Here is a 55,727-nt window from a genome sequence, read left to right on the forward strand (position 1 = left end):
TTCCGAACCCGGAAGCTAAGGCCCACAGCGCCGATGGTACTGCACTCGGGAGGGTGTGGGAGAGTAGGTCGCCGCCGGACATTCTTTGAACACCGGGAAGGCCCCGCCAACGATGGCGGGGCCTTCCCGCGTTTAACCACCAACCACCCCACGCCCCGACTAGGCTGGGGCTATGAATTCGTCCCTGTTCTCCCACGCGCAGCAAGAGCCTGAACCCTCCAAGAGCGGTGATCCAATGCACTGCCGCGTCACCGTGCCGCGGGAAAGCCAGGAGGCTTTCAGCGGCTTCACCGATCTCATCCATCTCTGGTGGCCGGTGGACCGCCAAAGTGTGGCGGGCGAGGGCAGCCACGTGGAGTTCGAGGACCATGTCCTGACAGAAACGACGCTGGATGATGAGGTTCATGTCTGGGGCGAGATCCTGGAATGGACTCCCGGCAGCCATTTGCGCTGCACCTGGCATCCGGGCACGAGCCCCGCGGCGTCGGGGGAAGTCGACGTCGAATTCGTAGACGTTGGCGATGGCCGCACGGAACTGCGCCTGACCCACTCCGGCTGGGAGAACATGCCCGAGGGCTGGCGAGAGCGGGCCGCCTATGCCGACGGATGGCCGCAGGTGCTCGGCCGCTACGTCCGGTTCATGGGAGGGACTGCGTGACCAGCAACAGCAACGGAACGACCACCGGAGGCCCCGAAAGCGTGACGGATTCTTTTCTGAAGGAACTTCAGCGTGCCCTGCCTGCGGGATCGGTCAGCACCGACCCCACGGACTTGGCTGCCTGCGCCACCGACCAAGGCCCGGTCCTCGACCACCAGCTGCCCATCGCCGTCGTCCGCGCGCAGAGTGCGGAGGACGTGCAGGCAGTGATGCGGTCCGCGCAGGCTGCGGGAGTGCCCGTGGTGTGCCGCGGGGCGGGCACGGGGGTCTCCGGTGGCGCGCACGCGTCCAGGGGCTGCCTGGTGCTGAGCCTCGCGGCCATGGACCGGATCCTGGAGATCCATCCGGAAGACGAGATCGCGCGCGTGGAACCGGGCGTGATCAACGCCGACCTGAATGCCGCCGTCGCCGAGTACGGGCTGATGTACGCGCCGGACCCGGCCAGCTACCGCAGCTCGACAATCGGCGGGAACATTGCGACGAACGCCGGCGGGTTGCGCTGCGCCAAGTACGGGGTGACCCGCGAATCCGTGCTGGCCCTTGACGTGGTGCTCGCCGACGGGACGCTGATCCGCACCGGCCACAGGACGTTCAAGGGCGTGGCGGGTTACGACCTGACCGGACTGTTCGTAGGCTCCGAGGGGACCCTGGGCGTGGTGGTCGGCGCGACGCTGCGGCTGCGCTACCTGCCGGCCGCCCTGGAAACCGTGGCGGCGTTCTTCCCCGATGTGGCAACTGCCGCCGCCGGGGTGCTGGCGGTGGGACGGGCGCGCGTGCAGCCGGCGATCATGGAACTGCTGGACGCAAACACCATGGCGCAGCTGGACCGGGAACAGGGGTCCAACCTGCGCAGCCGCGGCGCCGCGCTGCTGCTGATCCAGACCGACGGCCATGCGGCAGAGGTGGAAGCCGGCATCATCCGCGAGGTCCTCACCGGGCTCGGCGCCGAGATCAAGGCGGCGGACACCGCCGAAGCAATCCGGCTGATGGAACTGCGCCGGCACAGCCGCGGCGCCGAGGTGGACGATGACTACCGGGTGGGGGAGGACGTCGCGGTTCCCCGGTCCCAGCTGGTGCACTACATCAACGAACTGCAGAAAATCGCCGAGCGCCACGGCGTCGGACTGAAAGTGGTCGCGCACGCGGGCGACGGCAACCTGCATCCGACGTTCTGGGTCGGGCCCGGGGACGTGGCCAAGGTGGCGGCGCTCAACGAGGCGCTGGACGAGTCCATCGACGTCGGGCTGGCGCTGGGCGGCACGATCACCGGCGAACACGGTATCGGCCAGTTCAAGGTGCGGTGGCTGGGGCGCGAACAGAGCCACGAGGTGCTGGAACTGCAGCGCCGGCTGAAGGATGTGTTCGACCCTCGGGGGTTGCTGAATCCCGGCAAAGCGTTGCCGGCGCGGATCTCCGAGGCCACGTCGGCGTGAGCCGCGGCGGGGGAACGCATGCCGGCCGTCCACGCGCCCGCCAGTAGGCTGGTGGCATGAGGAAAGAGACGCTGTGGGAAGAGATGAAGCGCCGGAACCCTGGCCATTCGGCGTGGTACATCCAGCGCTTCGAGCAGATGCGCGCCGAAGGCGCCGACCTGCACGGTGAGGCCCGGCTGGTGGACGCCATGGTGCCGCGCGGCAGCAGGGTCCTCGACGCCGGCTGCGGGCCGGGCCGGCTGGGCGGCGAACTGGCGCGCCGCGGACACTCGGTGGTCGGCGTCGACATCGATCCCGAGCTGATCGAAGCGGCCCGCAGGGACCATCCGGACTGTACCTGGCTGGTCGGCGACCTGGCGGAGCTGGACCTGCCCGCGCAGGGCGTCGCCGAGCCGTTCGACGTGATCGTCAGCGCCGGCAACGTGCTGACCTTCCTCGCCCCGGGCACGTCGGGCGGGGTGCTGCGCAACCTGGCCGGCCACCTGGCTCCCGCCGGCCGGCTCGTGACCGGGTTCGGCGCCGGCCGCGGCTACGACTTCGACGAGTTCTTCTCCGACGCCGCAGCGGCGGGCCTGACCCCCGACCTGCGGTTGGCCACCTGGGACCTGCGCCCGTTCACCCCGTCGTCGGACTTCCTCGTGGCGATCTTCAGCAAGAGCGGAGGGCAGCCTGCCTGAGCGCTGTCAGCCTTCGTCCGTCGCGGCCGCGTCCAGGGCGGCGGCGGTCCGCGCATCCGGATCGAGCATGATGGCGGCCTCGTCGCGGCGGTGCCGCAGCACGGTGTCGACGTAGGACTGCACGGCTTCCGCCAGCGGCACGTTGCGGTCCTGCGCTTCGGAGATATACCAGCGGTGCTCGAGCACCTGATGGACCACTTCGGCCGGTTCCAGCTTGCCCGCCAGTTCACGCGGTATGGCGCGGACAATAGGTTCGAAGACATGACGGACCCAGCTGTGGGCGCTGATCTCCTCGCTCTGCTCCGGCTGGTTGTCCGCCCGGTAGGCATCCAGGTCATTGAGCAGCCGGCGTGCCTGGTTCGCCTGCACGTCGAGGCCCGTGAGCCGCAGCAGCCGGCGCTGGTGGTGCCCGGCGTCCACCACCTTGGGTTGGAGCTGGATGGTGGCCCCGTCTGCGGTGGTGTTGATGGAGAACTCCTCCACGTCGAACCCCAAGTCGTTCAGGCGGCGGATGCGGGCGTTGACCCGCCACCGCTCACCCAGGTCGAACGATTCCTCCGCCGTCAGCTCCACCCACAGCTTGCGGTAGCTGTCCATAATCCGCTCGCTGGTGGCCACCGGATCCACTCTTTCCTCGAGCAGGCCGCCCTCGACGAGGTCCATCATCTCGCCGGCGATATTCACCCGCGCGATCTCGAGGTCATGCTCGCGCTGGCCGTCGGAGAGCCGCTGGTGCAGCTCGCCGGTTTCGGCGTCCACCAGGTAGGCCGCAAACGCTCCGGCGTCCCGGCGGAAGAGCGTGTTGGACAGCGAGACATCGCCCCAGAAAAACCCCACCAGGTGCAGGCGCACCAGGAGCAGCGCCTGCGCGTCGATCAGGCGGGTTAGCGTCTCCCGCCGCAGCGTCTGGGAAAACAAGGCGCGGTACGGCAGCGAGAAACGAAGATGCCGGGTGACCAGCACCGGTTGCAGGGGAGTGCCGTCGGTGCGCAGCCGCCCGGTCATCACGGCCACCGGTTCCACGCAGGGGATGGCCAGCCGCTGCAGCTTGCGCAGCATCTGGTATTCGTGCCGGGCAGCTTCTTCGCCGGTCTCCTTGATCGCCACCACGCCCGCGCCCAGCGGGGCGAACCGCACCACGTGCCGGGACAGCCCGCGGGGCAGCGCGGCCAGGTTTTCCGGCGGCCAGTCTTCCAGCGCAAGATGCCAGGGCAGGTCCAGCAGCCGTTCGTCGGTGGTGGCCGCGGTGATGCTCAGCGACGCTATCGAGGCGGCCCCGCCGGACAGGGGCGCGCCGGCGGTCCCTTGGACGGGACCGCCGGTGCCGGGATGTTGGTCAGCCATGATGACTACATCCTAGGCGCGGGGCCTAGTCGGCTGTCTTGCCGGCTTCGATCGGAGTATTGAGGTCCTCCACCGAGGCGGGCGGCGTGCCGGGGGCATGTTCGCCCAGCCGCAGCCCGTTCTCGGTGTCGAACAGGTGCACGTGGCCCTCCTTGGGCCGCACGTAGGTGGTGCTGCCGGCCGGAGGCGGGGTGCGTCCGTCGACGCGGCCGGTGATGTCGTAGCGTTTGCCGTCCAACTCGGTGTGCCCGTAGACGTACGCGTCGGCGCCAAGTTCCTCGACGACGTCCACGAACACCGCGAGCCCCTGGCCGTCCTCGGCGCGCTCCAGGTCCTCCGGCCGGACCCCCAGCGTGACGGTGTTTCCGTGCGCGGCGTCCAACAGGTTGCGCGGCACCGGGTATGTCAGGCCGCCGAACTGGACACCGCCGTCGGTCACCGGCAGTTCCAGCAGGTTCATGGCCGGCGAGCCAATGAAACCGGCCACGAAGACGTTGGCCGGCCGGTCGTAGAGGGCGCGCGGGGTGTCCACCTGCTGCAGGATGCCGTCCTTGAGCACCGCCACGCGGTCGCCCATGGTCATGGCTTCCACCTGGTCGTGGGTGACGTAAACGGTGGTGACGCCCAGCCGGCGGGTCAGGGAGGCGATCTGCGTGCGGGTCTGCACGCGAAGCTTGGCGTCCAGGTTGGACAGCGGTTCATCCATCAGGAAAACCTGCGGATTCCGCACGATCGCCCGGCCCATCGCCACGCGCTGGCGCTGGCCGCCGGAGAGCGCCTTGGGCTTGCGGTCCAGGTACTCCTCCAGGTCCAGCAGCTTGGCCGCCTCGCGGACCCGCTCGACGCGTTCTTCCTTGGACACGCCGGCGATCTTCAGCGCGAAACCCATATTGTCGGCAACGGACATGTGCGGGTACAACGCGTAGTTCTGGAACACCATGGCGATGTCACGGTCTTTCGGCGGTACGTCGGTGACGTCGCGGTCGCCGATCAGGATCCGTCCCGAGTTCACGTCTTCGAGGCCGGCCAGCATCCGCAGCGAGGTGGACTTGCCGCAGCCCGAGGGGCCGACGAGGACCAGGAACTCGCCGTCGGCGATCTCCAGCTTGAGGCTGTCCACCGCGGGCTTTTCGGTGCCCGGATATAAGCGCGTGGCATTGTCGAACGTTACCGTTGCCATGGTTGTTTTCCCTTCACGGGCAGGTACGTGCCCGACGATCCGTAGTGATGGGTGCGTGTTCAGTTTTCGAGCCGCCGCACGGCGGTGTGAGGCGGCTCACGCCCTCAGTATGCCACGGCTGTCAACGAGCCCCTGCGGCGCGGCGACCGGGGACACACGCTCCACGAAAAGTGCCCGGCAGCCAGCAGCCGGTCGCCGCCCTGCCGCGCTAGGCCGGCAGGGCGGCGGCCCGCAGGTCGGCCAGCAGCGCCAGCGCGGCCGCGAACGTCTGCGGAGAGTCCACCCGGTACGCCGCGGCGGTGTCTCCCGGCCCCACCTTGACCCCGACGTCGGAGCCCCGCAACACGGCGAAGGCGTGTTCGTCGGTGACGTCGTCGCCGGCGAAGAACACGGCGGTCGCGCCGGTGAACGAGCGCAGCAGCCCGAGGCCCTGGCCCTTGTCGGCGCTGAGCACCGACGTCTCGAGCACGCGCTTGCCGTCGCTGAGATAGAGCCCGGGGACCTCCTGGAGCTCGGCGCGGGCGCGCTCGGTGGCCGCCGCCGCCACGGCGTCGTCGGCGGTTCGGGTATGGAGCACGACGCCGGCCGGCTTGGCTTCCAGCCGGGTGCCCGGATGGGCGGCCACTACTTTTTCGACGACGGCGGTGGCCGCCGCCAGTGCCTGCTGCTGCGCGCCGTCCAGCACCAGGGGAGGGCTGTCCGGTCCGGTGAAGACCTCGCCGCCGTGCGAGCCGATGAGCAGGGTCCGGTCGTCCGGGGAGGCGACGGCGCGCAGGCTGGCCAGTGCCCGGCCGGAGATGAAGGCGGTGGACGTCCCCGGCAGTGCCGCCAGCGCGGCCACGGCGGCTGCCGAGGCCGGCAGGGGGCGGGCGTCCTCGGCCCGGGGCACGATCGGCGCCAGCACGCCGTCGAAGTCCAGCGCCACCAGCAGCGTCTCGGTGCGGGCGATCCGCTCCAGCGCCTCCCGCAGCTCCAGCGGCACCAGATCGCGGGCGCCGGGGTCAAGCGCGGCGGCGTCAGGGGCGCCGACACCGGGGACACCGGCGTCAGCCCTGCCGGCGCCGGGGCTCACGGGCAGGTGCGGCTGCCTCTCGTCGCGGCGCTCAGTCATCGGCCTGCGGCTGTTGCAGGGCCTTCAGGAACGCGCGCGACCAGTGTTCGACGTCGTTCTGCAGGATCTGCCGGCGCATCGCCCGCATCCGGCGGGTGGCCTCGGCCGGCGGGATGTTGACCGCCCGGATGATGGCATCCTTGAGCCCGTCGATGTCATGCGGGTTGACCAGGATGGCCTGCTTGAGCTGGTCCGCGGCGCCGGCGAATTCGCTGAGCACCAGCGCCCCGTCCACCCCCTTGCGGGAGGCTACGTACTCCTTGGCCACCAGGTTCATGCCGTCGCGCAGCGCCGTCACCAGCATCACGTCCGCGGCCAGGTAGAGCGCCACCATTTCCTCCACCGGGTAGCTGTGGTGCAGGTAGCGGATGGCGGTGTTTTCCAGGGTGTCAAACGTGCCGTTGATCCGGCCCACAGAACCTTCGATTTCCTCGCGCAGCAGCCGGTAGGACTCGACGCGCTCGCGGCTGGGCGAGGCCACCTGGATCAGCACGGCGTTCTCCACGTTCAACTTGCCGTCTTCCAGGAGTTCGCCGTAGGCCTTGACCCTGTGCCGGATGCCCTTGGTGTAGTCCAGCCGGTCCACGCCCAGCAAGACGGTGTCGGGGTTGCCCAGCTCCTGCCGGATCTGCTCGGAGCGGGCGATCACGTCCGGCCGGTTGGCCAGCTCGCTGATGTGGGCCACATCGATGGAGATCGGGAAGGCGCCGGCCTTGCAAAGGCGGGCGCCGCCGTCGTTGTTGACCACCTGCACCTGCTGCTGGCGCACATTCAGGCCGCTGAAGCGGCGCACGCAGCGCAGGAAGTTGCTGGTGTCGCTGGGGCGCTGGAAGCCGACCAGGTCGGCCCCGAGCAGGCCCTCGATCACCTGCCGGCGCCACGGCAGCTGGGCGAAGATCTCCAGCGGGGGGAACGGGATGTGGTTGAAGAAACCGATCTTCAGGTCCGGGCGCATCTCCCGCAACAGCTTGGGAACAAGCTGCAGCTGGTAGTCCTGGACCCAGATGGTGGCACCCTCGGCCGCGATCTCCGCAGTTGCTTCGGCGAAGCGCCGGTTGACCGTTTTGTAGCATTCCCACCAGGCGCGGTGGAACTCCGGCGGGGCGATCACGTCATGGTAGAGCGGCCAGAGCGTGGCGTTGGAGAAGCCTTCGTAATACAACTCGACGTCGTCGGCGCTCAAGGTCACCGGGACCAGATGCATGTTGTCGTGGTCGAACGGGTCCACTTTCTCGTCCGGTACCCCCGGCCAGCCCACCCAGGCGCCGTCGGTCTTCGCCATCACCGGGGCCAGCGCCGTGACCAGCCCGCCGGGCGAGCGCCGCCAGGGACCCTGACCGTCGTCCTCGGGCGCTCGGTCCACCGGCAGGCGGTTGGAGACGACGATCAGGTCGTACTCCCCGAACTGAGATCCTTCTGCTTCCTCGCCGTTCATCTCTGCGGAATTCGCCAACTGACCTCTCCTTTGTGTATACCGTCCTGTTCATGACTTTATAAGGAATGGCAACCCGAGGCTTCCCCGGAGCGCGCTGAGGCATCAAACGTGAACGCGGCCACTCGTTCCGCCTGAACATTGAAGTTGCAACTAAACTAGACCTGTAGTGCCCTGCCTGGGCGAAGCAGACCAACAAGACGCGAGGATCCATGGCTACCCAAAACAGCCCTAAGTCGACCAAGGCCGAGCGCACTGCCGCGGCCCGCGAGAAGGCCCGCCAGATACGCGAAGAGCAGCAGAAGCGCGAAAAGCGGAACTCGCTGCTGGTCAAGGGCGGGGTGGTCGTCGCTGTCCTGGTGATCATCGCGGTGATCGCCGGGGTTGTCATGTCCAACCAGCGCGGACAGGTCGCCGACGTCGGTGCCGCGCCGGCCCACGGCAACGAGTTCGGCGGGTACACCGTCACGCAGGACGGACTGGCGGCCACCGAGCCCATCCAGGTCGACGTGAACAACATCCCGGAGCCGGCCTCCACCGAGGGCGACACCATCGTGCCGGCGGGCGTTGCTGCCGCGCCCGAGGGCGAACCGGCGAACATCGTGGTTTACGTGGACATGGGTTGCCCGGTCTGCAAGGACTTCGAAGGACAGTACGGCGGGTACCTGACCGACCTCACCTCCTCCGGCGAGGCGACCGTGGAGTACCGGGTGGCGACCTTCCTCGACCGCGTGTCCACCACCAACTACTCGTCCCGGGCAGCCAACGCCATGGCCTGCGTGGCCGACTCCCACCCCGAGGCCTTTAACGGCTACCTGACCCAGCTCTTTGCGCAGCAGCCGACGGAAGGCGGGGCCGGACTGGACAACGCCACCCTGACGAGCATCGCGGAAAGCGCGGGAGCCACCGACGTCGCCTCCTGCATTGACGACGGCGAATTCCGCCCCTGGACCGCGTTCGTCAACCAAACGTTCAACGAATACCAGGTCGGCGGCACCCCGGCGGTCTACGTTGATGGCCAGAAGTGGACGAACTCCGGCAACTTCCAGGAGTTCGCCCAGGGCATCCTCGACGCCCGCGCCTAAGCCATCCGCCGGGTTGTCCCGGCCGGCATCCGGGCGGCGGCTGCTGCGGTTTCACGCAGGGCCGCCGCCTGGGCTACCCTTATCTAGCCGGTTTTGTCCGGCACGCTGGCCCTCAGGCCAGCACGCCTCCTTAGCTCAGTTGGCCAGAGCACCTGTCTTGTAAACAGGGGGTCGCCGGTTCGAATCCGGCAGGGGGCTCCACCAACCCCTCTCTGACTAGGCACACGCCAGTCGAGAGGGGATTCTTTGTGTTTTGGATAGCGGAATCCAAGGATAATCTTGGAATTTGTAGCTGCTCGGGCCTCACCCACGGAGCGCGATACGCAGTGGAGAGGTTTCCGCACGGGTCCGTACACATGGTCGGAAAGCAAGCTACAGGCCCGCTGACCGAGTGGAACAGGACCCATGGAATCCAGCAACGATCCGAGACGAATTGCGCGCTCGTCCGCGACCTGCCCGAGCAGCTCCTGACAAGGGCCGAAGTTGCCCATTGGCTGAAGCTTGCGCCGAAGACCCTCGCAAATTTTCCCTGCGGCAGCCTCCGCTACGAGCGCGCCACAGTCCAGCAGTGGATTGACGCCAGCCGCAGGAGGGTTGACTGATGGGGCGGGCACGCATCCCCGTAGGCGGCCACGGCGAAATCGGTGTCTCCCTCAAACCGGTTCGCAACAATGATTACCGCATGGGTGACCGTGCGGGAAAGCAGTGCTCAGACGCGGACCCTCGAGGCCTCCGCACCGACCAAGGGCAAGGCCACGACCCGGCTGCGGGCGAGGATTGCAGAATGGCAGAGGACCGGCACAGGTCTTGGCAGGGGCGCCTCTTGTAGAGGCGGTCGTCAATGGGAGGCCGGCCTACCGGACGATTTCCACCGACAAGACGGATGGTGAAATCCGTGCTCTGACGCTAGCAGCCTACGACTATTACGCAAGGACGTACATAATTTCGGGGATCGGTAGCGCACCCATTGCAGAGGTCCTCGCCAGTGAGGTGCGGAAATTCCTGACTGGCCTCATTTCGAACGGTAAGGGGCATACCAATGCTCGGTTGTGCCAGACGATTCTGAGTCAAACGTTCGACTACGCGGTTCTGGACGACCTCGTCGGCGCCAATCCGGTCAAATCAGCAAAGCTGCCGAAGGCTGCGAAGAGTAAGCCCCGGGCACTGACGGACGGGGAACCGCTCCTGGTGAGTCTTCATTGCAGCACTTCCTTTAGTGCTCGCCGGGGGTGGCGAACTCCGCGTGGAACGTCGTGTTGAAACGCTCGGGATCCGCGAGCAGATAGAGGCCTTCGACCTCGGCAACGGCACCGGGGAGGATGGACTCTGCGATGCCGCACATCTCTGAGATGGTAGATGCGGACGTGTTCTGGATTCGGGTGATCAGCATGCCCGGCTTGATCCCTGCCTTGCTTGCCCCGGAGCCGGCGGCAACGGATTTAACGTAGAGACCGCGCTCGATTCCCTCAGCCGCGAGCTGCGCGTCGAACTCCAGTCCCCTTGTGGGGTCCAGCGCCGAAAAGTACCCCGGATAATACTCCTCTGCTGCCCATCCCATATCGTTCTGGGACTGGCCCTTGAGCAGCTTATCAACGATCTCACTCCTCGCTGAGTCGATTGAGATTGAGTAGAACTGGCCCTGCGCCGGCGCGTCCTGAGAGCCGAAGTTGGTCAGCGTATTGATGCCGACGACGCGGCCGTGGTGATCGAGCAGCGGACCACCTGAGTTTCCATAGTTGACCGTGGCTCCGTGCTGGATCGTATCCCTGTACTCGGGCGCGCCGCCCGGCCGTGCCGGCACCTTGGTCGCGTTGACCAGACCAGAGGTAATGACCAGCTTCTGCTCCACCGGATTACGGGTAAGAGTTCCTGGGTAACCAAGCACGGTGACCATGTCGCCCGGTTTGACGTCGGCCGAGCTGCCCATGATGAGGGCCTCAGCCTGTTTGGGCAGCGCCGATGAGAAATGGACAACTGCAAGATCGGTGCACGGGTCCGATGCGATCACGTGAAGAGACGTTTTCTCGCCGGTATTGAAGCGACCCGAGATCGCCGCGAGGCCCTGGACCACGTGCGCATTGGTGATACCCATCGCGCCCTCCTTGTCCACGAGGAAACCTGTGCCTGTTCCCGTGAAGTCGTCGGGGCGACGCCCCTGGATGGAGAATACGGATTTCTCACCGAGTGCATATAGCTGCTGCGGGGTCAGCGTGGCCGGATGCTCGTCACCCTCCGGCAGTTGGTCCCCAATCTTGAGGCCGCCGTCGGTGTGATGCGGGATTTCGGTAGAGCCCGCTTCGGGGCTGACTCCTGCATGCTCACCTTCGCCCGGACCAGGTGGATTGTTTGAGCCGCACCCTGACACTAACAGTGCAGTGACCGCAAACGCCGTAGCATTTCTGCGAAGCGACCGGCCGTTACTGGATGACTCCATGGCCCCTCCAGGCGATCATAATGTCGTTGGGATTATTATCGCGCATTTGAGCAGGAAGACAAGACAACGCACACAAAAATTGCCTATTCTGAAACGGAATTTAGGTGGAGCGAGAAGCATTGGGGACACCAAAACCAAATCATGCCTAGTCATGTTAAAACAATAACCACTATAATTGGTTTAAGTTTATTGGTTTAAGCCTTGTTATGAGGTTTACACAGAGGATTGAAGTTAGCGGCGCGTGCCTGACCCAGGTCCGCTAGCGCCTGAGCCAGCAGGTGCGGGGCCGGCGCGGACGGGCCGTGGACCGTCCGAGCGAACCGGCAGCTGCTGCTGCGCGCCGGCGACGCCCTCTCGAAGGCCGGGCTTGACCGCCTCGATGTCTTCCGCAGGGACGACCCCACCGGAAAGCTGCAGACCGCCTGGAACGTGAAGGAACAGCTGCGCCTGCTGCTGCGCACCGGCTCCCTAGGGATGCCGCCGCCGCGAAGGAGAAGCTGCACGGCTACGTCAAGGCCGCCGCGATGCCCGAGACGAACCGGCACTGGCGCACGGTGAACACGTGGTGAGCGCAAGCCTCCGAAGCGTACGTGCAAGGAATGACGACGATGCTCTTGTCCTTGGCAATGGCGGGGGATGCTGCAGGCACCTCTTCCTTGAGTGGCTCTTGGAAGTCCGCGATCAAGGCACCCAATGCGGCGGTATCCACGGAAGAAGCAGTGTCGCCCGATGCGCCGGTCGCGGCGGGACCTTCGGAACCGCCGAACGGGGCGAGGGAAAGAGCCAGTGCCGGGACGGCTAGTAACCTGAGCAGGCGGCGAGACGTCGTTTTCATGGTTTCGTAGGCCTTTGAGAAGGAACGCAAAATTTGCGTTGAACCACTCACATTTGTGGATACGGCGTGGGACACTGCTTGTCCGACACCGGCAAGCCGGTGACCGAATCAGACAAGTCCTAGCCGAGTTGGTAGCAACTCCCGGGGCGAGCAGCCGAAGTGCTGGCGGAACGCACGCGAGAAGTGCGCCGTGGAAACGAAGCCGACGGAGCCGCCGATCCCTGCGATTGGGGTACCAGCGAACCTTGGCTCCAATAGCAGTTCACAGCCCTGGCCAGCCTGGCATGGAGAACGAATTCAGCTGGCGTGGTCTCAGCTTCTGCAAAGACCAGCGTCAGGTGGCGTTCACTGATCCCGACAGCGCGTGCAAGTCGGGCGTTGGAAAGGTCCGGATGCCCTAGATTGGCTTCGTGTGGGTTTTAGCGGTGGCTAGATAGGCGCGCCCGGGGGGCATCAGCCGGGCTCCGGTGATGAGTCCAGACAACTGCAGTACGTTGTCCTAAACGGCGTCAACATCTGCAAGGCAGTAGAGAGGTCGAGTGCAGCACGAGCGGCCGCATCCGCGTGTGTCGCCGTAGGAGAGCCTGCGATGCGCAGCACCCGAGGGCGGAAGAAGTCCTCGCGCGCGTCCAAGTCCTGCAAAACGCGGCGAGGAACTTGTACGGAATCTGGGCAGCCCACATTTTATTGATGAACGGCTTTATCAATATGACTGAATCGATTGTCTTTCCGAAGGCCATTGTGCCCTTAATCTGGATGTGGTAAGCCGGTCGCAATTCCATCTCGATTAGGGAAATAACAGTTGGAAAAGTCGAGGGAAGGTCATGACTGGTGAAACCAAAAACAGATGGAGTGTACTTGTAGGTTTGCTGCTCGCAGCGGCCCTGTCCATTACCGGGTGCAACAGCTCCGGTGAAACCGGTTCCCCGCCCGGCAACCAAGGCGGTGGGGCATCCACAGAAGACTCCGGAGCGAACGGGGGCGATCCGCCTACCGAGCAAGGCCAAGAACAGACGCCGCTCGGCGACAGTCCCCAGGGTGACCAGACACCCACCGGAGACTCCGGGGAGGACGGCGCCCAAGACGGGCCCGGTGACCAGACGCCGCCCGCCGATGATTCGCAGAGCGGTCAAACTGCGCCCGGGAACGGATCAGGCAATGATGCTCCCGGCGCAGATGATGCTCAGGCCGGCAACGGCACGAGCGCCATCACGTCGGAAGAGCTGATCGCCGACATTCGAACGGCCCAAGCGATTACCGACCAATTCTGGCGCACGCATTGGGGCGAGCTGTTCACCGAAACATACAAACCGCCCACGGTCAAGGGACTCTACGACGGCAGGGACCCAAGCAGTGCACCCACTTGCTCGGGTAAACCGCTTGGCCCGGAGAATGCCTACTACTGCATCCAAGAGCATTTCGTGGCCTGGGACGCTACGCTCATGGCGCGCGGATTCAAATTCGGTGACGCTTGGCCTTACCTGGTCATTGCTCACGAATGGGGCCATGCGATCGCGCACCAGCTCAACGCCAGCCTCCGCTACCAGGCTTACGAGCTGCAGGCTGACTGCTTGGCCGGAGCGACCCTGTACGGGGCCGCCGCAGACGGAACACTTCTCTTTGAAGAAGGTGATCAGGAAGAACTCGTTACGTCGCTGAGTTCGCTTGGCGGCGACATGCCGTGGACGAAGCCAGAGGACCACGGTGATTCGTTTGAAAGGGTTGCGAACTTCAATGTCGGACGCACTGGCGGCGTGCTGGCATGCCTCCCCGCACAGCAATAAAATGGCCGGGCCCGCCGGCCTAATCACCATCACCCATATCGCGGCGGTGCCTGACCGGGCACTGCCGCTTTTTCAAGCCCGGTTAGGTTCATCGTGGGCGCCGTACATAGGGCGGCCATGGAAATGGTCGTTATCAACCGAAGAAACGGTGTGAAGCCAGGACTCCAGCCCTCGCTCTTCTTCCAGTAAGCGAGTCGCTCGCCTTTGGTTATCCAACGACAGCATCGACCTCGATGTAGTCCTCGTCCTCAACCACGATCCACCTTCCGTCGACGCCATCGGCACCGCGCGGTGCGGAAGTGCAGGTAGCTCAACGTCATGCGCTAACCCTAGGCCCCAGGACAGGGGGGCCAAAGTGATTCCCATTGGGGGGGGCAGACACGGCCGGCCCCGCTTGATGACGGAACGCACCGTCCTCAAACCTTCTCGTGTCTTCCTCATGAGTTCGCCCAGTCGCATACAGGCTCGCGGTGTGGCGGGTCACGGCTAATCGGGTCCGCGCCGGAGCCGCCCCGCTATTCACAGCCCACTGCTCATCTCGTACCGAGGGTAGTGACGATGTCCGAACGTTATTGCTTCGCAACGTACGAACCCTGCTGGGCGTACGATTCCTCGGTTAGCTTGGGAGAAAGGTTTTTGCTCCGCAACCGGGACATGATGCGCACGATGACCAGACTGGCAGTAGTCCCTGCCGCTCTGCTGGCAGTTGCCGGCTGCAACGATCCGAAGTTTGTGGCGGCCGCGGCCGAAACTTCAACAGCATTAGCTAACACATTTCGCCGGCGACGCCAGCACTCCGGGCACCGGCAGGGGCGAAAAGCAACTGTTGGCGGAGGAGGGCCGCTACTCGTTCTATGCAAGATCCCGTTCGACCCCGAAGACGGCAACCTGTGCGTAGTCATCGGGATCAAGGAGGCAGGCCAAGAGTCTGGTGGATGTCCGGTCGTGACGGTGCTGGAGCCAAGGCTTTACTGAGCTGCAGGCGAAGCTGGTTCTCGACGGCTATGACGCGACCAAGGAGCTTGAGGGAAGTTGGCGGCAGCTGCACAAGAACCTGCTGTTACGCCCCTGATCAGCAGGGTCAGAGAAGGTTTGGGCAGCTATGCCGAACCACTGACATAAGCGGGTTCCTACTTCCTGGGCTGGGAGGCTGCATTGTTTCAGAGCAGGGAGCCATATTCGACAGTGTTCTTGAAACGCGCCGTTATTGCCGTCTCTTCTTAGATTGATCCTCCGGCAGATTGGACCCATCATGCAGACTGAACGCGTTTCCGCACCTGCAGCCAACTCTCCCGCCACAACGGGCTGGATTGCACTGATCCTGTCTCTCCTGGGCCTGGCACTCTTCCTGGCCGGCCTGCTGTTGCCGACGATCTGGGTGCTCATGTGGGCGTCGTTGCTGCCGTTGCTGGCAGGACTGATCGCCGGCCTCGTGGCGCTCTCGAAGAATGCGGGCAGGAAGCCCGGAGTCTGGGCAATCGTCATCGCCATGCTGCCCATCCTCGCCGCAGCCGTCTTTGGTGCGCTGGTGTGGATGGCGCTCCACAGCGTTTCCTTCCTTTAGCAGAGAAGCCCCGCACACCGAGTGCGGGGCTTCTCTATGCAGCAGAAGAAATCGGCCGGTAACGCTCACAGGCTCCAGCGGGTCACGAGCCCTGCCAACGGGGCTGTCCCTAGGCTGCCTTGACGGCTTTCACCTCGGGGCAGGGCCATTCAACGAGCCGGACGAAGTTGCCCTCCTCGTCATAGCAGCAGTCCTCGCAGATCACCGGTGCGGGCAGTACGTCGCAGGCGTCGCAGCGGCCGCACGAGTTGGGATCCATGAAGTCGATTCCGATGCCGCGGGAATGTGTCGTGGCCATCTCGTCCTCCTTCTCTCCATCTGAGGTTGCTGCCAACCTAACACCGGCCTCTGACAGGATCGGAGATTTCCAGCGGCGTTGCCGGGACCGGCACGGATTCGGGTCCACAGGAGGCAAGGAGCGGATCATCATATGGCACGGGCTGAGGGCTGAGGGCTGAGGGCTGAGGGCTGGGAGCTGAGAACTGAGGGGCGAGGGGCGAAGGATGTGAGGGGTCAGGAAAGGCGTCACTGTGACCATCCGCCGTCGCAGGATTGGCTCTAAATTGGGGCGGCGCGAGGCTCTGCCGTCACCGATCCCCGGGCCAGCACCTCAACCCATTGTGTGCCCGCCAATCGGCGCCTACCCTAAGAGCCAAGGGTAGGAGTTGGCCATGGAAGTCACCCTTTTCGTTATCGACCTCGTGCTCGCCTTTGCCCCTTTTATGGTGCTGGTGCTTGTGCCGAATCGACGGGAAGGCCGACCCGTTGCGCCGCACCGCCGCTCCCCATCCGGCCTGGCAGCTGCCCGCCGGGCCAGGAAGAAGGTAGTCCCGGAAGGGGCCGGGAATCCTCTCCTGCCAGCGCCGGCGGGTGTCGGTGGAGTAACCGCGGCGACAGTGCGGCTGCGGCCCGCCCGGCGGCTGACCCGGCCGAGGTTCCGTCGCGGCCCAGGACGTCACACCAGGGGACCGCGATAAACGGGAGCATGGAACCGGCGGGTTGAAGCAGCTTCCATGGTGCTCACGGTTGTTTGCCCCCTGCCCGCTCCGGAGCCTCTGAACCGCGGAACCGATCCTTGTCTGCGGCTTGTTCCCCACCGCGAAATATTGATCGACCAGTGATTTCCCCCGCTCTGCTCCACCTTCATATGCCTGCCGCTACGGCGTGTCCATCCGGACGGGATGAGGCGTCTGCCGTAGACATGAATGGACATGGAGAAGAAGAAACCCCTCGCACTTGCCGGCTTGGCGCTGGCCATCCTGCTGTCCGGCTGCGCCTCGCCCGCCGAAGCGGACCAGCCCCTGGTCGCCCCGACCATCGAGGTGACCGACAGCCCCGAACCGACCCGGGTTCCCGAAACCCCGGAACCCGCCGAGAAGACGGAGGAGCCCAAGGCCCCGCCGGCGCAGGAACCGGGGGAAGAGCCTGCCGGCGCCGGCACCGCCCTGGAACAACTGGAAAGCATCGCGATCAAGGGCCGCGCCCCGAAGACCGGATACTCGCGCGACCAGTTCGGTGACGGCTGGCTGGATCCGGACCGTAACGGCTGCGACGCGCGCAATGACATCCTCCAGCGCGATCTGGACTACACGGTTCTCAAGGCCGGCGGCTGTGTGGTCACCTCAGGGGTGCTGGCCGATCCCTTCACCGCCACGACCATCGACTTCGTCCGCGGCAACAAGACCAGCACCGCCGTCCAGATCGACCACGTCGTCGCCCTCTCGGACGCCTGGCAGAAGGGTGCCCAGCAGCTGGCCCAGAATCAGCGCGAAGTCTTCGCCAACGATCCGCTGAACCTGCTGGCGGTCGACGGACCCGCCAACGGCTCCAAGTCCGACGGCGATGCTGCGACCTGGCTGCCGCCGAACAAGGCGTTCCGCTGCGAGTACGTGGCCCTGCAGACCGCCGTTAAAGCCAAGTACGGACTCTGGATGACCCAGGCCGAGCACGACGCCATCAAGAACATCCTCTCCACGTCCTGCCCGGACCAACCGGTCCCGGCCGACGGGGGAGTGGACGAGCCAGTGGCAGCCGCGCCGGCGGCACCCAAGCCCGCTCCAGCCCCAAACCAACAGCCTGCACCGGCGCCTGTCCAGGAGGCGCCAGCCGGCGGGAACGTGTTCTACAAGAACTGCACCGCCGTGAAGGAAGCCGGCGCGGCCCCGATCCGGGCGGGCGACCCCGGCTGGGACACCAAATTCGACCGGGACGGCGACGGCGTCGGCTGCGAGAGCTGACGAGAGCTAACGAGCGCGGTTGAATCCCCCGAGACATGGTTTCCACGAGGGGCCGGCGCCGCAGCGGTGGCATGACGGTCAGTAACGGCGCCGCAGTCTCATCCGGAGGGGGCGGCCGTCCGGGTCGAAGAGGAGCCGGTAGGCCGGGGCTGCCAACCGGCGCTGCCAAGGGGATCCCTCCGCCGGGCTATGGGAGCGCAGCCGTCCTTGCGGCCGCGGCAGCAAACGACCTGCACGATGCCAGGCATCGAGCTCGTCGGCGCTTGAGCGGACGGCGCGTACAGCCTCGCGGGGATCGAGGAGGTCAGCATTATCGCCGGGGACGCGTCCCAGATGTTCGCAGAGTAGCCGCAGGCGCAGGTCACGGGCGAACGGGCGGGCGCCGTCACCGAGTTTTGCCGGGTCTGCCGGTGGCCTCGGGTCGCGCTGTTCGTCGAGCACGGCGGCCGTGAGTTCGGAATCGTGGCTCCAGGATCGCCGGTTCAGGTTGGCGCTGCCCACGGCGGCCCAGACGTCGTCGACCACGCAGACTTTCGAGTGGACGTAGATTGGCCAGCCCCGCCCGTTTTCGATGTCCAGCATCAGCAGCCGGTCGCCTCCGGCGTCGTGCACCATGCGCCAGGACAAACCCTGACCGAACAGCGCCGGTGGAACCTTGAGCCTGCCCTCCTGGTCAGGGAAGCGGGGGCAGACTGCGATGACATGGAGGCCGGGATGGCGGTGCAGGGCTTCCGCGAAGACCCGGCCGACGTCGGCTGACCACAGATATTGGTCCTCCACGTACACCAACTGTCGTGCTCGCCGCAGCGCCTTGGCGTAATCGCGGGCCACGCTGCGCTCGCCGCCGGGTGCGAACGGGTAGCCCGGAGAGCGTTTGGGGTAGGTGCGCAGCAACTGCACCTCGCAGTCACCCGCGGCAGGCGGTGCCGGCCGCGGGGGAGGCAAGGGGGAGGCCTGCTGCAGGAGGCCGCGGATCATGTCTGGCAGCCGGTGCCTTGGCAAGCGTGTCATTGGTGCGGGGTCGTCCCAGCGCTCGCGAAACACCTTTTCCACCTCAAGGACGACCGGTCCGCGCAGCAGCAGCTGCACGTCGTGCCATGCCGGAGTCGGTCCGTAGGCGCGGGCAAACCTGCGGGGCTGCGGGTCCCCTCGATGGGTCTCGTCGTCGCCGCGGGACCGGGCCAAATCCATCCCGCCCACGAAGGCGACGTCGGTGGAAGGATGGGCCGCGCGCCGGATGACCACGAATTTCTGGTGGTGACTGCCGAATCTGCGAACGCGGTGGTCGAGCAGCATCTCGGCACCCGAGGCGTTGATGGCGGCGGCCAACTCCCGGTTCTGTCCCAGCGTGCCCACTATCCAGGAGGGATGGGATCGCCACAGGAGCCCCTTGACCGTGGCTCCGCGCCGCGCGCTGCGGCTCAGCGCTTCCGCCACGGTTAGGCCGGCGGTGAGCAGCTCGTCGGCGTCCATCCGCCACCCGGTAATGAGGACCAGGTCCCCCGGCCCCGTGGCATGCAGCTCAGCGGCCAGGAGCGGGAAATACTCCCGGCCGTGCACAAGCACGCGCACCTCGTTGCCGGCCGTCCATGGGAGCAGCTGTGTAGCGTCGTTGCCCCGCTCGGCCCCCGACAACAGCCAGTGTTCGAGAGAAGAGCCGGTCGCTTCTCCCGCCAGCCTCATCTCAGCATCATGCCCGCCCGCCCCGGCACCGGCAATGCACAGTCCCCCGGACCGGGTCCGGGATGCCACACCGGGCTCGGCCTAGCAGCTGCAATGACTTGCGACGGGTACTCTCAGCGGGAGTGCTTCCCGGGTCATTCCCGGGTGGACTCGGGCAGGGAAGCCCCGGGTGAGCCGTATTGAAAAAGCCGGGGCGTGGCTGCGGAAAGTTCTTTGGCAAAGCGGACCAGCATTGCGCCGAGGATTTCCCGGTCTTCAGGCGACCACGTGGAAAGGATTTCGTCGAAGGCCGCCGCGCCGGCCTCGCCGATTTGCCTTTGCAGTTCGATTCCCCTGGCTGATGTGCCAAGAAGGGTGGCGCGGCGATCCGCGGGGTCAGGTTGGCGATCGATCAGTCCTCTGCCTTCAAGCCGGCGGACTTGCGGGTTCATGGTCGATTTATTCACCCCCACTGTGCGGCCAGGTCCGAAAGGCGCATTGGGCCGTTCCCGGTGAGGTATTCCAGCAGCGCCGTATCGGTTGGTGAGAGGTCAGCGGCTGCGGGGCCGAAGACGAAGTGTCGGATTTTTTTCCTGCTGGCCCACTGGAGCGTCAGGGCGAAGCCGTGACGGACCTGCACTCCTGATGTCGGCCTGTCGCCGTCGCCCGCTTGTGTCGCTGTATCGGTCATGGGAGAAGCCTACGGAGAAAGATTCGGTTCGGCTAACCTAACTAAATTTGCTAAACTTGCTGTGTCCACAAAGACAACACCATTGGAGGTAGGAACATGACCACCACATCATTCCAGCATCAGTCGACTGTTTCCGGTCCGGCGGCTCAGGGAACCTCAGCCGTGCTCGCCGAGTTCAAGGACTACCTGCAGGCGCAGCGCCTGGTGGACCGCCTCTCGGATGAGAAGTTCCCGGTGGAGCACGTGCGCATTGTCGGCCTCGGCATCAGCAGCGTGGAGCAGGTTACGGGCCGGATGACCAAGGGCAAGGCCGCGCTGGCCGGAGCTGCGGGCGGCGCCTGGTTCGGCCTGCTCATCGGACTTCTGTTCGGGCTCTTCGTCCCCGGCATTGTCTGGCTGAGCGTACTGCTGGGAAGCGTCGTCATCGCAGCCGTATGGGGGGCCGTTTTCGGTTTTATCGGGCATTGGGGCACCGGCGGACGCCGGGACTTCAAGTCGGTCAAGTCCCTCGAAGCTGAGCGCTACGCCGTCATGGTCGACGCCGACTACTTCGCCACGGCGGCTGCCATCGCCAACCGGTAGCCTGCCCGAGGGGCGGGCGTCCCTTCCGGTAAACCGAGGGAGGGCCCCGGGAGCGGTTCACCCTCGTCGAACCCACCTCTGACCCGTGGCTAGCGGAACGACCGCATCCACCACCGTTGTGGCGTCACTTGCGGGATTCAGGGTCCTCGTCTCCAATGTGTCCGGCGGCGTTCGCGTCAAGGACACGCTGGACGAAGGCGGAGTACTCCTCCATGTAGTGGCGCAGGAAGGCCTGCGTGGACTCGTCCCTGACCTCGCCGTCGTCGCCGTAGATGTCCGGCTTGAAGCTGATGTAGGCCTCGGGGGCGTTGAGCTGCGGGGCGTCCAGGAAGCTGAGAACGCTGCGCATGCTCGACTGCATGACGGCGGTGCCGATGCCTCCCGGGGAAGCGCCGATGATGCCGGTGGGCTTGCGGGCGAAGGAGTTGGTCCCCCATGGGCGGGACCCCCAGTCGATGGCGTTCTTCAAGGCTCCGGGGATGGACCGGTTGTATTCGGGCGAGATGAAAAGGATGCCGTCGGAGCCCTCCACCGCTTCCTTCAGTGCCCGGCCCTCGGCCGGGTAGTCGGCGTCGTAATCCGAGTTGTAGAGGGGGAGGTCCCGGATGGGGATCTCGTTGAACTCCATACCCTCCGGGGCGAGCTTAATCAGCGCCTTCGAGAGGGTCCGGTTGATGGAGCCGCTGGCCAGGCTCCCGACGAAATATCCGATCCGATAGTTGGGCATGACGGTTTTCCTTCCAGTCAGCCGGCCGGAGCCGGCATTCTTCCTGAGGCCCGGACGTGACCCGGCCCGGCGAATGTCAGGCCACTCCCGTACTAGCACGACGTGCCGCACGCCGCCAGAGCAGCGGACGGAGCGGCACTATGATCGGCAGGATCCTCCGCACCTTTCCCGGCGGAGCCCGGATGATGGGCAGCCCTTGGGCACCGGGTGGCTGGGGCGGCCTGACCCTCGACAGCCCGCCTGCCCGCGTCGACAATGGACAGACCCGGTCCGCCTGCAGGCGGCCCCACCTCGACCCGAGGAGCATGCGGTGACCGACAGCAATGTCGAGGCAGAGAACGCGGCCGCGGCCGCCGTCGTTCGCCACCACAGGGAGATGCTGGCCCGGCTGCAGGCGACGACGGCGGAGCTCACCCGGGCCCTCGACACCGGAGACGAAGACACCGTCTACAACGCGCACGGCATACTGCTGGAGTGGGGCGAACGGGAGATGTTGCCGCACGTCGAGTTGGAAGAAGCCCAACTGTACGGGCCGGCCGGGGCGACCGGGGAAGCCCGGCTCCTGGTGGAGTCGCTGCTGGCCGACCATACCGCGCTGGCCTCGCTGCTGGACGAACTCAGGGGCGCCGAAGGAATGGAGACGGCCACGGTGGCCGCCTCGATGTGCAGCGTGTTCGCACTGCACATCGAGAAGGAGAACAGGCTGCTGGTGCCTTTCATTGCCCGGACTCCGGATCTGTCCTTGTCCTCGGCGGTGGAGGGCCTGGTGGAACTCGTCGGCGGCACGCACGTGCACGCGCCGGACGAGAACAAGCGCGCCCACGGGTGAGGGCATGCCGGCGGCTGAGGAGCCAACACGTAAGCGACGGTGAAGGGAGCAATGCTGTGAGCGAAGACCGCCCGGAACTGGATCCGGACATCCCGCAGAACGAAGACGGCATCGTCATCGAACCCGGATCGGAGATCGACCGGGACCTCGAAGAAAACCTGCCGGCTGACAACGACGGTGCCGGGCCGGAAGGGGAGCAGCTCCTGGGCGGGGAAGAGTAGCCCGGGCCGCCCCGGCGCCCGCCGGTCAGGAGCACGGCTGGGCGCAGCCGGTCCTCAGTCCTCGGGCGCTCGGCGTCAGCTGCCGATGATCAGGGTTTGCCAGCCGCCGACGCCGATGACGGCCCGCGAGCCAAGCTTGTTGATCAGCACCGGGTAGTGGTACAGATTGCCGCGGGAGTCGCGGGCCAGTACGCCTTGCTTTCCGTCGCCCAGATGGTCCCGGATCAGGGACAGATGCGTCATCGCGTTCCAGCCCGAGGAGCCGATGATCCGTCTGGTCTCGGAAATGAACTTGCCGGCGCCGTTGGACCGGTACAGCTTGAGCTGGCCCTGGGGTGTCTTGGCGACGACGTCCATCTTGGCGTCGCCGTCGATGTCGGCCGTGAAGATCGGCAGGGACTTCCAGCCGGTGCCCAGCAGCGTGCGGCTGCCGTGATTGAGTCCGGCCGGGTTCGGATAGTAGTAGAGCCGGCCGGTGTCGGTGTTGCGGGCCAGCAGCGCAGGGTAGGGGTCGGTCTGTTTCCACGCGGTAACGGTGACGTCGTAGTTTCCCCACCCGCTGGATCCGATGGTGGCGGCACTTTCCAGTCCGCCGTCCGGCTTGCCGAAGTGAGCCGTCAGTTTGCCGGACTTCCACCGCACCACCACATCGAGCACGCCGTCGGCGTTCCAGTCGGCCACCTGCACCTGTGACACTCCCTTGAACCCGCTCGCCACAAGCCGGCGCTTGTAAAGGTCGTGGCCCTTGGCCGAGTCGTAGGCGTAGAGGTTCCCCGCGGAGTCGATGGCCGCGACGTCGCCGTGCTGAAAGCTGGCGCGGACCATGCCCGGATGCGGGGGCAGCGTTGCCCGGGTGGTTGCGTAGCCGGCCATGTTCGCCACCGCGACGTACATCCCGTACCAGTCCTTGTGCGTGGTCTTCATATACCCCACGCCGATGTCCGTGGCGTTCGGGCTGAGCAGGCCGGCGCGGTGCGCGGGGGAGTTCATCCACCAGTCCACCACCTCGCGGGCGGAGTTGTTGATGGCGATGTTCTCGGTGTACCAGTCGAAACCGTGCGGGATTTCCTTGCTGCCGTAGCCCGGGCGATGGATCTTGTTCATGTCCAGCGTGTTCTTGTTGATCCGCGTGTTCAGCTCCTCGGACCACTGCTGCGCGACATTGCCGACGTTCTGGTTCCAGACCACGGGCGAGAGGCCGTTCTGCGCGCGGTAAAGGTTGGTCAGCCGCAGCACCTCGGCCACGAACGGATCCTGCGCGTTCCTGGTGACCGCCGAAGCCGGGGCCACCCCCGCGAAAGCGAGGGCGAGCAGCAAGATGATGGCAATAAAAGGTTTCACAAGAACGCGCACATCATTCAGGGTACGGGTTGAACGATAAAACCACGATGGTGAGACCCTGGCGAGCGTCCCGCGCGCAAAGAAAATGACGCCCGCCCCAAATTAACACCAAGGCGAGCACGACGACGAACGCTGACGCGCGCCGGCCCCGCCCGTCCGGCGGCTACTCCGCCAACCGCTCCCGCACCAGCGGCGCCACCTTGGTGCCGTAGAGCTCGATGGAGTTCATCAGCTTCCCGTGCGGGAGGGTGCCCAGGCTGTACTTCATGTCCCAGCGGGACAGGCCCAGGCCCTTGGCGACCTTCACGATCTTGGTGGCCACGGTCTCCGGGGAGCCGACGAACAGGGCGCCGTCCGGGCCGGCCTCGGCCTCGAACTGGCCGCGGGTCATCCGGCTCCAGCCGCGCTCGCGGCCGATCCGCTCCTGCATGTCCGCATACGGCAGCCACATCTCCTCGCGGGCCTGCTCGTCCGTGTCCGCGATGTAGCCGGGGGAGTGCGCTCCGACGGGCAGCGCCGGCTTTTCAAACTGGTCCAGCGCACGCTGGTAGAGCTCGGTGAAGGGGGCGAAGTTCATCGGCGCCCCGCCGATGATGGCCAGCATCAGCGGCAGGCCGTAGTGGGCCGCGCGGACCACCGACTGCGGGGTGCCGCCGACGGCGATCCAGGTTTTCAGGCTGCCGGAGGCCGTGGGCGGGTAGATCCGCTTGTTGTCCAGCCGCGGCCGGGTGCGGCCGGCCCAGGTGACGGGCTCTTCCTTGAGCAGTTCGGTGAAGAGGTGGAGCTTCTCGTCGAAGAGGACGTCGTAGTCGGCCAGGTCCAGGCCGAACAGCGGGAAGGACTCCGTGAACGAGCCGCGGCCCAGGATGACTTCGGCGCGGCCGTTCGAGGCGGCGTCCAGCGTGGAGAAGCGCTGGAACACCCGGACCGGGTCGTCGGAGCTGAGCACGGTCACGGCCGAGCCCAGGCGGATGCGGCTGGTCTGGCCGGCGATCGCGGCCAGCACCACGTCGGGGGCGGACACGGCGAAGTCTTCGCGGTGGTGTTCGCCGATGCCGATGAAGTCCAAGCCGACCTCGTCGGCCAGCTTGGCTTCGTCGATCACGTTCCGAATGACCTCATCGTGCGGCAGGAGCTCGCCGTCGGCTCCGGTGGTGACGTCTCCGAAGGTGTCCAGCCCGAGTTCGATTGTCTGTGCCACGCGGTGGCCGCCTTTCATGGGTAAGGCATATATGCATATGCATGGTGTCTACTGGCGGCAACCGCGGGCCGGCCCGGGTTATTCCGCGGCGCCCGGGCGGGAGAGCGGGGGGACCAGTTGGCCGGACTCCCGCCGGATCCACCATTGGCCGGTGCTTCGTTTTTCTGCCCACGTGGAAAACCGGTAGTGGTAGAGCGTCGCGCGCACGTAGAGCGGCCGTACACCGTCGAATGGATCGTGCCTGAGCAGCTTCAGCGTGGCCTTGTCGGCTTCCAGCAGCCGCACCAGCAGCGGGATGAACCAGTTTTCGCCGCGGGAGCCCAGCGCCAGGAACCACATCAGCCAGTCGAGCCTCAAGTGGTAGGGCGCGTACTGCCGCGGCATCCGCTGCGGGTCTCCGGGCTTGCCCCTGAACCCGTACTCGCGCCAGTGGACGCCGTCGGCGGACCCTTCCACGGCCACTTCGTAACGCTCCCGCGTGATGGAGCCGAAGGCGCCGTAGGCATTGGCCAGGTGCCAGCTGTTGAAACTGGCGTTCATCAGCTGGTGCCGGCTGAACAGGTTCTTCAACGGCCAATAGCTCAGGTACACCAGCAGGGCGCACACCGCGAGCACCACAACGGTGAACCACACCGGTTCCTGCCGGTACTCCGGCGTGAAGTCACCCACCGGCAGGATGGCCTGCACCGCGTCGTCGGACACCGCCGCGAAGGCGAGCAGGATGGTCAGGGTGTTCAGCCAGGCGAAGTTGCCCGACGCCACCAGCCACAGCTGCGTGACGATCACGACCGCGGCCGCCATGCTGCCCACCGGCTGCGGGAAAAACAGGAAGAACGGCACCACCAGCTGGGCAAAGTGGTTGCCGGCCACCTCCACCTTGTGCAGCGGCTTGGGCAGGTGGTGGAAAAACCAGCTGGCCGGATTGGGCATCGGCTGGGTCTCGTGGTGGTAGTACAGGGCGGTCAGGTCGCGCCAGACCGGGTCGCCGCGCATCTTGATCATGCCGGCGCCGAACTCCAGCCGGAACACCAGCCAGATGAACAGCCACAGCACCGGGGCCGGCGGCGCCACCCGGTCCGAGCCCAGGAAGGCGGCAAGGAAGCCGGCCTCGAGCAGCAGCGTCTCCCAGCCGAAGCCGTAGAACGTCTGGCCCACGTTCACGATGGACATGTACAGGAACCACAGGGCCAGGAACGCGATCATCGGCAGCCACGGCGGCCCCAGCTGCGGCAGCCCGGCCACCACCAGGGCTGCGATGACGACGCCGGCCCAGGCCACCGCCCGCAGCCGGCGGTCCGTGTATCCCCAGCGGAAGAGGGTGAAGCCGCGCGGGGTTCTTCGCTCCAGCAACCGGGGCACGGGCAGCAGCCCGTGTTCGCCCAGCAGGGCCGGGAACTGGGCCAGAGCCGAGGCGAAGGCGATCAGGAACACCGCGGCGATGCCCCGCTGCAGCACCTGCCGCGCCAACTCGAACCCCTCGGCACTGAACCATTCCATGGCATGTCCAACGCTACGACCGGCCGGTCCGCTGTCAAGCAACAGGCCCGGCTCGAAGGAGCCGGGCCTGCCGGGGGTTGAGCTTCACCAGGTGGGCCGGCGAAGCGGTGATGCGGGGTGAGTGCGCAGTGGGGTAGGTGCGCAGTTGGGTCAGCCGAAGAGCGCGGAGACCTTCAGCAGCGTCTGGCTGACGCCGTAGAGCAGCGGCACGCCGACCAGCACCCAGCCGAGGGCTACTTGTGCTTTCTTCATCTCAGGCCTCCTTTCCGGCCATCGCGGCTTCGCCGGCATCTCTGGCGGGTGCCTCGTGGTACTTGCTGTCCACCGGCTTGACCATCAGGTTGGCAATGAAGCCGATGACCAGCAGGCCCACCATGGTGAGCAGGGCCGGCTGGTAGGCCTGCGCCGTCAGCTCGCCCGGCTTGCCCTGGGCATCCAGGAAGGCGTTGACGATCAACGGCCCGGCGATGCCGGCGGCGGACCAGGCCGTGAGCAGGCGGCCGTGGATGGCGCCCACCTGGAAGGTGCCGAACAGGTCGCGCAGGTAGGCCGGCACGGTGGCGAAGCCGCCGCCGTAGAAGCTGATGATGACGGCCGCCAGCAGCACGTACAGCCCGGTGGAGGTGTAGCCGAACAGGGCGAGCACCACGTACAGGGCGGCGCCCACGCCCAGGTACAGCATGTAGTTGTTCTTGCGGCCCAGGTAGTCGGAGGTGGTGGACCAGACAAACCGGCCGCCCATGTTCGCGATCGAGAGCAGCCCCACGAATCCGGCCGCAACGCCCGCGGACACCAGCGAAACGCCGTCGGGCTGGCGGAAGAAGTCCTGGATCATCGGGGAGGCCTGCTCCAGGATGCCGATGCCTGCCGTGACGTTGCAGAACAGGGCGACCCAGACCAGCCAGAACTGGCGGGTCTTGATGGCATTCTTCGCCGAGACGTTCGCCGTGGTGACCAGGGCCTTGGCCTTGACCTTCGAGGCGTCGAAGCCTTCGGGCTTCCAGCCGTCCGCCGGAACCTTGATCGTGAAGGCACCGAACAGCATGTAGGCCAGGTACACCACGGCCAGGGTCAGGAACAGCTTGCCGACGGCGTCGCCGCTGGCCACCCAGCCCGGGGTCCCGTCGAAACTGGGGTCGTAGAACTGCAGCAGTGCAGTGGAGACCGGGCTGGCGATCAGCGCGCCGCCGCCAAAGCCCATGATCGCCATGCCGGTGGCCAGGCCGGGGCGGTCCGGGAACCACTTGATCAGGGTGGATACGGGGGAGATGTAGCCGATGCCCAGGCCGATGCCGCCGATCACGCCATAGCCCAAGTAGACCAGCCAGAGTTGTTCGGTGAAGATGCCCATCGAGCCGACCAGGAAGCCGGAGCTCCAAAACACCGCGGAGGTGAACATCGCCATGCGCGGACCGTTGCGGTCCACCCAGGTGCCCATGACGGCGGCGGAGAGCCCAAGCATCACCATGGCGATGGAGAAGATGATGCCGATCTCGGTCAGGCTGACGTCGAAGTGGGCGACCAGGGCGTTCTTGTACACACTGGTCGCGTAGGCCTGGCCGATACACAAATGCACGGCCAGCGCCGCCGGCGGAATCAGCCAGCGGTTAAAGCCCGGAGGGGCGATCGTATGCGATCGGTCCAACCAACTCATCGTCGGGCGTCCTTTCAAGAGAGGGGTGCGAGCAGAACTGCAACGTGTGCTTCAGTTCACATAGTGGCCGATGGTTGGGCCAGGCAACCGGATTGATCCGGCGTGTCGTCCGGCACTGCCCTCGGGGCGCCGCGGCCGGTACGGTGGAGGAATGGAACAGGTCCTCGCCGTTCGGGGCGTGGAGGGCTACCGGCAGTACCGGGCTCCGGCGCTCGCCGTGACCCCGGCGGGCAGCGCCGTCGTCGCCTATGCAGGGATGGGAAGGCAGGGCCGGCCGCCTGCGACCGGCGACCTGCTGCTGCGCCGCAGTTTCGACGGCGGCGCGACCTGGGAACCGCAGCAGGTGGCGTGGGCGGACACGTCCGGACACGCGGCGGGCCGGCCGGGACTGTTCTCCGACGCCGCAACCGGGCGGATTTTCCTGGCCTTCGTCGCAGCGGCCGGAGGCGGCGAAGCGGGGCCGGACCCCGCGGCCACGGCACGGCGCTTCGAACTGTTGTCTTCCGACGACGACGGCGCCACCTGGCAGCACCGGTCGGTCGCCCCGCGGCCTGCCTCGGACGCGATCACGCGGCTCGCCGCTGCCGGGCCAGGCACCGGCGTGCACGCCGGCCGCTACGCCGGGCGGTTGCTGGTGCAGTTCGCGGTGATGGCCGAGGGCGCGGGCGCGGGGGCCGCCTCCTGCTACAGCGACGACCACGGGGACACCTGGACCTTGGGAAAGCCGCTGCCGGCGCAGGACTCCGGCTCGGCCGCGGAGGACGGCGGGGGTGCCGCCGTCTGCCTGACCGACGGCCGGGTACTGCTGCATACCTGGGCTGCTCCCCGGCGGATGGCCGCGGTCTCGGACGACGGCGGGCACAGCTACGGGCCGCTGCAGCCGGTCGACGAACTGTCCGATCCCGGGCGCAGCGGCTCCCTGGTCCGCTTCGACGGGCTGCCGGCCGTGGGCGGGCTGGCCGCACCGGCCAGCGACCGCTGGCTGCTGGCCGCCAACTGCCAGGACCCGCTGCTGCCCCGCAACGTGGTACTCAGCCTCTCGCGGGACAACGGGCACTCGTGGCCGCACAAGCTCACCGTTTACGGGAGCGGTGCCAGCGGGCCGGCCGCGGTGCGGCTGCCGGACGGCCGCATCGGGGTGCTGTACCAGCGGCAGGGCGGACGCGAAATCGTCTATGCCACCGCAGATCCGGGGCGGCTGCTGGCGGCCTGGCCGCGCGGGGCCGTCACGGCCCGGGACGAAGACGCGGCAGGGCCGGGCCCGGTGACCGGGCCGCTGCCGGTGCCCAAGGACTACCCGCTGCGGTTCGACATGGTGCTGGAGGAGGTCCGCAGCCCGGCCGGGGGCGGGCCGGCGCCCGGCCACCGCGCCGGGGACGTGCTGGTCTTTGCCGGGCGGGCAAAGATGCTGGGACCGCAGCACCTGAGGGTGAGCCTGGCCGGCGGGTTCGACAACGCCGCGGATTTTCCGCCCCAGGACCTGGGCCCCGGCGGAGAAGCCCGCTACCTCCATCCTGTCCGCACGGTGACGCGCGCGGACGTGGCGGCCGGAGGCCTGACCGTTTCCTTCTCCTGCACCGCGGTCCCGGCGGACGAACCTCCCGGCGGTGCCCCGGTGGCGAGCCGCACGCGGGAGTTCAGCATCGACGTCGTCAGCGGTGAAATCCGCGAGACGTGACGCGCGCCTCGGCACCATCCCGGCGCCCTCCCGGCGAGGTGTGCAAGGATTTAACCCGGGATCAACGAGCGCCGCCCGGCGGTGGCGGAGACGCAGAACGGAGAGGGATTGCAGGACAAGGACCCAGACCAGGAATCCATGTCACCCATGACTCCGCAGGCGGGAATGCTGCCGATCATCAAGCCGAAAAACATCCCGGCCAACGACGCCGGCCGCGGCTCCGGCACCGGACGCGCCGGTTCGGCCGCTGGGCCCCAGGGCACCCACCCTCCGGTGCCACGTCCGACGGACCGGCCGGTAGCCAAGCAGGTCAAGCCCGTTCCCAGCGGCACCGCGCCGCTGCCCGCCTCCGCGGCAGCCTCGCGCTCGAACGCGGCGGCCCGACGGATGCTGCGCAAGCTCGTGCAGGGCGAGGCGCCGCCCACCGCGCCGATGAGCATCGTCGAGAGGCTGGCCGGCAGCCCCTACGCGAACCCGATGATCCAGACGGCCGGGGTCGATGCCTCCGCCCGCATCACGCTGGACTTTGCCCTGGACGTGGCGGAAACCATGTTCCGCTACGGGGCCGGCGCGCTGGAGGTGGAAACCAGCATCATCGCCGTGACCGCGGCCTTCGGGCTCAGCGACATCGACGTGGACATCACCAACCAGTCCGTGGTGATCAACTACGCCAAACCGGACACGATTCCCATTACCGTGATGCGGGTGGTGCGGTCCTGGACCAACAACTACGCCGGCCTGTCCCTGGTGCACGAACTGGTCACCGACATCGTCAACGGCGGGGTGGGGCGCAGCGAGGCGAAGGAACGGCTGCAGGAGATTACCTCGCGCCCCAAGCCCTTCGCCCGGTGGATGGCCATCGCGGCCGGCGGCGTGTTCTCCGGCTTCATCATTGCCTTCCTCGGCGGCAGCGTCTTCGCGGCCCTGGTGGGCGGCATCTCCACCGTGCTGATGGGTTTGGTCGGGCGGAAGCTGAGCAAATGGCGGATGCCGGACTTCTTCATCACCGGCATCGGCGCCTGCCTGGCCACCGTCATGGCGCTGCTGTTCTGGACGCTGCACGTGCCGATGAGCCCGTCGCTGGTGATCGCCGGCGGCATCCTGTTCCTCCTGCCGACCGGTCGGCTGGTCTCCGCCACCCAGGATGCGATCAACGGCTTCCCGGTCACCGCGTCGGGACGCTATCTCTCGGCCTTCTTTACCTTCGCTGCGATTGCCGCCGGCGTCGCCGTGGGGCTGGTGGGCGGCTCGATGCTCGGCGTCAGCCTGCCCGAAGTCTTTGTGGAGGGCCAGGGCCAGTACCCCTACGTGGTGCGGGCGCTGCTGCTCGTCGTGTCAACCATTGCCCTCAGCATGACCGAGCAGACCAAGCTGAACATGCTGCTGCCCACGGCCGCCGTCGGGCTGGTCGGGCTGTTGATCTACGATCTCGCGGTGTGGGCGGGGATCGGCGACCGGATCGGCCCGGCCGTCGGGGCCGTGGTGATCGGGTTCCTCGGGCGCATCGTGGGCCTGCGGATGGGCTCGCCGCAGCTGGTGGTGGCGGTGCCGGCCGTGCTGTTCCTGCTGCCCGGGCTGTCCGTGTTCCGGTCGATCTTCGAGCTGACCGTCAACTCGGAGGCGCCGTTCAACGGCATCCTGGGGCTGTTCGGTGCGCTGACGGTGATCCTGGCCATCGCCGGCGGTACCGTGCTCGGCGACAACCTGGCCCGGCCGTTCACCAAGGGGCTGGGCTCGAACGAAAACCGGCGGGCCCGGCGCCGCTAAGGACGCCGGATCCACCGGGTGCGGGATGGGTTGCCCTGCACCGGGGGCCGGGGTGGGCGTCGGATCGTCGCAGGGAGCCCCGGATGATGCGGGCTCAGGCCGGGTAGTTCTCCGGGAAGATCTGGCCCGCCGGCGTGCGCTTCTCCGCCTGGAAGGCGTCTTCGGCCCGGCCGTAGGCCCAGTAACCCGAGATGGAGACCTGATCGCGGGACAACCCGTGGTCCTTGAACAGGACATCGCGCAGGGACTTCACCTCGTCGCGCTCGCCGTGGACGAATGCATCCACGCGGCCGTCGGGCCAGTCCAGGCCGGCTATGGCGTCGCGCAGCAGGGTAGCGGTCCCGGGCGTTTGGCCGCGCCGGAACAGCCAGTGGACTTCCAGGTTGGCCGGAGCGCCCAGCTCCTGCACGTCCGCCTCGGAATCCACTTCCAGGAAGGCATGGCCGCGCGCGTCCGGAGCCAGTGCCTCAATGGCGGCGGCAACTGCCGGCAGCGCCGCGTCGTCGCCGGCCAAAAGGTACCAGTCTGCGTCGGGATCGGGCCGGTACGCGCCACCGGGTCCGTTGAACATCATCCAGTCGCCCGGCTTGGCCCGCGCGGCCCAGGGTCCGGCGAGGCCTTCGTCGCCGTGGACCACAAAGTCGACCACTACCTCGCGGGTGTCGCGGTCCAGCCGGCGCACGGTGTAGGTGCGGGTGACGGGCAGCTTGTCGGCCGGGAGGGTTTCCTTCAGCTCCGCGACGTTGACCGGCAGTTCCACATCGAGCGCGGGGTCCAGGAAGATGATCTTGATGTATTGGTCGGTGGCGTCCTTGGCGGCAAACCGTTCGGCGAACGAATCGAACGCCTCGCCGCCGGCGTAGACCCGGACCATGTGCTGTGAAATCCACTCGGTGCGCGTCACCTGGAGATTCGTCTGCACCCGCGGCGGCCGAGCGCTCCGTCCCGCACGGGCGGGGGCTGCTGCCGGTTGTGTCTGCATCCTGCACTACTCCTGACGAAGGGAAACTGCTACTGAGGAGAACCTAATCCACCGGTCGGGTAATCCCAATTTGCGGATGTTAAAGGTCACGCGCGCCCAGGAACACGCGGACCTCACCGCGAACCGCTTGGCCTCAGCGGTCCAGGCAAGGTCCCGGCTGTCCACGTTTGGCCGAAACTGTCCATGTCTTGGAAACCGTTAAGGCCTTGACCTGCGGCGACGCCGGAGCCGCGCGCAAAACATGGACAAAACGTTCCGGCGTCTGCCAGTCGGCCGTCCACGTCGCCCAGGCCCGGCTCAGCGCAGCTCCCAGTGCACGGGTTCGGCGCCCTGGGCGGCCAGCAGTTCGTTAACCCGGCTGAAGGGCCGCGACCCAAAGAATCCGCGGGAGGCCGACAGGGGGCTGGGGTGGACCGTCTCGATCCGCGGCACCTGCTCCAGTACCGGAGCCAACTGCTGGGCTTCGCGGCCCCAGAGCAGTGCCACCAGCGGGCCGCCGCGCTGGGCCAGCGCCCGGACCGCGAGTTCGGTGACCTGCTCCCACCCCTTGTTGCGGTGGGAGCCGGCCTTGCCCGCCTCCACGGTCAGTGCGCGGTTAAGCAACAGCACGCCTTGGTCGCTCCAGGCGCTCAGGTCGCCGTGCTGGGGCGGCCGGATGCCCAGATCCATCTGCAGTTCCCGGTAGATGTTCGCCAGGCTGCGCGGCAGCGGGCGCACGTGCCGTTCGACGGCGAAGGCCAGTCCGATCGAGTGTCCCGGCGTGGGATAGGGGTCCTGTCCCACGATCAGGACCTTGACCTTGGACAGCGGCCGCTGGAACGCCCTCAACACGTTGGCCGGCGCGGGCAGCAAGGTCTTTCCGGCGGCGCGCTCGCCGTCGAGGTAGGAGGCCAGGTCCCAGAGCAGGGGTTCGGCGGGAGCAAGCACCTCGGCCCACTCGGGATGAATCACGGCGGAGAGCTCCCGCGGCGAGGCAAACGGGTACGGGGCGCCAAGGTCCGCGGCAGGCGGGTGGGCTGGCAGGGGAAAGAGGGCACCGTCGTCGTAGTTCACAGTTCCATCTTTGCGGAAACCACCCGCCGGCAGGCAATCAGGTCGCGCACGCCGCCCTCCGGGCCGTGCGGGACCGGCCGGGGCGGTGAATGACATGCCTGTGATTCGCCTTTATCATGGGGGAGGTATTGATTGCTGTCAGCAAGTACTAGGAAGCGCAGGTGTGTTGTGGCGGGTTCGGCCGAGGCCAGTGCCTTTTCACTCGAGGCCGAGGTTGACGATGCCAGCCCGCTGAGCGAGCGCGACCAGCGCATGCTGGCCCTGGAGCGGCAGTGGTGGAAGTACGCCGGAGCCAAGGAGCAGGCCATCCGCGAACTGTTCGACATGTCCGCCACGCACTACTACCAGATCCTGAATGCGTTGATCGACACCGAGGATGCGTTGGCGCACGATCCGATGCTGGTGAAGAGATTGCGTAGACTACGTACGTCCCGCCAGCGCGCGCGCACTGCTCGCCGGCTGGGCACCGACGCCTAGAACCGGGACGGCCTGGTAGGCCGGTTTCCGTTTCGCCACCACAAGGATGCACTGAAAGCGATGAGCAAGTACCCCCGGGATGAGTTCGACCAGGTCCCCGAAACTTCAGACCGCCACGGTGTGCACCGCGCACGGATGGCGACGCCGAAGTCCAACGGCCTGGGCCTGATCGTCCTGGCCGCGGTACTGGCGCTGGCGGTTGGCGCCCTGTCGTTCTTCGTGCTTCCGCTGCTGGGAGGCGGGGGATCTTCGACCACGGCCGCCGGCCAGGCCGCCCCCGCGGCCAGCGTTTCGCCCACGCCAACAACGCAGGAAACCGAAACCGCCGAGCCGGAAGCGACCGCCACCGCGAAGCCGACCGAGGAGGCAACGGAAGAGCCCACCGAGGAGCCGACCGAGGAGCAGACCGAGGAACCCACGGAAGAGGCCGCGGCGGTCAACAAGCAGGACCCGGTGATGATCCTCAACGGCACCGGCGTGACCGGGCTGGCCGGAACCGTGTCGCAGCGGGTGCAGGCGGACGGCTGGTCGATCGCGGTCGTGGACAACTGGGGCGGCGCCCCGCTCGCTGGCTCGGTGATCTTCTACAACCCGGGCCAGGAAGCCAACGCGCGGGCCCTCGGACAATTGCTGGGCATCAGTGCGATGCAGGAAAACGGCAACGTCTCGCAGTACGTCACCGTGGCGCTGGGGCCCGGCTACCAGTAAGGCATTCTCCTCGCCGGACCGCCACTGTGGCATTCGCCAGGCCGGACCCCCAATAGGCCATGCGCCGGGATTGCGCGCCGGCCGGGCCGCCAACTGCCCGTAGCGCCATTACCCATGCGGAGCGGCCTCCAAGCGGAATTTCGGTTACGCCTCAATAACATTTAGGTGTGCGGTAGCTCACTTCACCCCGCTGCGCGGTTAAGGTGAAACCATCCTGCCGCTGAACCGTACACGGCAGGCTGGAACTACTGAGTATGGAGAACGCTATGGCGCTGGGAACCGTCAAATGGTTCAACGCGGAAAAGGGCTACGGCTTCATCACCGTGGACGAAGAAAATTCCGATGTTTTTGTCCACTGGTCCGCTATTCAAATGGATGGTTACCGTTCCCTCGATGAGGGGCAGCGCGTAGAGTTCCAGATCGGCCAGGGCCAGAAGGGTCCGCAGGCAGAAGAGGTCCGGGTCGCCCCGTAGCAGACCCGCAATGACGACAGCGGCGGAGGCTGGGGTGCCTCCGCCGCCGGTTTCGTCGCGCCGGTTCGTCGCGCCGGTCGGGCTACTCCTTGAGCGGGATCCCGCGGGCGTCGCGCTTGAACGGCTCTGCCCCGACCAGGATCATGATGCCCTCGACGAACCCCCAGACGGCGCCGAAACCAAACGTCAGGAACGTGACGACAATCTGCACCACGCCGATGGCGACGTGGCCCAGATAGAACCGGTGGACGCCCAGGCCGCCCAGCAGGATGCCGAGCAGCCCGCCGATCAGCCGGGACTTCTGTTCCGGATAGTAGTAGCCCGGGGGAGCACCGTAGTACTGCTGCTGCCCGTAGGGCTGGCCCGGCTGGCCCTGCCCCGGCTGGCCGGGCTGAGCGTATTGCTGTCCCGGGACGCCGTACGGTTGCTGGCCGAAGGGCTGCTGGCCCGGGGCCGGCTGCTGTTGCCCCGGAGCCCCGTAACCCGGCTGGCCGGGCTGCGGGTATTGCTGTCCCGCTCCGTCGTACGGCGGCTGTCCGCCGAGCGGCCTCGTCGGGTTGGTGCCCGGTGCCAGGGGCTCGGTGGGGTTACTGGTGTTCTTCTCGTCCGGTGATTCAGACATGGTTCTCCGACCTTTGCCCGGTGCCGGGCCGATTGTTCGCGTGCGCTGTCTTGCCTGCCAATCTACGCGGGAGGGGCCTGTCGTTTCCATGGGGGTCCACCCTGATTGTTGGCCCGGGGGTGCTCAGGGGGATCTCGGCCGGAGAAGCGCGTCATCCGGCAGGCCCAACAGCTTGCACTCGACACCTGCGAGTGCTAATTATTGAGTTAGCACTCTCGCGGGCTGACTGCTAAGAAAGCCCGTAGGGAGTGAAACCCGCCACCTCGGTGAGGTGAGCGGCGCGGCGTACCGAATCCGCCGTCGTCGTGAGCCGTCCGTCGCGGGCACCGCAGGTGGCCAGCAGCCGTCAAAAGCTGCGTCCAGTGTCTATTGTCCAGAAGGGACGTAAGCCGCTATGGCAAAGATCATTGCATTTGACGAAGAGGCCCGCCGCGGCCTCGAGCGCGGACTCAACACCCTCGCTGACGCCGTTAAGGTAACCCTCGGCCCGCGTGGCCGCAACGTCGTGCTCGAGAAGAAGTGGGGCGCCCCCACGATCACCAACGATGGTGTTTCCATCGCCAAGGAGATCGAGCTGGACGACCCGTACGAGAAGATCGGCGCCGAGCTGGTCAAGGAAGTCGCCAAGAAGACCGACGACGTCGCCGGTGACGGCACCACCACCGCCACCGTCCTGGCCCAGGCCCTGGTCAAGGAAGGCCTGCGCAACGTTGCTGCCGGCGCCGACCCGCTGAGCCTGAAGCGCGGCATCGAGAAGGCTGTTGACGCCGTCACCACCGAGCTCATCGCTTCCGCCAAGGAAATCGAGACCAAGGAACAGATCGCCGCTACCGCGTCGATCTCCGCCGGAGATCCGCAGATCGGCGAGCTGATCGCCGAGGCCCTGGACAAGGTGGGCAAGGAAGGCGTCGTCACGGTCGAGGAGTCCAACACCTTCGGCCTGGAGCTGGAGCTCACCGAAGGCATGCGCTTCGACAAGGGCTACCTGTCCGCATACTTCGTCACCGACGCAGAGCGCCAGGAGACGGTCCTCGAGGATCCGTACATCCTGATCGTCAACTCCAAGATCTCCAACGTGAAGGACCTGGTTGGCATCCTGGAGAAGGTCATGCAGTCGGGCAAGCCGCTGCTGATCATCGCCGAGGACGTCGAGGCCGAGGCCCTGGCCACCCTGATCGTGAACAAGATGCGCGGCACCTTCAAGTCCGTGGCCGTCAAGGCTCCGGGCTTCGGTGACCGCCGCAAGGCCATGCTGGCCGACATCGCCATCCTGACCGGCGGCCAGGTCATCGCCGAAGAGGTCGGCCTCAAGCTGGAGAACGCCACCCTGGACCTGCTGGGCCAGGCCCGCAAGGTGGTTGTCACCAAGGACGAGACCACCATCGTCGAAGGTGCCGGCGAAGCCGACGCCATCGCCGGGCGCGTCAACCAGATCCGGGCCGAGATCGAGAACTCCGATTCCGACTACGACCGCGAGAAGCTGCAGGAGCGCCTGGCCAAGCTGGCCGGCGGCGTTGCAGTCATCAAGGCCGGTGCCGCAACCGAGGTCGAGCTCAAGGAGCGCAAGCACCGCATCGAGGACGCTGTCCGCAACGCGAAGGCTGCCGTTGAGGAAGGCATCGTCGCCGGTGGCGGCGTGGCCCTGATCCAGGCCGGCGCCAAGGCGTTCGCCAACCTCAACCTCGAAGGCGACGAAGCAACCGGCGCCAACATCGTCAAGGTTGCCATCGACGCTCCGCTGAAGCAGATCGCCCTCAACGCCGGCCTGGAGCCGGGCGTCGTGGCCGACAAGGTCCGCGGCCTGGCCGACGGCCACGGCCTGAACGCCGCCACCGGTGTCTACGAGGACCTGCTGGCTGCGGGCGTGAACGATCCGGTCAAGGTGACCCGCTCTGCCCTGCAGAACGCGGCCTCCATCGCCGGCCTGTTCCTGACCACCGAAGCCGTGGTCGCCGACAAGCCGGAGAAGGCCGCTCCGGCCATGCCGGGCGGCGACGAGATGGGCGGCATGGGCGGCTTCTAAGCTTCCCCGCCACAACCTCGGCCTGACAGCAGGCCACGGTTCAGCGAGGCGCGGTTCCCGTCATGGGAGCCGCGCCTCGCGGCCTTTATCCCCTTTCCGCAGCGAGCCAGTCGGGCCTCTCGTGCCAGGCTTCCAGCTCGGCCGAGAGGTTGTGCCGGGCACGCTCCAGCCACTTCTCCCTGGCCGCGGGGGTCCGGTAGAGCGGATCCAGCGCCAGCAGACCGCGGACGACGGCGGTGCGCCCGGCGGCGAAGTCGGCGTCGGGCACGTGCGCATAGTCTTTGCGGACGTCCCGGACATAGCTGCGGTACTCCGCCGGCGATCCGCCGAGGACGGACAGGTCGGCGTCGCACAGCAGGGCACCGGTTAGATCCTGCGGGCCGGGCGAATGGATGGCCGTGAGCAGGACCAGCCGAACCACTTCGGCCGTCTCCTCGCCGCTGCAGCCCGCCGTCGGCAGGCAGGCAGCCGCGAGATCAGCCGATTCCTGTTCGTCGACACCGGGCCGGCCGTTGTAGACGGCGTCATGGAACCAGGCCGCCAACCATACTGCCCGCGGCCGGGGAACGGAGCCGGCCGGGGCAGTGAGCTGTTCCAGCGCCTCCAGGACAGCCAAAAGGTGGCCGGGGCCATGGTAATGGCGGTGCGGTTCTCCCCAACGGTCCAGCAGGTCTCGGCCGAGGTCCTCGTGTCCGGGCAGCAGCTCGTTCCACCGGCGGAGCAGCACCCTGCGCAGCCTCTCCGGGCGCTGACGGGCCGGTACCCGCAACCCGCTCGCCTGCAACCGGCGGGTCAGGTCACCGGCGCTGACTTCGACGGCACCCAGCCTGACCAGCTCGGCGTAGCGGCTGGCCGGCACATCGTAGTGGTCCCGGTCGAAGGCCCGCTCGCGGATCCCGGCTGCCGCGGCGAAGCGGTGCAGCTCGGCCAGCGACGTGTCGGAGACCAGATGGGAAAAGTGGGTGCCATGCGCGGGCCAGAGCGGAGGATCGATGAGTATTGCCACGTGCCCAGCCTAGGGCCAGGAATGTCTGCCCCGCGCCCGCCCTAGGGCCAGGAATGTAGGCCACGTGCCCCGCGCACGGACAGGAACGGTGGTCGGATCTGAAAAGATGGAGATCATGACTATCACTGCTGCCGCCGATGGCTCCGCGCTCGGCAACCCCGGACCGGCTGGCTGGGCCTGGTACATCGACGACACCGCGTGGGCTGCCGGGGGCTGGCCGCACGGCACCAACAACCAGGGCGAGCTGATGGCCGTGCTGGACCTGTTCCGGGCCACGGCGCACCTGCCGCAGGAACACCTGCGCGTGTTGTGTGACAGCCAGTACGTGATCAACTGTGTGACCAAATGGATGCCGGGCTGGAAGCGGCGGGGCTGGAAGAAGGCCGACGGCAAGCCGGTGCTGAACGTCGACCTGCTCAAAGACATCGACGCGGCGATCAAGGGACGCAGCTACGAGTTCGAGTGGGTGAAGGGCCACGCCGGACACAGGCTGAACGAAGCCGCCGACGAACGCGCCCGAGCGGTGGCCCTCGCCTTTCAGAACGGCACCGGCGCACCGGCCGGCCCGGGCTTTCCCGGCGGACCGGGAACCTCCGGCAGCGCCGTCATCGGATCTGCGCGGGCTGCCGCCGCCCGCCCGGGAACCACCCCGGCTGCCGCCGCCCGCCCGGGAACCACCCCGGCTGCCGCCGCCCGCCCCGAAAACACCCCGGCTGCCGCCGCCCGTCCGGGAAACACCCCGGCTGCCGCCTCCCGCCCGAAAAACGCCCCGGCCGCCCGGCCGGCTGCCGCAGTCGTGCCGGAACCCGATCTTTTTTCCGAGTTGGAAGACTTCGCCGATCCGGCCGCTGTCGGGGACGCCGCGGAAGAGCTGGTGGTGCGGCTCGAGAAGGAGCTGCTCAACCCCGTCGTCCGGGCAGACTACGGGCGCCTGGCCGTGCTGCTGCACCCCGACTTCGCCGAGATTGGCGAAGCAGGCCGGATGTGGACGCGGGACGCGATGATCAGCGAACTCCAGGAAAGCCCGGAGCTCGACGCGTCCCTGGAGGTCTTCGCCGTCGAACGGCTGGGAGAAGACAGCATCCTGCTGACCTACCGCAGCGTCCGCCGCGACGGTTCGGCCCTGCGCAGTTCGCTCTGGCTGCGCGATGGCGGGCGGTGGCGCCTGCGGTTCCACCAGGGCACACCCGAGCAGGACTGAACGCCCGGCCGCACACCGGGCGGCGGCGCCGTGGCCAAACCCTGCGGCCGCGCACCGGCACCCGCCCGGACGAAGGTCAGGCCAGGAACATCCGGGCGTTGGCCTCCTCGGCCTGCGAGTACTGCTGGGAGGCGTGGGACAACGCCGCGTTGATGCTGGCCAGGGATTCCTCCACCTTCAGCTGGGTGGCCCGCCAGTCCGTGATCAGCTGCTGGAAGTTCGTCGCCGCCGAACCGGTCCACAGCGACTCCAATTCGCGCAGCCCGGACTGCATGGTGTTCACCTCCGCCTGCAGCCGTCCGATGGTGCCCTGGACAGCGAGGCTCTTGGCGGCCAGAGCCTCGCTGTCTACCTGGAATACGGCCATGGTGTCCTCCGCTCGTGGATGAATCTGTCCGACACGGTTAAGGCTAGGCAGCGGCGGAAGATGCCGCGAGACCCGAACCGACGGATGTGGAAAACCCCCAAGCGCGGGACGGGCCCGCGGTCACCCGAGGTCGAAGGCGCCGTCCTCGTCCGCCGGCGGGTGATACGGGATCCGGATGGACATGGTTGCCCCGCCGCCCGGGGTTTCAGCCAGCCTGACGCTTCCGTCGTGCTGGGCCACCAGGGCCGCGACGATGGCCAGGCCGAGCCCGGTGCCTCCGGTTTCGCGATCGCGGGAGGTGTCCGCCCGGTAGAAACGTTCGAACACCCGCGCGGCCTCGTCTTCGGAGATGCCCGGTCCGTGGTCGCGGATCTCCAGGACGGAATCCAGGCGGTCGTCGCTTCCCGGCTGGACGCCGACGGCGATCTCCAGCGGTGAGCCGTCGGGTGTGTAGCGCAGGGCGTTCGTGACCAGGTTGGCGACCACCTGGCGCAGCCGGGCCTCGTCGCCCACGATCGGGGCGGGCCGCGGCGCCCCGCCGTCGAGCCCCACGACCGTAATGGCGCGGTTGGGGGCGCTGGCCCGTGCGTCCAACGCCGCATCGTTGCCGAGCATGAGGAGATCCAGCGGCCTGGTTTCGAGCGGACGCTGTTCGTCCACCCGTGCCAGGGTCAGCAGGTCTTCCACGAGCTGGCCCATGCGCTTGGCTTCGCTCTCGATCCGGCCCATGGCCGCACCGACGTCGTCGGGCGTCTGCAGCGCGCCGTGCCGGTACAGCTCGGAGAAGCCGCGGATGGTGACCAGCGGGGTGCGCAGCTCGTGCGAGGCATCCTGGACGAAACGCCGCATTCGCTGTTCGGACGCGGTCCGGGACGCGAAGGCGGTTTCGATGTGCGCGAGCATGGCGTTCAGGGAACTGGACAGCCGGCCCACTTCGGTCGCCGGGTTCACCACGTCGACGCGGCGCGAGAGGTCCCCGGCGGCAATGGCCGCTGCCGTTTTCTCCACCCGCGCCAAGGGCCGGAAGGAACGGGTGACGGCCAGCCACACGATGCCGATGGCGGCCACCGTGGCCGAGACGGCGATCAGAAGCGTACTGGCCGCGACCTTGTCGAAGGTGCTGTTCACCTCGCTGTAGCTCACCGCCACCGCGACGGAACCGGAATCGTTCTGGAGGGGCGTGACCCACACCCGCCAGCCCTGGCTGTCCCGTTCGGTGCCGGCAACGTGGAACCCCCGGCCCTCGAGTGCCTGGGCCCGGTCGGGGGTGATGTCCCGCAGGTCCGGGCGGTCACCCGTGGGGTTGGTGTCAAGCGTGAGCTCGCCGCTGCGCGTGAACAAGGCGCCGTAGTACCTCGACGAGTAGGACATCCCGGTGGGGGCCGTCGCCTCACGGACCAGGAAGGACGAGATGGACTGGCGGTTCTTGAGCAGGTCCTCGTCGAGCTGCCTCACCAGTGTGTCGTGCAGCTGGGTCAGGATCAGCGCCGAGGTCAGGGACAGGGTGGCGACCATGAGCACGCCCATGATCAGCACCAGCTGCGACCGCAGGGATGCTGACTTCCATCGATCCAGCATGGATCAGCGGCGGTCGGCCGTGCGCAGCAGGTACCCCACGCCGCGCTTGGTCTGGATCAGCGGCGGAGTATCCGGATTCGTGTCGATCTTCCGGCGCAGGTAGGAGATGTAGGACTCGACGATCGAGGCGTCGCCGTTGAAGTCATACTCCCAGACATGGTCCAGGATCTGCGCCTTGGAGAGCACGCGGTTGGGGTTCAGCATCAGGTAGCGGAGCAGCTTGAACTCGGTGGGGGAGAGGTCGATGACGTCGCCGCCCCGACGGACCTCGTGCGCGTCGTCGTCGAGCTCCAGGTCATCCACCTGGATGATCGCGTCGTCTTCCAGCAGCGGCCGGGTGCGGCGGAGCACGGCGCGGATCCGGGCCACCACTTCGTCCAGGCTGAACGGCTTGGTCACGTAGTCGTCGCCGCCGACCGTTAGGCCGGTGACCTTGTCTTCGGTTTCGTCGCGGGCGGTGAGGAAGACCACCGGGAAATGCCGGCCGGAGGCCCGCAGCTTGCGGGTGACGGTGAATCCGTCCATGTCCGGCAGCATCACGTCCAGCACGGCCAGATCCGGTAAATGCTCTTCGGCGGCGTCCAGGGCCTCGCGGCCGTTCGCGGCAGCCACTACCTCGAATCCTGCAAACCGCAGCGAGGTGGACAGCAGTTCCCGGATGTTCGGCTCGTCGTCGACGACCAGCAGTTTGGCTTCGGGCTCAGGCTTTTTCACCCTTTCAGTGTGCTCCCGGTTTCTGGGAGTTTGCTGAATGAATGCTGCGCGTGCAGGGCGGCCAGGATGCCCCATGCCCGGCCGGCGCAAATGGGTCGTTTGCCCGATGCTGCCACACCTGTCGGCGACGGATTCTTGATTCGTCGGCGAAAGTCCGGCACAAGCCGAAAGGGAAATCATGCAGTCAGCAGTATTGGCCCGCGAATCCGAAGCAACGGATCTTCATGAGGCGGTTGAGGAGTTCGACGGTTCCCGAACCTTGAAACTCCGGCAGTTGCTCCGCGACACGGCGGAGGCGCTGAGCGCGGCGGCGGGCACCGCACGCCGAAGCCTTGCCCGTCGCCGCATGGACCGGCGCCGCTGGGCGGTTGATTACCAGCGGCTGGAGGAAGTCCGCGAAGAGGCCTTCCTCCAGTTGTACCGAAACGGCGGCCTGCGCTGAGGCCGGCGGCAGCCCCAAACCGGCCTACGGCTGCAGCACGTCGTTGGCATCCTTGATGGTGTAGGCGTAGCCCTGCTCGGCCAGGAAGCGCTGGCGTTTGGCCGCGAAGTCCTGGTCCAGCGTGTCCCGCGACACCACCGTGTAGAACCGGGCAGCCCGGCCGTCCGACTTCGGGCGCAGGAGCCGGCCCAGGCGCTGGGCTTCTTCCTGACGCGAGCCGAACGAACCGGACACCTGGATGGCCACGGTGGCTTCGGGCAGGTCGATGGAGAAGTTGGCGACCTTGGAGACGACCAGCGTCTGCAGTTCGCCGCGGCGGAACGCGTCGAACAGCCGCTGCCGTTCCTTCACCGACGTCTCGCCCTTGATCACCGGCGCATCCAGGTGCGCGGCAATCTCATCCAGTTGGTCGATGTACTGCCCGATCACCAGGAGCTGCTCGCCCCGGTGCGCCCGCACCAAGGCATCGACCACGGGGGTCTTGGTCGGCGACGTTGCGCACAGCCGGTACTTGTCGCCGTCGTCGGCCATGGCGTATGCCACCCGCTCGTCCCGCGGCAGGTCCACCCGGACTTCGACGCAGTCGGCGGGGGCGATGTAGCCCTGTGCCTCGATGTCCTTCCACGGCGCGTCGTAGCGCTTCGGGCCGATCAGCGAGAACACCTCGCCCTCGCGGCCGTCCTCGCGCACCAGCGTGGCGGTCAGCCCCAGCCGCCGCCGCGCCTGCAGGTCAGCGGTCATCCGGAACATCGGGGCCGGGAGCAGGTGCACCTCGTCGTAGATGATCAGACCCCAGTCGTTGGCATCCAGGAGCTCCAGGTGCGGGTGCAGCCCGCCGCGGCGCATGGTCAGCACCTGGTAGGTGGCGATGGTGACCGGCCGGACCTCCTTGACCGAACCGGAGTATTCACCCACCTCCTCCGCGGTCAGGGAGGTCCGGCGGACCAGTTCGTCCTTCCACTGCCGCGCGGAGACGGTGTTGGTCACCAGCACCAGGGTGGTGGTGGAGCTGGTGGCCATCGCGGCCGCGCCGACCAGCGTCTTGCCGGCCCCGCACGGCAGGACGACGACGCCGGAACCGCCGGCCCAGAAATTCTCCACGGCCAGGCGCTGGTACGGCCGCAACTGCCAGCCGCCGGGTTCCGCGGATTCGGCCAGCGCGATCGGATGCGGCGTGCCGTCGACGTAGCCGGCCAGGTCCTCCGCGGGCCAGCCCAGCTTGAGCAGCAGTTGCTTGAGCTGGCCGCGCTGGGAGGAGTGCACCACGGTGGTCTCGCCATCGATCCGCGGACCCAGCAGCGGCTGGATCTTCTTGGCGTGCATGACCTCTTCGAGCACGGGGTAGTCGGTGGTGCGCAGCACGAGGCCATGCTGCGGGTCCTTCTCCAGCCGCAGCCGCCCATAGCGGGACATGGTGTCCTCGATGTCCACGAGCAACGCGTGCGGCACCGGGAAGCGGGAGTAGTTCAGCAGCGTGTCCAGCACCTGTTCGGCGTCCAGCCCGGCCGCGCGCGCGTTCCGCAGCCCCAGCGGAGTGATCCGGTAGGAATGCATGTGCTCGGGTGCGCGCTCCAGTTCGGCGAACGCGGCGATGGCGTGCCGGGCCTCGGTGGCCTGTTCGTGGTCCACTTCCAGCAGGATGGTCTTGTCGCTCTGGACGATCAGGGGTCCGTTGGCCATTCAGCTGCCCTCCACTAGTTCGATGTCCATGACGCGGTGGATGGAGACAGTGCGCTCGCTGTCACGGTCGGGGTCGAAAACCCGCACCCGCCCGCCGCTGACGGACAGCGGGAGCATCACCTGGCGCCGGTGGTTGCCGTCCGGGTCCACGATCCCGATCCGCACCTTCTGTTTCAACCGGACCGCGGTGCGCAGCGTTTCCAGCGCCAGCAGCGGCCCGGCCTCGGCGGCCGGCCGGGCGGGAACGCCGCTGCTCCGCAGCATCGCCAACTGCGCATCCGTGTCTTCGGCGCTGAGTTCCCAAGGGTTCGTCCTGACCGGGAACGACGACGGCGCCCGGCCGGCCTGCGCCGCGCCGGAACCATCGGCCGGGGTGCTGTCGGCGGAAGTGCGGCCGCCGCCGGTGCCTGCCCCGGCGCCCAGGGCCACGCCGTCGCCGGCGCCTGCCCCGGCGCCCAGGGCCACGCCGTCGTCGGCCTCCGGAGCCGGCGCATAACCGAGCTGGCGCAGGGAGGCGAGCAGGTCGCGGGAACCGGCCCGCGACACCAGCACCGTAGGGGCCAGCCGGCGCAGGCCCAGGCGGGCGGTGCGCGGGTCGGCGAGCAGGTCCGTCAGGGCATCTTCGTCGTCGCTGCGCAGGAAACTCGCGGCCGATCCCACCCGCAGCGACCCGTGCCGGGAAGCGGTGTCCTCCACCAGGTACCCCAACGGCTGCGGCACGCCGGTTGCCGAATGCCGGGTCAGGAAGCCGAGAATTCCGGCCGCATCCCGGCCGGTGTCCAGGGCGCGCCGGATGCTGTTGGCCGAGAACCGGTAGATGGCCGCCGGGCCCTGGCCTTCGGCGTCGGACAGCAGGGACAGCTCGGCGGCGATGTTCGGTGCCAGATACCCGGGAGCAACGGCCGTCAGGTCCGCCTGCAGCATGAATTGGTCCAGCGGTTCCGGCAGCTGCTCCGCCAGCAGCGCGGCGGCCTCGGCCAGCCGGTCCTGCGCCGTGGCCCGGCCAAGATCGGTCAGGGCGCCGGAGCCTGTGAGACCCAGCCTCGCGGCCTCGGTCAGGATGCCCGGGACCAGCCGCTTGTACCGGCGCTGCTGCCGGGGCCGCCGCCAGACCAGGTAGGCGGTAACCGCTTCCGGCGAGGGCGCCGGCGTGCTGCCGCTGGTCGCTCCACCCTCTTCCGGCGCGCCCTGTCCCACCCGACCTGTGGCGGAATCGGCCGCACCGCAGAGTTCGTCCACTGCCTCGAGCACGTGGCGCCGGACTGCCGGTGCATCGGGGCGCGACGCTTCGGCTGCCAGCGCATTAATGGCGGTGTCCGACGTCGTCCGCCCGCCCACCAATGACGGCGCCCGGTCGAGCTGGAGCCAGGACGCGACCAGCAGCTGCCATTGGTCCCGGCGCTCCAGGGAGCCGAACGTGGCGCCCGCAGGGACCACCCAGCGGGAGGTGTCTACGTCCAGGACGACCAGGCCGGCGGCGGCGGACAGCTCCAGCAGCCAGCCGGTCATGCCCGGTTCGATCCGCAACGCCTCGGCCAGCCGCCGGACTTCGCGGACCCCCACGCCGCCGGCCCGCAGCGTGGCCACCGGGCCCCGGCGTATCTGTTCCAACAGTTCGGCCACCAGCCGAAGCGTCTCGGCCGCGGCGGAGAAAGCGGCGTTGTCGCGCAGCGAATTCCGGACCTGCCGGGCTGCAACCTCCGGCGGCCGCGTGTGCCAGGGGTCAGCCACGGCGCCGCCGCGCACCGCCAGGCCCACCGGGCGGGGGAGCTCCACGTGCGATGCGTCGATGGGCACCAGCAGCGCGTGGGCGGCCAGCCAGTCGATGGGCGAGGCGGCGTCTCGCGGGCCGGTATCGGCCAGCCGATGCGGTAGCGCCCCGAGCGGGGAGCGGTGGAACTTCCCGAGCAGCTCCTCCGTGTGCGCCGGCGCCTGGGCCATCAGCGCCGGCCAGGTCCGCGGTTCGGCGAGCCAGCTCTCGAGGGCGGCGGCTGCGCGGACGCCCGGGGACGGGGCGCCCGCGCTCTCGTCCGGGGCCGGCTCGCCAACGTCGGCGGGGAGGGCATGACCGGCCTCCCGCAGCAGCCGCGCCGTACGGACCAAATGGTCGGCGGCGGCGGGGCTGGCGGCGGCCAGGGCTGCATAGCTGCGGCCAAGGCCGGACGGGTACGGACCCAGTGCTTCGGCCAGGCTCGCCACCGGTAGGTAGGCCGGGGAAAAAAGGGCGCCACCGCCGTCGTCGTCGTCGGAGGGCGGTTCGGCGAGCAGCAGCAGGGCCAGCCCATGCAGCCGCGTCAGGCACGAGTTTAATTCGTGAAGCGTCGCCGTGCCGTCCGGCGGCACAAGCATCGGCCGCAGGGAGCGGGCGTCGGCGGCGCGTCCGGCATCCACATCCGTGCTGAGCACTACCGCTTCGAGCACCTCCAGCTCGGGCCGGGACAGCTGCTCCAGCACCCGCTGCAGGCTGATCCGCGTGCACGCGCGCGCAGCCAGCGCGGAAAAGTCCGGCACGGCCGGCAGGCAGAGATCCGGACGGGCGCCAAACAGTTGCCGCAGCTCGGTGTCGCTGCGGGCGGCCAGTTGACCAGCCAGGGCGCGGATGGAGGACACCGGATTAACGTTACCCCGGGCCTCTGCGGCGCGACGGTGCCGAGGCGGGACTGTCTCGGGAGAGGCTGCTGCGCGCTGGCTGCTCGCTAGCTGCGGCGGCGGCGGCGGACGCTGCCGGCCACCAGCAGCACCATCAGCACGAAGGCGATGGGAAAGCAGAACCAGGCCAGTCCCAGAAAGCCGGCCCACACCTCGGTTCCGGCCATGGCACCGGCCAAAATCACGCCCAGGCTGCCCAAACCGGTCAACAGCGCGACGACGGCGGCAAGGACCAGCACTCGGTGCAAAGCACCGGACTCGGCGGGGCGGGACGCATTGTGGGCGGGGACGGTTGCGGGCATAACACCAGATTACAGCCGCCATTCCGGGGGCTAATTCCGGGCGCTCACGCCACGAGCGGAAAGCGGTGGGCAACGGGCTCGGCAGTCAGCGGAACGCGATAACCTAGAGACAGACTTTCCCCGATTCGGCGCGGTCGCATGTGCGACCGCTGTGCTACCGGCGGGGCCCATGGTAAGAACGCAGCAGCGTGCGGTACCGCTGCATCATGAAGCAGAACGAGGTAAGCAAAGTGCCCATCGGCAAAGTCAAGTGGTTTGACACGGATAAAGGGTTTGGATTCCTGGCCAGCGAGGACGGACAGGAAGTGTTCCTGCACGCCTCGGCGCTGCCGGCCGGCGTCAAAGACGTCAAGCCAGGCACCCGGATGGAATTCGGCATAGCGGATGGCCGGCGTGGCCCCTCCGCGCTCTCGGCGCGCATCCTCGACGCCGCTCCCTCGGTGGTCCGGGCGACGCGCAAGCCGGCCGAGGACATGGCCGTGATCACCGAAGACCTGATTAAGCTGCTGGACGAGGTCTCCAACGGCCTGCGCAGGGGCCGTTACCCGGAGCGCTCCCACGCGTCGAAGGTTGCAGCGGTGCTCCGCCGCGTGGCCGACGACCTGGACGCGTAGAGCGGCCTCGATGACTGAAAATATGACCGACGCCGGCGCTGAGACGGTTGACGAGGGGCAGGCCGTCGCCGACGAGCCGCAGGCCGAGGCGGCGCCCCGGCGTCGTCCCGCCAGGCGCGCTCCGAAATTGGACCCCGTGTTGGCCGCCGCGGTGGACCGTGCGCGCGACGGTGTGCTGGAGATCGCCCCGTCGGAGCAGATCGGTGCACACGTCGGCACGTTTGCCGACGGCGACCGCCTGGTCACCCACCGGTTCGAGGCCCAACTGGCGGGCTACGCGGGCTGGCAGTGGTTCGCCACGCTGGCCCGGGTGCCGCGGGGCAAGGAAGCAACTGTTTGCGAAGTGGGCCTGCTTCCCTCCGAGAAGTCGCTGCTGGCGCCCGAGTGGGTGCCGTGGGCCGACCGGGTTCGGCCCGAAGAAGCCGCGGCTGCGGCGGAAGCAGAGGCTGCGGAGCGCTCCGAGGCTGCCGCTGCAAACGATGAGGCAGACACGGCGGACGGCACCGAGGCAGCTCCTGCCGATGATGCGGCAGCGACGGCTCAGACCGAGGAAGCCGCGGACGACGTAGCGGCCGCGGACGGGACCGAGGCCGCTCCTGCCGACGATGTGGCAGCAACGGATCGGACCGAGGCAGACGATTCCGGCGTAGCCGCGGACGGCGTGACTGCAGCCGAGGACGTGCGCCCGGCCACTGAGGACTCAGCCGACGGGAACGGCACCGAGGCCTCCGGCATCACCGCGGCCGAGGCATCCGACATCACCGCGACCGAGGACGGCGCCGAAACTACGTCCTGACGCGACCCATCGACGAGGCAGGTATGCAGCCGGAGAGGCGGTAAAGCGTGTTTCGTTCACTGAGGTTGTTCAACTACCGGATCTGGTTCATTGGAGCTTTGGTCTCCAATATCGGCACGTGGATGCAGCGCACGGCGCAGGACTGGCTGGTCTACGACATTTTGACCGAGCAGGACGCCGCTGCCATGGGCATCGTCATGGCTCTGCAGATGGGACCACAACTGGTCATGGCTCCCTGGGCCGGGCTGGTAGCCGACCGCTTTGACCGCCAAAAGCTGCTGATGGCCACCCAGATTTCGATGGCCCTGCTGGGCCTGGCGTTGGGGTTGATGGTGATCGCCGACGTCGCCCAGTTGTGGCATGTCTACGCTTTTGCCCTGGCGCTCGGCATGGTGACGGCGGTGGATGCGCCGGCACGGCAGACGTTCGTCTCGGACGTGGTGCGCGACGATTACCTGCCCAACGCAGTGGCGCTGAACAGCACGTCCTTCAACCTGGCCAGAATGGTCGGGCCGGCCATTGCCGGTGTGCTCACCGTCGCCATTGGTCCCGGACCGGTATTCCTGATTAACACCGCCACCTTCGCGGCAATGATCGCGGCGCTGCTCGCCATCCGACGGCAGGAGCTTCACCTGCGGGAGAAGGCCGCCAAGGGACGCGGGCAGATCCTCGAAGGCTTCCGGTATGTGAAGCAGCGGCCCGACCTCGTGGTGGTGCTCGCCGCCATCTTTATCATCGGTACCTTCGGCCTAAACTTTTCCGTCTTTGTCGCCTCCATGGCGCGGACCGAATTCGGCGGACATGCCGGCGATTTCGGTTTGCTCTCCTCGGTCATGGCCGCGGGTTCGGTCACCGGTTCGCTGCTTAGCGCACGGCGTGACCGGCCGCGGCTGCGCTATATCTTCGGCGCGTCGGTGGCCTTCGGCATCGCCTGCACTGTGGCAGGGCTCGCCCCCACGGTTTGGCTTTTCGGGCTGGCGCTCGTGCCGGTCGGCGCTGCCGCCATCACGATCATGACCAGCGCCAATGCGTACGTGCAGACCACGACTGCTCCCATGATGCGCGGGCGCGTCATGTCTTTGTATATGGCCATCCTGATGGGCGGAACCCCGATCGGTGCGCCTCTGGTCGGTTTGGTGGCCAACAGCTTCGGCCCGCGCTGGGGGCTGGGAGTGGCCGCGCTGTCCGGCGTGGCCGCCGCCGCGATCGGGATCGTGTGGGCCTGGCGTGCCCACCACATGCGTCTGCGCTTCGACCGCTCTGCGGCCCGGAAACTCACCATTACCTACGGCGTGCCGGACCGTCGCGCCTAAAAGATTCCGAGGCCGCAGGCGCCCCACGCACCCGGCATTTTCTGCTGAGGTTACGGCATTCTCCGCAAGCGCCCCCGACATTTTCTGCTCGTGCCGCGGGAAGCTCAGAATGGGGGTGGTGCGTTGGGGTCAGTGTTGTCGTCGGGCAGTTCGATGCCGCCGAGCGTACGTTTTGGTGGTTGGTCGCCGGGCTCGATGGCATCGCGGTCGATGGCGTCGCGGGTGGCTGCGTCTCCCGCGGCGGGTGCGGCGTCGGTGTTCTCTTCGCTTTCGCCGCTAGATGCCGCTTCCGTTTCCTTCGGCCGGGGCAGGAGGGCGTCCCAGCCCTCGTCCGGGTAAGTGGTCTTGCGGTGGCCGGTGCGCGTGGTCCACGTGATCTGACCGTGTGGCCCGGCCTGGGCCTGGATGTGCCCGCCGGTCTTCGCCGCGTGGTGGGCGCTGCACAGGCACTGCAAGTTTTCCGGCACAGTTGGCCCGCCGTCGTCCCAGCCGCGGACATGGTCGATCTCGCAGTATCTGGCCGCGCGGCGGCAGCCTGGGAAGCGGCAGTGCCGGTCCCGGACACGGATCAGGCGTTTGAGCCATTCGGGCGGAGTCCGCAGTTTCCGGGCGGCCGCGATCGCCTGGCCGTGGTCGTCGGTGAGCACCGGCAACCAGGACCTGGCCAGCTGCGCCAGCTCCCGTCCCATGTCTGCCGGGATCGGCCCGTGCCCGGCCAGGTCCCCGGGCTCCTCGCCCAGTCCCAGCAGCGTGGCCAGGGGCACCGTGACCAGCAGCGCCGGCCCAGCACCGCCGCAGTTACCGCCGCTGCCGCTGCCGGGTGCGGTCCGGGTACCTCCGCCGACCGGGGCCGGCGGAGGGGCCGCAACAGTGCCGTTCCCCACGGAGTCTTCAGCGAACCTGCCGCTTCCGCTGCCGGCTGGTGCCAGTGCCGCGGCCGGTTCTGTCGGTGCCGCGGCCGGCTCCGGTGCTGCCGGTCCCGCGTCTTCCGCTGCATCCGTGTTCGGGGTGCAGGTCCGGCCGGTGCGGCCGGGGAGCATGAGGTCAGAGAACACGTCGGCGCGGAGTTGGGGCAGGGTCCTGGTCTCGCCTGGGCCTTGGAGGGAGCGGGCTGTGGCCTGGATCCGGTCGAAGACCAGATGCGCCTTGTCCGCGCCGGTGCGGATCCACAGTTCGGCCATCCCGTCGTCCTGGTCGGTCAGCTGCACGTCCCGGGACTCGTTGGCCCGCCGGTGCCGCTGCGCCAGGGATTCCGGGTGCAGCCGGTCCCGCATCCGCCGGGCACGGGACCGCACCGTATCCAGTGTGACGTCCCCGGCGCCGGGCAGCACCGCGGCCTCAAAGTCCGGCAGGCATTCGGCCGGCAGGTCCGCGCAGCCGCGGGCCAGCGCCTTCGCCCGCGGCAAGTCCAGGTCCCCGCGGCCCATCGCCTCGAGAGTGCCCGGCAGGTGCGTGCAGATCTGCCGAGCGTCGGCCAGCATGGCCCGCGCCGACGCGTCACCGGTGCACAGGTGCGCCGAGATCTCCTGTGGCGCGAAGCGGGAAAAGCCTTCCGGGTCCCGGTCCCCGCCAGCACCGGGACGCAGCCGGGCGAAGCGGTCCAACGCCTTCACCCGGCAGGACTGCACCCACGCCTCCACCCGCCCCGCAGCCAAAAGGTAATCCATGGTCTGCACGTCATCCAGCTCCGCCGGCTCCATCACCGCCAGCAAACCGGCCAGCACGGCAGGCACCCCCACCCCGCCCTCGGGCATCACAGGCTTACCATCGGCGTCCTCCGGCACCACGGGCAGGCCTACCCCTTCCTCGGTGGTCCCGGCCGTCGGCTGTCCGGTGCCAGATCCCTGGGATGCTCCGGGATCCTCGGGCATGGCTGGCTGCCCGCCGCCGTTGGCTTCGGTCGGCGAGGGAATCTCTGCAGTGTCGGCCGCCTCGGCGGCGGCAGACGCGTCAGGGTCAGCGGCCGCGGGAAATAGTTCGGCGCGATCAGGTTCGATACCATAACGCCGGAGCAGTGCCTCTGCCACCACGTGCTGCAGCAGCGCTTCCAGCAGGGAATTGTCCGGACGCGAAGGCACGCCAAGGTCCATCACCAGTTCCTGTCCGGGAACCGGGAACCGAAGCTCGTCGACCTCGCCCTCCATAGCCACACGCTACCGGCTGCCTCCGACAGTTTAGGGGCGAGCATTCAGGCTCGCTGGACGGCGGGACGACGCTGGTGGGACGCAACGCTGCCGGCGCCATCGTGCACAGGCGAGCTGCTGAGCTGCTGACGCACGCCACTGACGCACGCCAATGAGGCACGCCGCTGACGCGCGCCGCTGACGCGCGCCGCTGACGCGAGCTGCTGACGCGCTGCTGACGCGCGCCGCTGACGCGCGCCGCTGACGCACACTGCTAACGCACACTGCTAACGCACACTGCTAACGCACACTGCTAACGCACGTCGCTGTCGCTCACCGCTGGCGCAACGGTCTAGGCAACGCTGCCAATGCAAAAGGTCCGGCCGCCGCGAACGGAAGCCGGACCCTTGCGAACGACGCGAGGTCGGGGGAGTCAGCCCTTGAACCGGTCCACCACGTAGTCGATGCAGGCCAGCAGTGCGCTGACGTCCTCCGGCTCCACGGCGACAAAGGTGGCGATGCGCAGCTGGTTGCGGCCGAGCTTGCGGTACGGCTCCACGTCCACCACTCCGTTGGCGCGCAGCACCTTGGCGACCGCTGCGGCGTCAACAGACTCGTCGAAGTCCACCGTCGCAATGACGTTCGAGCGGTGCTCCGGGTTCGCCACGTACGGGGTCGCCACGGCGGAAGCCTCCGCCCACTGGTACACCCGTCCTGCCGAATCGGCGGTCCGGGCGGAAGCAAAGTCCAAACCGCCGTTGCCGTTCAGCCACTCGATCTGGGCGTTGAGCGTGACCAAGGTTGCCAGCGCGGGCGTGTTGTAGGTCTGGTTCTTCAGCGAATTGTCGATGGCCGTTTCAAGATTGAGGAAGTCCGGAATCCAGCGGTCGGTGGCGCCGATCCGGGCGGCCCGTTCCAGCGCTGCGGGGGAGAAGACGCCCAGCCACAGGCCGCCGTCTGACGCGAAGTTTTTCTGGGGCGCGAAGTAGTAGACGTCGCTCTGGGCGACGTCGACGTCGAGCCCGCCCGCGGCGGAGGTGGCGTCGATGAGGACCAGGGCGCCGTCGTCGGCACCCTCCACACGCTGCACCGGAGCCGCCACGCCGGTGGAGGTTTCGTTCTGCGCCCACGCGTAGACATCCACGCCGGCCTCAGCCCGCGGCTCCGGCCGGGAGCCGGGTTCCGAGGTGATGATGCTGGACTCGGCCAGGAACGGAGCCTTGTTGGTGGCCGCGGCGAACTTGGAGCTGAACTCCCCGAAGGACAAGTGCTGGGCCTTCTGCTCGACCAGTCCGAAGGTTGCAACGTCCCAAAACGCCGTCGAGCCGCCGACGCCGAGGATGACCTCGTAACCCTCCGGCGCCTTGAAGAACTCCTTGAGCCCTTCGCGGACGCTGCCCACCAGATTCTTCACCGGTGCCTGGCGGTGCGACGTGCCCAGGAGGTTCTTGCCGGCGGCGACCAGGGCGTCGACCTGTTCCGGGCGCACCTTGGACGGCCCAGCGCCAAAGCGCCCGTCTTTCGGCAGCAGGTCGGCGGGAATGCTGATGGACTGGGTATCGCTCATGAATACCTTTCCTGGCGTGGTGGCAATGATCTCGATGGCGGTTCGCCGTTGAACGCCCGTTTCATTCTGCCTCAACGCCGAGGGCCGCCGTTAGTTGCAGTGGGCATTGTTGCGTTGGCCGCTCGGCGCGTCAGCCCGCGGCGAAGCTGCCGGGCCGGCAAGGAAAACAGGCTAGGCTGGGGAGGGGAAAACACCCTCATGCATGCTGCTAGAGCAGCCTTTTCACCGCGCCGAGGAGCAAGAAGCCATTGACTGATCTCATCGACACTACCGAGATGTACCTGCGCACTATCCTCGAGCTCGAAGAAGAGAACATCGTCGCGCTGCGCGCCCGGATCGCCGAGCGGCTGCGCCACTCGGGTCCGACCGTGTCGCAGACGATCGGGCGGATGGAGCGGGACGGACTCGTGGTCGTCACCGGCGACAGGCATCTGGAACTGACCGAGCTGGGCCGGCGAAAAGCCACCGAAGTGATGCGCAAGCACCGACTTGCCGAGCGGCTGCTCTCCGACGTCATCGGACTGGACTGGGCCTACGTGCATGACGAGGCCTGCCGCTGGGAGCACGTGATGAGCGAGCGGGTGGAGCAGCGGCTCTACGAACTGTTGGGCAGGCCGACGGTTTCGCCGTACGGCAATCCCATCCCCGGCCTGGAAGCGCTCGGGGGCCAGCCGGCCGAAGAGTTCACCACCGGCGTGCTCAATCTGGCGCAGGCCATGGGCGGCTACACGTCCGACAAAGAGGTGAGCATCGTCAGGCTGGCGGAGCCCATCCAGGTGGAACCGGAACTGCTGCTCCAGCTGGAAGAGGGCGGTTTGAAGCCGGGAGCAAGCCTTCAGCTGGAGACCGCCGGCGAGTACATCTCCGTGCGCGTGCCGGGGATCGAAGGGGCCTTGGAACTGCCTCCGGAAGTTGCCGCGCACATCTTTGTATCAATGCGATGAAACGTTGACCCTTGAAAACACGCACCCCGGATAACGGATTTATTACTTTCGGGGAGTTTTACGTATAGTTGACCCGGGCATCGAGACATCGATTCCCACACCCTTCGCAAGCCGAACCCTGTCGGCGGAGGCGTGTATCCGTGAGACAGGGGCGGAGGACCCACCAAGCGGCAGTTTGTTCGCTGCCTTGGGGTGAAGCCGCAGCGGGCAAAGCCTCGGTGAATCGTTCCACCGGCGCTCTGTGCGGTGTGGCCGAGTTTTCTCTTGACTCGAATCCGACAGCTAACTTCGCAGGCGCTTTGGGAGAGGTAACAGAATTTTGGCAGGACACAAAGCCTCGGGACGGCGCCGTTCAACCGCCCCGGCCGAACACTCACGCCCTCGTGCCGCAACGCCCGGCCGACGCCGCGCCCAGCCGGCGCCGTCTCCGGTAGCAGCAGCCGCGCGCGACGTCGGGCATAAGACAGCG

Annotated in this window: 52 protein-coding genes, 1 tRNA gene, 1 rRNA gene and 1 riboswitch; of the genes, 25 read left to right on the forward strand and 29 right to left on the reverse strand. The window is 67.5% G+C overall.

Going from position 1 to position 55,727, the window contains the following annotated elements; genetic code table 11:
• The 4 genes from rrf to AC5RTY_RS16270 all read left to right on the forward strand — a co-directional run.
• Positions 1-80 (forward strand): 5S ribosomal RNA (gene rrf, locus AC5RTY_RS16255); the annotation flags it as partial.
• A gap of 92 nt (positions 81-172) precedes the next feature.
• Positions 173-658 carry an SRPBCC domain-containing protein gene (locus AC5RTY_RS16260; RefSeq protein WP_494139929.1) on the forward strand — a complete coding sequence of 162 codons (486 nt, stop codon included), beginning with the start codon at positions 173-175 and terminating at the stop codon, positions 656-658.
• Entirely contained in the window at positions 655-2,091 is a 1,437-nt protein-coding gene (locus tag AC5RTY_RS16265; protein WP_494139930.1) for an FAD-binding oxidoreductase, read from the forward strand. The genes AC5RTY_RS16260 and AC5RTY_RS16265 overlap by 4 nt, the downstream gene beginning before the upstream one ends.
• Positions 2,092-2,147: 56 nt before the next feature.
• Positions 2,148-2,768, forward strand: a complete 621-nt coding sequence (locus AC5RTY_RS16270; protein ID WP_494139931.1) for a class I SAM-dependent methyltransferase — start codon at positions 2,148-2,150, stop codon at positions 2,766-2,768.
• A gap of 6 nt (positions 2,769-2,774) precedes the next feature.
• On the opposite strand, the gene AC5RTY_RS16275 is transcribed toward AC5RTY_RS16270, so the two are convergent.
• The 4 genes from AC5RTY_RS16275 to otsA form a co-directional block, all read right to left on the reverse strand.
• Entirely contained in the window at positions 2,775-4,112 is a 1,338-nt protein-coding gene (locus AC5RTY_RS16275; RefSeq protein WP_494139932.1) for a DUF4032 domain-containing protein, read from the reverse strand.
• 25 nt (positions 4,113-4,137) lie between these two features.
• A complete protein-coding gene (locus AC5RTY_RS16280) occupies positions 4,138-5,292 on the reverse strand; it encodes an ABC transporter ATP-binding protein (RefSeq protein WP_494001859.1) in 1,155 nt (384 codons plus the stop codon).
• Between the two features lie 208 nt (positions 5,293-5,500).
• Positions 5,501-6,403 carry a trehalose-phosphatase gene (otsB, locus tag AC5RTY_RS16285; RefSeq protein ID WP_494139933.1) on the reverse strand — a complete coding sequence of 301 codons (903 nt, stop codon included), beginning with the start codon at positions 6,401-6,403 and terminating at the stop codon, positions 5,501-5,503.
• Positions 6,396-7,838 carry an alpha,alpha-trehalose-phosphate synthase (UDP-forming) gene (otsA, locus tag AC5RTY_RS16290; RefSeq protein WP_494014723.1) on the reverse strand — a complete coding sequence of 481 codons (1,443 nt, stop codon included), beginning with the start codon at positions 7,836-7,838 and terminating at the stop codon, positions 6,396-6,398. Before otsA ends, otsB begins: the two co-directional genes overlap by 8 nt.
• A gap of 209 nt (positions 7,839-8,047) precedes the next feature.
• Here otsA and AC5RTY_RS16295 point away from each other — a divergent pair, with 209 nt between their 5' ends.
• The 3 genes from AC5RTY_RS16295 (at position 8,048) to AC5RTY_RS16305 (ending at position 10,180) form a co-directional block, all read left to right on the forward strand.
• The gene (locus tag AC5RTY_RS16295) at positions 8,048-8,920 is read left to right on the forward strand and encodes a DsbA family protein (RefSeq protein WP_494139934.1); all 873 of its coding nucleotides are present in this window, start codon (positions 8,048-8,050) and stop codon (positions 8,918-8,920) included.
• Between the two features lie 124 nt (positions 8,921-9,044).
• A tRNA-Thr gene (locus AC5RTY_RS16300) sits at positions 9,045-9,121 on the forward strand.
• A 504-nt stretch (positions 9,122-9,625) separates the two neighbouring features.
• Positions 9,626-10,180 carry a phage integrase central domain-containing protein gene (locus tag AC5RTY_RS16305; RefSeq protein ID WP_494139935.1) on the forward strand — a complete coding sequence of 185 codons (555 nt, stop codon included), beginning with the start codon at positions 9,626-9,628 and terminating at the stop codon, positions 10,178-10,180.
• Here AC5RTY_RS16305 and AC5RTY_RS16310 read toward each other — a convergent pair.
• The 3 genes from AC5RTY_RS16310 to AC5RTY_RS16320 all read right to left on the reverse strand — a co-directional run bounded on the left by AC5RTY_RS16310 (position 10,134) and on the right by AC5RTY_RS16320 (position 12,444).
• Positions 10,134-11,354: a S1C family serine protease gene (locus tag AC5RTY_RS16310; RefSeq protein WP_494139936.1), complete on the reverse strand. Its 1,221-nt coding sequence runs from the start codon at positions 11,352-11,354 to the stop codon at positions 10,134-10,136. The two genes, AC5RTY_RS16305 and AC5RTY_RS16310, sit on opposite strands and share 47 nt — an antisense overlap.
• 505 nt (positions 11,355-11,859) lie before the next feature.
• Positions 11,860-12,189, reverse strand: coding sequence for a hypothetical protein (locus AC5RTY_RS16315; RefSeq protein ID WP_494139937.1), 330 nt, complete (start codon positions 12,187-12,189; stop codon positions 11,860-11,862).
• Positions 12,190-12,297: 108 nt separating this feature from the next.
• Positions 12,298-12,444: a helix-turn-helix domain-containing protein gene (locus AC5RTY_RS16320; RefSeq protein WP_494139938.1), complete on the reverse strand. Its 147-nt coding sequence runs from the start codon at positions 12,442-12,444 to the stop codon at positions 12,298-12,300.
• A gap of 569 nt (positions 12,445-13,013) precedes the next feature.
• On the opposite strand from AC5RTY_RS16320, the gene AC5RTY_RS16325 reads away from it, so the two are divergent.
• Together AC5RTY_RS16325 and AC5RTY_RS16330 are read left to right on the forward strand one after the other, a co-directional pair.
• Positions 13,014-13,973, forward strand: coding sequence for a neutral zinc metallopeptidase (locus AC5RTY_RS16325; protein WP_494139939.1), 960 nt, complete (start codon positions 13,014-13,016; stop codon positions 13,971-13,973).
• A gap of 1,252 nt (positions 13,974-15,225) precedes the next feature.
• Positions 15,226-15,537, forward strand: a complete 312-nt coding sequence (locus tag AC5RTY_RS16330) for a hypothetical protein (protein WP_494139940.1) — start codon at positions 15,226-15,228, stop codon at positions 15,535-15,537.
• Positions 15,538-15,646: 109 nt separating this feature from the next.
• Here AC5RTY_RS16330 and AC5RTY_RS16335 read toward each other — a convergent pair whose 3' ends face one another.
• Positions 15,647-15,835: a hypothetical protein gene (locus AC5RTY_RS16335; RefSeq protein ID WP_494073355.1), complete on the reverse strand. Its 189-nt coding sequence runs from the start codon at positions 15,833-15,835 to the stop codon at positions 15,647-15,649.
• Between the two features lie 913 nt (positions 15,836-16,748).
• Here AC5RTY_RS16335 and AC5RTY_RS16340 point away from each other — a divergent pair.
• The gene (locus AC5RTY_RS16340; RefSeq protein ID WP_494073356.1) at positions 16,749-17,774 is read left to right on the forward strand and encodes a GmrSD restriction endonuclease domain-containing protein; all 1,026 of its coding nucleotides are present in this window, start codon (positions 16,749-16,751) and stop codon (positions 17,772-17,774) included.
• Positions 17,775-17,852: 78 nt separating this feature from the next.
• Here AC5RTY_RS16340 and AC5RTY_RS16345 read toward each other — a convergent pair whose 3' ends face one another.
• The 3 genes from AC5RTY_RS16345 to AC5RTY_RS16355 form a co-directional block, all read right to left on the reverse strand.
• Positions 17,853-19,457 carry a phospholipase D family protein gene (locus AC5RTY_RS16345; RefSeq protein WP_494073357.1) on the reverse strand — a complete coding sequence of 535 codons (1,605 nt, stop codon included), beginning with the start codon at positions 19,455-19,457 and terminating at the stop codon, positions 17,853-17,855.
• A 134-nt stretch (positions 19,458-19,591) separates the two neighbouring features.
• Positions 19,592-19,888 (reverse strand): MarR family winged helix-turn-helix transcriptional regulator, encoded by a 297-nt coding sequence (locus AC5RTY_RS16350; RefSeq protein WP_494023380.1) that lies wholly within the window; start codon positions 19,886-19,888, stop codon positions 19,592-19,594.
• A gap of 11 nt (positions 19,889-19,899) precedes the next feature.
• The gene (locus tag AC5RTY_RS16355; RefSeq protein WP_494023381.1) at positions 19,900-20,127 is read right to left on the reverse strand and encodes a hypothetical protein; all 228 of its coding nucleotides are present in this window, start codon (positions 20,125-20,127) and stop codon (positions 19,900-19,902) included.
• 96 nt (positions 20,128-20,223) lie between these two features.
• On the opposite strand from AC5RTY_RS16355, the gene AC5RTY_RS16360 reads away from it, so the two are divergent.
• The gene (locus AC5RTY_RS16360) at positions 20,224-20,709 is read left to right on the forward strand and encodes a general stress protein (RefSeq protein WP_494023382.1); all 486 of its coding nucleotides are present in this window, start codon (positions 20,224-20,226) and stop codon (positions 20,707-20,709) included.
• Between the two features lie 124 nt (positions 20,710-20,833).
• Here AC5RTY_RS16360 and AC5RTY_RS16365 read toward each other — a convergent pair whose 3' ends face one another.
• Positions 20,834-21,436 (reverse strand): NADPH-dependent FMN reductase, encoded by a 603-nt coding sequence (locus AC5RTY_RS16365; RefSeq protein WP_494023383.1) that lies wholly within the window; start codon positions 21,434-21,436, stop codon positions 20,834-20,836.
• A gap of 310 nt (positions 21,437-21,746) precedes the next feature.
• Between AC5RTY_RS16365 and AC5RTY_RS16370 the strand changes: the two genes are divergently transcribed.
• Positions 21,747-22,265, forward strand: coding sequence for a hemerythrin domain-containing protein (locus AC5RTY_RS16370; RefSeq protein ID WP_494023384.1), 519 nt, complete (start codon positions 21,747-21,749; stop codon positions 22,263-22,265).
• Positions 22,266-22,321: 56 nt separating this feature from the next.
• A complete protein-coding gene (locus AC5RTY_RS16375) occupies positions 22,322-22,486 on the forward strand; it encodes a hypothetical protein (RefSeq protein ID WP_494073358.1) in 165 nt (54 codons plus the stop codon).
• Positions 22,487-22,561: 75 nt separating this feature from the next.
• Here the strand turns inward: AC5RTY_RS16375 and AC5RTY_RS16380 are convergent, their stop codons facing one another.
• The 5 genes from AC5RTY_RS16380 to AC5RTY_RS16400 form a co-directional block, all read right to left on the reverse strand.
• Positions 22,562-23,839 carry a CAP domain-containing protein gene (locus tag AC5RTY_RS16380; protein ID WP_494139941.1) on the reverse strand — a complete coding sequence of 426 codons (1,278 nt, stop codon included), beginning with the start codon at positions 23,837-23,839 and terminating at the stop codon, positions 22,562-22,564.
• A 151-nt stretch (positions 23,840-23,990) separates the two neighbouring features.
• Positions 23,991-25,028 (reverse strand): LLM class flavin-dependent oxidoreductase, encoded by a 1,038-nt coding sequence (locus AC5RTY_RS16385; protein WP_494139942.1) that lies wholly within the window; start codon positions 25,026-25,028, stop codon positions 23,991-23,993.
• 78 nt (positions 25,029-25,106) lie between these two features.
• Positions 25,107-26,525, reverse strand: coding sequence for a lipase maturation factor family protein (locus AC5RTY_RS16390; RefSeq protein WP_494139943.1), 1,419 nt, complete (start codon positions 26,523-26,525; stop codon positions 25,107-25,109).
• A gap of 150 nt (positions 26,526-26,675) precedes the next feature.
• On the reverse strand, positions 26,676-26,777 hold the full coding sequence (locus AC5RTY_RS16395; protein ID WP_493968694.1) for an MFS transporter small subunit: 102 nt from the start codon (positions 26,775-26,777) through the stop codon (positions 26,676-26,678).
• A gap of 1 nt (position 26,778) precedes the next feature.
• Positions 26,779-28,179, reverse strand: coding sequence for an OFA family MFS transporter (locus tag AC5RTY_RS16400; RefSeq protein WP_494023389.1), 1,401 nt, complete (start codon positions 28,177-28,179; stop codon positions 26,779-26,781).
• 151 nt (positions 28,180-28,330) lie between these two features.
• On the opposite strand from AC5RTY_RS16400, the gene AC5RTY_RS16405 reads away from it, so the two are divergent.
• Together AC5RTY_RS16405 and AC5RTY_RS16410 are read left to right on the forward strand one after the other, a co-directional pair.
• A complete protein-coding gene (locus AC5RTY_RS16405) occupies positions 28,331-29,857 on the forward strand; it encodes a sialidase family protein (protein ID WP_494139944.1) in 1,527 nt (508 codons plus the stop codon).
• Between the two features lie 138 nt (positions 29,858-29,995).
• Positions 29,996-31,624, forward strand: a complete 1,629-nt coding sequence (locus AC5RTY_RS16410) for a threonine/serine exporter family protein (protein ID WP_494139945.1) — start codon at positions 29,996-29,998, stop codon at positions 31,622-31,624.
• A gap of 94 nt (positions 31,625-31,718) precedes the next feature.
• Here AC5RTY_RS16410 and AC5RTY_RS16415 read toward each other — a convergent pair whose 3' ends face one another.
• Both AC5RTY_RS16415 and AC5RTY_RS16420 read right to left on the reverse strand, forming a co-directional pair.
• On the reverse strand, positions 31,719-32,606 hold the full coding sequence (locus tag AC5RTY_RS16415) for a siderophore-interacting protein (protein WP_494073363.1): 888 nt from the start codon (positions 32,604-32,606) through the stop codon (positions 31,719-31,721).
• 297 nt (positions 32,607-32,903) lie between these two features.
• Entirely contained in the window at positions 32,904-33,659 is a 756-nt protein-coding gene (locus AC5RTY_RS16420) for a uracil-DNA glycosylase (protein WP_494073364.1), read from the reverse strand.
• A 168-nt stretch (positions 33,660-33,827) separates the two neighbouring features.
• On the opposite strand from AC5RTY_RS16420, the gene AC5RTY_RS16425 reads away from it, so the two are divergent.
• From AC5RTY_RS16425 to AC5RTY_RS16435, 3 genes are all read left to right on the forward strand, one after another.
• On the forward strand, positions 33,828-34,136 hold the full coding sequence (locus tag AC5RTY_RS16425; protein ID WP_127515197.1) for a DUF3263 domain-containing protein: 309 nt from the start codon (positions 33,828-33,830) through the stop codon (positions 34,134-34,136).
• Between the two features lie 60 nt (positions 34,137-34,196).
• Positions 34,197-34,844, forward strand: coding sequence for a LytR C-terminal domain-containing protein (locus tag AC5RTY_RS16430; RefSeq protein ID WP_494139946.1), 648 nt, complete (start codon positions 34,197-34,199; stop codon positions 34,842-34,844).
• Positions 34,845-35,110: 266 nt separating this feature from the next.
• Complete coding sequence (locus AC5RTY_RS16435; RefSeq protein WP_127515201.1) at positions 35,111-35,317, forward strand: cold-shock protein; 207 nt, start codon at positions 35,111-35,113, stop codon at positions 35,315-35,317.
• An 82-nt stretch (positions 35,318-35,399) separates the two neighbouring features.
• On the opposite strand, the gene AC5RTY_RS16440 is transcribed toward AC5RTY_RS16435, so the two are convergent.
• Positions 35,400-35,939: a TM2 domain-containing protein gene (locus tag AC5RTY_RS16440; protein ID WP_494139947.1), complete on the reverse strand. Its 540-nt coding sequence runs from the start codon at positions 35,937-35,939 to the stop codon at positions 35,400-35,402.
• Between the two features lie 394 nt (positions 35,940-36,333).
• Here AC5RTY_RS16440 and groL point away from each other — a divergent pair, with 394 nt between their 5' ends.
• Positions 36,334-37,962: a chaperonin GroEL gene (groL, locus tag AC5RTY_RS16445; RefSeq protein WP_494001781.1), complete on the forward strand. Its 1,629-nt coding sequence runs from the start codon at positions 36,334-36,336 to the stop codon at positions 37,960-37,962.
• 85 nt (positions 37,963-38,047) lie between these two features.
• Here groL and AC5RTY_RS16450 read toward each other — a convergent pair whose 3' ends face one another.
• On the reverse strand, positions 38,048-38,968 hold the full coding sequence (locus AC5RTY_RS16450; RefSeq protein ID WP_494139948.1) for a DUF4031 domain-containing protein: 921 nt from the start codon (positions 38,966-38,968) through the stop codon (positions 38,048-38,050).
• 115 nt (positions 38,969-39,083) lie between these two features.
• On the opposite strand from AC5RTY_RS16450, the gene AC5RTY_RS16455 reads away from it, so the two are divergent.
• Entirely contained in the window at positions 39,084-40,169 is a 1,086-nt protein-coding gene (locus tag AC5RTY_RS16455; RefSeq protein ID WP_494139949.1) for an RNase H family protein, read from the forward strand.
• 76 nt (positions 40,170-40,245) lie between these two features.
• Here the strand turns inward: AC5RTY_RS16455 and AC5RTY_RS16460 are convergent, their stop codons facing one another.
• The 3 genes from AC5RTY_RS16460 to AC5RTY_RS16470 form a co-directional block, all read right to left on the reverse strand.
• Entirely contained in the window at positions 40,246-40,536 is a 291-nt protein-coding gene (locus AC5RTY_RS16460; protein ID WP_494001778.1) for a WXG100 family type VII secretion target, read from the reverse strand.
• A gap of 120 nt (positions 40,537-40,656) precedes the next feature.
• On the reverse strand, positions 40,657-42,114 hold the full coding sequence (locus AC5RTY_RS16465; protein ID WP_494139950.1) for a sensor histidine kinase: 1,458 nt from the start codon (positions 42,112-42,114) through the stop codon (positions 40,657-40,659).
• A 3-nt stretch (positions 42,115-42,117) separates the two neighbouring features.
• Positions 42,118-42,828: a response regulator transcription factor gene (locus AC5RTY_RS16470; protein WP_494001776.1), complete on the reverse strand. Its 711-nt coding sequence runs from the start codon at positions 42,826-42,828 to the stop codon at positions 42,118-42,120.
• 178 nt (positions 42,829-43,006) lie between these two features.
• Between AC5RTY_RS16470 and AC5RTY_RS16475 the strand changes: the two genes are divergently transcribed.
• The gene (locus AC5RTY_RS16475; protein WP_494139951.1) at positions 43,007-43,270 is read left to right on the forward strand and encodes a hypothetical protein; all 264 of its coding nucleotides are present in this window, start codon (positions 43,007-43,009) and stop codon (positions 43,268-43,270) included.
• A gap of 24 nt (positions 43,271-43,294) precedes the next feature.
• On the opposite strand, the gene AC5RTY_RS16480 is transcribed toward AC5RTY_RS16475, so the two are convergent.
• The 3 genes from AC5RTY_RS16480 to AC5RTY_RS16490 all read right to left on the reverse strand — a co-directional run bounded on the left by AC5RTY_RS16480 (position 43,295) and on the right by AC5RTY_RS16490 (position 47,901).
• A complete protein-coding gene (locus tag AC5RTY_RS16480; RefSeq protein ID WP_494139952.1) occupies positions 43,295-44,950 on the reverse strand; it encodes a DNA repair helicase XPB in 1,656 nt (551 codons plus the stop codon).
• On the reverse strand, positions 44,951-47,560 hold the full coding sequence (locus AC5RTY_RS16485) for a helicase-associated domain-containing protein (protein ID WP_494139953.1): 2,610 nt from the start codon (positions 47,558-47,560) through the stop codon (positions 44,951-44,953).
• A gap of 86 nt (positions 47,561-47,646) precedes the next feature.
• Positions 47,647-47,901, reverse strand: a complete 255-nt coding sequence (locus tag AC5RTY_RS16490) for a hypothetical protein (RefSeq protein ID WP_494073372.1) — start codon at positions 47,899-47,901, stop codon at positions 47,647-47,649.
• A 230-nt stretch (positions 47,902-48,131) separates the two neighbouring features.
• Between AC5RTY_RS16490 and AC5RTY_RS16495 the strand changes: the two genes are divergently transcribed.
• The 3 genes from AC5RTY_RS16495 to AC5RTY_RS16505 are packed head-to-tail and all read left to right on the forward strand — an operon-like array spanning position 48,132 to position 50,624.
• Entirely contained in the window at positions 48,132-48,515 is a 384-nt protein-coding gene (locus AC5RTY_RS16495) for a cold-shock protein (RefSeq protein ID WP_494014722.1), read from the forward strand.
• 10 nt (positions 48,516-48,525) lie between these two features.
• A complete protein-coding gene (locus tag AC5RTY_RS16500; RefSeq protein WP_494139954.1) occupies positions 48,526-49,311 on the forward strand; it encodes a DUF3027 domain-containing protein in 786 nt (261 codons plus the stop codon).
• Positions 49,312-49,358: 47 nt separating this feature from the next.
• On the forward strand, positions 49,359-50,624 hold the full coding sequence (locus tag AC5RTY_RS16505; RefSeq protein WP_494139955.1) for an MFS transporter: 1,266 nt from the start codon (positions 49,359-49,361) through the stop codon (positions 50,622-50,624).
• 104 nt (positions 50,625-50,728) lie between these two features.
• On the opposite strand, the gene AC5RTY_RS16510 is transcribed toward AC5RTY_RS16505, so the two are convergent.
• Positions 50,729-52,768, reverse strand: coding sequence for an HNH endonuclease signature motif containing protein (locus AC5RTY_RS16510; RefSeq protein ID WP_494139956.1), 2,040 nt, complete (start codon positions 52,766-52,768; stop codon positions 50,729-50,731).
• Between the two features lie 412 nt (positions 52,769-53,180).
• Positions 53,181-54,314: a phosphoserine transaminase gene (serC, locus tag AC5RTY_RS16515; protein ID WP_494139957.1), complete on the reverse strand. Its 1,134-nt coding sequence runs from the start codon at positions 54,312-54,314 to the stop codon at positions 53,181-53,183.
• 248 nt (positions 54,315-54,562) lie between these two features.
• Between serC and AC5RTY_RS16520 the strand changes: the two genes are divergently transcribed.
• Positions 54,563-55,258, forward strand: a complete 696-nt coding sequence (locus AC5RTY_RS16520; protein WP_494139958.1) for an iron-dependent transcriptional repressor DtxR — start codon at positions 54,563-54,565, stop codon at positions 55,256-55,258.
• A gap of 99 nt (positions 55,259-55,357) precedes the next feature.
• Positions 55,358-55,571: riboswitch (cyclic di-AMP (ydaO/yuaA leader) on the forward strand.
• Positions 55,572-55,727 lie beyond the last annotated feature (156 nt).

This window comes from Arthrobacter sp. Y3224055 (assembly GCF_059090825.1).

Coding starts and splice junctions, on each gene's coding strand:
- AC5RTY_RS16365 (WP_494023383.1), bottom strand. CDS start 21,436: ATGCCCAACTATCGGATCGGATATTTCGTCGGGAGCCTGGCCAGCGGC.
- AC5RTY_RS16490 (WP_494073372.1), bottom strand. CDS start 47,901: ATGCCCGCAACCGTCCCCGCCCACAATGCGTCCCGCCCCGCCGAGTCC.
- AC5RTY_RS16360 (WP_494023382.1), top strand. CDS start 20,224: ATGACCACCACATCATTCCAGCATCAGTCGACTGTTTCCGGTCCGGCG.
- AC5RTY_RS16280 (WP_494001859.1), bottom strand. CDS start 5,292: ATGGCAACGGTAACGTTCGACAATGCCACGCGCTTATATCCGGGCACC.
- AC5RTY_RS16400 (WP_494023389.1), bottom strand. CDS start 28,179: ATGAGTTGGTTGGACCGATCGCATACGATCGCCCCTCCGGGCTTTAAC.
- AC5RTY_RS16410 (WP_494139945.1), top strand. CDS start 29,996: ATGTCACCCATGACTCCGCAGGCGGGAATGCTGCCGATCATCAAGCCG.
- AC5RTY_RS16395 (WP_493968694.1), bottom strand. CDS start 26,777: ATGAAGAAAGCACAAGTAGCCCTCGGCTGGGTGCTGGTCGGCGTGCCG.
- AC5RTY_RS16460 (WP_494001778.1), bottom strand. CDS start 40,536: ATGGCCGTATTCCAGGTAGACAGCGAGGCTCTGGCCGCCAAGAGCCTC.
- AC5RTY_RS16355 (WP_494023381.1), bottom strand. CDS start 20,127: ATGACCGATACAGCGACACAAGCGGGCGACGGCGACAGGCCGACATCA.
- AC5RTY_RS16275 (WP_494139932.1), bottom strand. CDS start 4,112: ATGGCTGACCAACATCCCGGCACCGGCGGTCCCGTCCAAGGGACCGCC.
- AC5RTY_RS16475 (WP_494139951.1), top strand. CDS start 43,007: ATGCAGTCAGCAGTATTGGCCCGCGAATCCGAAGCAACGGATCTTCAT.
- AC5RTY_RS16345 (WP_494073357.1), bottom strand. CDS start 19,457: ATGAGGCTGGCGGGAGAAGCGACCGGCTCTTCTCTCGAACACTGGCTG.
- AC5RTY_RS16315 (WP_494139937.1), bottom strand. CDS start 12,189: ATGAAAACGACGTCTCGCCGCCTGCTCAGGTTACTAGCCGTCCCGGCA.
- AC5RTY_RS16430 (WP_494139946.1), top strand. CDS start 34,197: ATGAGCAAGTACCCCCGGGATGAGTTCGACCAGGTCCCCGAAACTTCA.
- AC5RTY_RS16465 (WP_494139950.1), bottom strand. CDS start 42,114: ATGCTGGATCGATGGAAGTCAGCATCCCTGCGGTCGCAGCTGGTGCTG.
- AC5RTY_RS16510 (WP_494139956.1), bottom strand. CDS start 52,768: ATGGAGGGCGAGGTCGACGAGCTTCGGTTCCCGGTTCCCGGACAGGAA.
- AC5RTY_RS16330 (WP_494139940.1), top strand. CDS start 15,226: ATGCAGACTGAACGCGTTTCCGCACCTGCAGCCAACTCTCCCGCCACA.
- AC5RTY_RS16500 (WP_494139954.1), top strand. CDS start 48,526: ATGACTGAAAATATGACCGACGCCGGCGCTGAGACGGTTGACGAGGGG.
- AC5RTY_RS16415 (WP_494073363.1), bottom strand. CDS start 32,606: ATGCAGACACAACCGGCAGCAGCCCCCGCCCGTGCGGGACGGAGCGCT.
- AC5RTY_RS16325 (WP_494139939.1), top strand. CDS start 13,014: ATGACTGGTGAAACCAAAAACAGATGGAGTGTACTTGTAGGTTTGCTG.
- groL (WP_494001781.1), top strand. CDS start 36,334: ATGGCAAAGATCATTGCATTTGACGAAGAGGCCCGCCGCGGCCTCGAG.
- AC5RTY_RS16480 (WP_494139952.1), bottom strand. CDS start 44,950: ATGGCCAACGGACCCCTGATCGTCCAGAGCGACAAGACCATCCTGCTG.
- otsA (WP_494014723.1), bottom strand. CDS start 7,838: ATGAACGGCGAGGAAGCAGAAGGATCTCAGTTCGGGGAGTACGACCTG.
- AC5RTY_RS16295 (WP_494139934.1), top strand. CDS start 8,048: ATGGCTACCCAAAACAGCCCTAAGTCGACCAAGGCCGAGCGCACTGCC.
- AC5RTY_RS16270 (WP_494139931.1), top strand. CDS start 2,148: ATGAGGAAAGAGACGCTGTGGGAAGAGATGAAGCGCCGGAACCCTGGC.
- AC5RTY_RS16435 (WP_127515201.1), top strand. CDS start 35,111: ATGGCGCTGGGAACCGTCAAATGGTTCAACGCGGAAAAGGGCTACGGC.
- AC5RTY_RS16350 (WP_494023380.1), bottom strand. CDS start 19,888: ATGAACCCGCAAGTCCGCCGGCTTGAAGGCAGAGGACTGATCGATCGC.
- otsB (WP_494139933.1), bottom strand. CDS start 6,403: ATGACTGAGCGCCGCGACGAGAGGCAGCCGCACCTGCCCGTGAGCCCC.
- AC5RTY_RS16440 (WP_494139947.1), bottom strand. CDS start 35,939: ATGTCTGAATCACCGGACGAGAAGAACACCAGTAACCCCACCGAGCCC.
- serC (WP_494139957.1), bottom strand. CDS start 54,314: ATGAGCGATACCCAGTCCATCAGCATTCCCGCCGACCTGCTGCCGAAA.
- AC5RTY_RS16455 (WP_494139949.1), top strand. CDS start 39,084: ATGACTATCACTGCTGCCGCCGATGGCTCCGCGCTCGGCAACCCCGGA.
- AC5RTY_RS16260 (WP_494139929.1), top strand. CDS start 173: ATGAATTCGTCCCTGTTCTCCCACGCGCAGCAAGAGCCTGAACCCTCC.
- AC5RTY_RS16405 (WP_494139944.1), top strand. CDS start 28,331: ATGGAACAGGTCCTCGCCGTTCGGGGCGTGGAGGGCTACCGGCAGTAC.
- AC5RTY_RS16335 (WP_494073355.1), bottom strand. CDS start 15,835: ATGGCCACGACACATTCCCGCGGCATCGGAATCGACTTCATGGATCCC.
- AC5RTY_RS16390 (WP_494139943.1), bottom strand. CDS start 26,525: ATGGAATGGTTCAGTGCCGAGGGGTTCGAGTTGGCGCGGCAGGTGCTG.
- AC5RTY_RS16310 (WP_494139936.1), bottom strand. CDS start 11,354: ATGGAGTCATCCAGTAACGGCCGGTCGCTTCGCAGAAATGCTACGGCG.
- AC5RTY_RS16340 (WP_494073356.1), top strand. CDS start 16,749: ATGGAGAAGAAGAAACCCCTCGCACTTGCCGGCTTGGCGCTGGCCATC.